Annotated in this window: 51 protein-coding genes and 1 pseudogene (1 of these 52 running past the window's edge); 30 read left to right on the top strand and 22 right to left on the bottom strand. The window is 58.8% G+C overall.

All coding sequences use genetic code 11. The annotated features are described in order from the left end of the window. Both FBY04_RS13185 and FBY04_RS13180 read left to right on the top strand, forming a co-directional pair. A protein-coding gene (locus FBY04_RS13185; RefSeq protein ID WP_084321684.1) for a DoxX family protein crosses the window boundary here: on the top strand, positions 1-139 show its final stretch. Its footprint begins 377 nt before the window's first position; only the last 139 of its 516 coding nucleotides appear in the window; the start codon falls outside the window, past its left edge; the stop codon is at positions 137-139. 55 nt (positions 140-194) lie between these two features. After that, a complete protein-coding gene (locus FBY04_RS13180) occupies positions 195-893 on the top strand; it encodes a dienelactone hydrolase family protein (protein ID WP_084321683.1) in 699 nt (232 codons plus the stop codon). A gap of 185 nt (positions 894-1,078) precedes the next feature. On the opposite strand, the gene FBY04_RS13175 is transcribed toward FBY04_RS13180, so the two are convergent. The 5 genes from FBY04_RS13175 to FBY04_RS13155 all read right to left on the bottom strand — a co-directional run bounded on the left by FBY04_RS13175 (position 1,079) and on the right by FBY04_RS13155 (position 5,504). Continuing rightward, entirely contained in the window at positions 1,079-2,047 is a 969-nt protein-coding gene (locus FBY04_RS13175; protein ID WP_084321682.1) for a nitrilase-related carbon-nitrogen hydrolase, read from the bottom strand. Between the two features lie 180 nt (positions 2,048-2,227). Continuing rightward, the gene (locus FBY04_RS13170) at positions 2,228-3,160 is read right to left on the bottom strand and encodes a GlxA family transcriptional regulator (RefSeq protein ID WP_145315480.1); all 933 of its coding nucleotides are present in this window, start codon (positions 3,158-3,160) and stop codon (positions 2,228-2,230) included. Between the two features lie 138 nt (positions 3,161-3,298). Then, on the bottom strand, positions 3,299-3,694 hold the full coding sequence (locus FBY04_RS13165) for a GFA family protein (RefSeq protein ID WP_084321680.1): 396 nt from the start codon (positions 3,692-3,694) through the stop codon (positions 3,299-3,301). Between the two features lie 144 nt (positions 3,695-3,838). Then, positions 3,839-4,774: a Ppx/GppA family phosphatase gene (locus tag FBY04_RS13160; RefSeq protein ID WP_145315479.1), complete on the bottom strand. Its 936-nt coding sequence runs from the start codon at positions 4,772-4,774 to the stop codon at positions 3,839-3,841. Between the two features lie 109 nt (positions 4,775-4,883). Beyond that, positions 4,884-5,504 (bottom strand): cell wall hydrolase, encoded by a 621-nt coding sequence (locus FBY04_RS13155; protein ID WP_084321678.1) that lies wholly within the window; start codon positions 5,502-5,504, stop codon positions 4,884-4,886. A 200-nt stretch (positions 5,505-5,704) separates the two neighbouring features. Here FBY04_RS13155 and FBY04_RS13150 point away from each other — a divergent pair, with 200 nt between their 5' ends. Next, entirely contained in the window at positions 5,705-6,556 is an 852-nt protein-coding gene (locus tag FBY04_RS13150) for a CAP domain-containing protein (RefSeq protein WP_084321677.1), read from the top strand. A 67-nt stretch (positions 6,557-6,623) separates the two neighbouring features. On the opposite strand, the gene FBY04_RS13145 is transcribed toward FBY04_RS13150, so the two are convergent. From FBY04_RS13145 to FBY04_RS13130, 4 genes are all read right to left on the bottom strand, one after another. Beyond that, positions 6,624-6,779, bottom strand: coding sequence for a DUF2474 domain-containing protein (locus FBY04_RS13145; protein WP_084321676.1), 156 nt, complete (start codon positions 6,777-6,779; stop codon positions 6,624-6,626). Beyond that, positions 6,766-7,782, bottom strand: coding sequence for a cytochrome d ubiquinol oxidase subunit II (gene cydB / locus FBY04_RS13140; protein ID WP_145315478.1), 1,017 nt, complete (start codon positions 7,780-7,782; stop codon positions 6,766-6,768). The genes FBY04_RS13145 and cydB overlap by 14 nt, the downstream gene beginning before the upstream one ends. A gap of 17 nt (positions 7,783-7,799) precedes the next feature. After that, positions 7,800-9,221, bottom strand: coding sequence for a cytochrome ubiquinol oxidase subunit I (locus FBY04_RS13135; RefSeq protein ID WP_084321674.1), 1,422 nt, complete (start codon positions 9,219-9,221; stop codon positions 7,800-7,802). A gap of 120 nt (positions 9,222-9,341) precedes the next feature. After that, the gene (locus FBY04_RS13130; protein ID WP_084321673.1) at positions 9,342-11,666 is read right to left on the bottom strand and encodes an FdhF/YdeP family oxidoreductase; all 2,325 of its coding nucleotides are present in this window, start codon (positions 11,664-11,666) and stop codon (positions 9,342-9,344) included. A gap of 473 nt (positions 11,667-12,139) precedes the next feature. Between FBY04_RS13130 and moaA the strand changes: the two genes are divergently transcribed. Next, positions 12,140-13,138, top strand: a complete 999-nt coding sequence (gene moaA, locus FBY04_RS13125) for a GTP 3',8-cyclase MoaA (RefSeq protein WP_145315477.1) — start codon at positions 12,140-12,142, stop codon at positions 13,136-13,138. A gap of 5 nt (positions 13,139-13,143) precedes the next feature. Next, positions 13,144-14,043 (top strand): bestrophin family protein, encoded by a 900-nt coding sequence (locus tag FBY04_RS13120; protein WP_145315476.1) that lies wholly within the window; start codon positions 13,144-13,146, stop codon positions 14,041-14,043. Between the two features lie 45 nt (positions 14,044-14,088). Here FBY04_RS13120 and glp read toward each other — a convergent pair whose 3' ends face one another. Together glp and moaB are read right to left on the bottom strand one after the other, a co-directional pair. After that, on the bottom strand, positions 14,089-15,294 hold the full coding sequence (gene glp / locus FBY04_RS13115) for a gephyrin-like molybdotransferase Glp (protein ID WP_145315563.1): 1,206 nt from the start codon (positions 15,292-15,294) through the stop codon (positions 14,089-14,091). Then, positions 15,291-15,830, bottom strand: coding sequence for a molybdenum cofactor biosynthesis protein B (gene moaB, locus FBY04_RS13110; RefSeq protein WP_084321669.1), 540 nt, complete (start codon positions 15,828-15,830; stop codon positions 15,291-15,293). Before moaB ends, glp begins: the two co-directional genes overlap by 4 nt. A 284-nt stretch (positions 15,831-16,114) precedes the next feature. Between moaB and FBY04_RS13105 the strand changes: the two genes are divergently transcribed. From FBY04_RS13105 to FBY04_RS13095, 3 genes are all read left to right on the top strand, one after another. Further along, positions 16,115-17,005, top strand: a complete 891-nt coding sequence (locus FBY04_RS13105) for a LysR family transcriptional regulator (RefSeq protein WP_084321668.1) — start codon at positions 16,115-16,117, stop codon at positions 17,003-17,005. A 221-nt stretch (positions 17,006-17,226) separates the two neighbouring features. Next, a complete protein-coding gene (gene moaC, locus FBY04_RS13100) occupies positions 17,227-17,733 on the top strand; it encodes a cyclic pyranopterin monophosphate synthase MoaC (protein WP_084321667.1) in 507 nt (168 codons plus the stop codon). After that, positions 17,730-17,981 carry a MoaD/ThiS family protein gene (locus FBY04_RS13095; protein ID WP_084321666.1) on the top strand — a complete coding sequence of 84 codons (252 nt, stop codon included), beginning with the start codon at positions 17,730-17,732 and terminating at the stop codon, positions 17,979-17,981. Before moaC ends, FBY04_RS13095 begins: the two co-directional genes overlap by 4 nt. A 22-nt stretch (positions 17,982-18,003) precedes the next feature. Here FBY04_RS13095 and FBY04_RS13090 read toward each other — a convergent pair whose 3' ends face one another. Both FBY04_RS13090 and FBY04_RS13085 read right to left on the bottom strand, forming a co-directional pair. Continuing rightward, positions 18,004-18,789: a DeoR/GlpR family DNA-binding transcription regulator gene (locus FBY04_RS13090; RefSeq protein WP_084321665.1), complete on the bottom strand. Its 786-nt coding sequence runs from the start codon at positions 18,787-18,789 to the stop codon at positions 18,004-18,006. A gap of 80 nt (positions 18,790-18,869) precedes the next feature. Beyond that, positions 18,870-19,538 (bottom strand): ATPase, encoded by a 669-nt coding sequence (locus FBY04_RS13085; protein ID WP_084321664.1) that lies wholly within the window; start codon positions 19,536-19,538, stop codon positions 18,870-18,872. 347 nt (positions 19,539-19,885) lie between these two features. Here FBY04_RS13085 and FBY04_RS13080 point away from each other — a divergent pair, with 347 nt between their 5' ends. Beyond that, complete coding sequence (locus FBY04_RS13080; RefSeq protein ID WP_145315475.1) at positions 19,886-21,766, top strand: LTA synthase family protein; 1,881 nt, start codon at positions 19,886-19,888, stop codon at positions 21,764-21,766. 69 nt (positions 21,767-21,835) lie between these two features. Here the strand turns inward: FBY04_RS13080 and FBY04_RS13075 are convergent, their stop codons facing one another. After that, a complete protein-coding gene (locus FBY04_RS13075) occupies positions 21,836-24,625 on the bottom strand; it encodes an amino acid adenylation domain-containing protein (RefSeq protein WP_145315474.1) in 2,790 nt (929 codons plus the stop codon). Positions 24,626-25,010: 385 nt separating this feature from the next. Here FBY04_RS13075 and FBY04_RS13070 point away from each other — a divergent pair, with 385 nt between their 5' ends. Continuing rightward, positions 25,011-26,042: an NAD(P)-dependent alcohol dehydrogenase gene (locus FBY04_RS13070; protein ID WP_145315473.1), complete on the top strand. Its 1,032-nt coding sequence runs from the start codon at positions 25,011-25,013 to the stop codon at positions 26,040-26,042. A gap of 45 nt (positions 26,043-26,087) precedes the next feature. On the opposite strand, the gene FBY04_RS13065 is transcribed toward FBY04_RS13070, so the two are convergent. Next, on the bottom strand, positions 26,088-27,026 hold the full coding sequence (locus FBY04_RS13065) for a LysR family transcriptional regulator (RefSeq protein WP_145315472.1): 939 nt from the start codon (positions 27,024-27,026) through the stop codon (positions 26,088-26,090). A gap of 143 nt (positions 27,027-27,169) precedes the next feature. Between FBY04_RS13065 and FBY04_RS13060 the strand changes: the two genes are divergently transcribed. Next, positions 27,170-27,574, top strand: a complete 405-nt coding sequence (locus FBY04_RS13060; RefSeq protein ID WP_084321659.1) for a RidA family protein — start codon at positions 27,170-27,172, stop codon at positions 27,572-27,574. A gap of 31 nt (positions 27,575-27,605) precedes the next feature. Here the strand turns inward: FBY04_RS13060 and FBY04_RS13055 are convergent, their stop codons facing one another. After that, positions 27,606-30,176 (bottom strand): EAL domain-containing protein, encoded by a 2,571-nt coding sequence (locus tag FBY04_RS13055; protein ID WP_145315471.1) that lies wholly within the window; start codon positions 30,174-30,176, stop codon positions 27,606-27,608. 262 nt (positions 30,177-30,438) lie between these two features. Here FBY04_RS13055 and FBY04_RS13050 point away from each other — a divergent pair, with 262 nt between their 5' ends. Beyond that, positions 30,439-30,933, top strand: a complete 495-nt coding sequence (locus tag FBY04_RS13050; RefSeq protein WP_145315470.1) for a PaaI family thioesterase — start codon at positions 30,439-30,441, stop codon at positions 30,931-30,933. A 78-nt stretch (positions 30,934-31,011) separates the two neighbouring features. Then, complete coding sequence (locus FBY04_RS13045) at positions 31,012-31,737, top strand: hypothetical protein (protein WP_218571657.1); 726 nt, start codon at positions 31,012-31,014, stop codon at positions 31,735-31,737. A 109-nt stretch (positions 31,738-31,846) separates the two neighbouring features. Here FBY04_RS13045 and FBY04_RS13040 read toward each other — a convergent pair whose 3' ends face one another. Both FBY04_RS13040 and FBY04_RS13035 read right to left on the bottom strand, forming a co-directional pair. Next, the gene (locus FBY04_RS13040; protein ID WP_145315469.1) at positions 31,847-33,244 is read right to left on the bottom strand and encodes an MFS transporter; all 1,398 of its coding nucleotides are present in this window, start codon (positions 33,242-33,244) and stop codon (positions 31,847-31,849) included. Between the two features lie 578 nt (positions 33,245-33,822). After that, positions 33,823-34,836, bottom strand: a complete 1,014-nt coding sequence (locus FBY04_RS13035; protein ID WP_174602677.1) for a GlxA family transcriptional regulator — start codon at positions 34,834-34,836, stop codon at positions 33,823-33,825. A 102-nt stretch (positions 34,837-34,938) separates the two neighbouring features. Between FBY04_RS13035 and FBY04_RS13030 the strand changes: the two genes are divergently transcribed. The 11 genes from FBY04_RS13030 to FBY04_RS32350 all read left to right on the top strand — a co-directional run bounded on the left by FBY04_RS13030 (position 34,939) and on the right by FBY04_RS32350 (position 48,912). Continuing rightward, positions 34,939-35,844 (top strand): alpha/beta fold hydrolase, encoded by a 906-nt coding sequence (locus FBY04_RS13030; RefSeq protein WP_145315468.1) that lies wholly within the window; start codon positions 34,939-34,941, stop codon positions 35,842-35,844. A 110-nt stretch (positions 35,845-35,954) separates the two neighbouring features. Beyond that, positions 35,955-36,380 (top strand): hypothetical protein, encoded by a 426-nt coding sequence (locus FBY04_RS13025; RefSeq protein ID WP_084321653.1) that lies wholly within the window; start codon positions 35,955-35,957, stop codon positions 36,378-36,380. 634 nt (positions 36,381-37,014) lie between these two features. Further along, the gene (gene wecB / locus FBY04_RS13020; RefSeq protein ID WP_371927787.1) at positions 37,015-38,241 is read left to right on the top strand and encodes a non-hydrolyzing UDP-N-acetylglucosamine 2-epimerase; all 1,227 of its coding nucleotides are present in this window, start codon (positions 37,015-37,017) and stop codon (positions 38,239-38,241) included. A gap of 58 nt (positions 38,242-38,299) precedes the next feature. Then, entirely contained in the window at positions 38,300-40,513 is a 2,214-nt protein-coding gene (locus FBY04_RS13015; protein WP_145315467.1) for a hypothetical protein, read from the top strand. Positions 40,514-40,525: 12 nt separating this feature from the next. Next, positions 40,526-42,640, top strand: a complete 2,115-nt coding sequence (locus FBY04_RS13010) for a glycosyl transferase family protein (RefSeq protein ID WP_084321651.1) — start codon at positions 40,526-40,528, stop codon at positions 42,638-42,640. After that, entirely contained in the window at positions 42,637-45,177 is a 2,541-nt protein-coding gene (locus FBY04_RS13005; RefSeq protein WP_145315466.1) for a bacteriophage N4 adsorption protein A, read from the top strand. Before FBY04_RS13010 ends, FBY04_RS13005 begins: the two co-directional genes overlap by 4 nt. Positions 45,178-45,185: 8 nt before the next feature. Continuing rightward, positions 45,186-45,839, top strand: a complete 654-nt coding sequence (locus FBY04_RS13000; RefSeq protein WP_145315465.1) for an alginate O-acetyltransferase AlgF — start codon at positions 45,186-45,188, stop codon at positions 45,837-45,839. Then, positions 45,836-46,825, top strand: a complete 990-nt coding sequence (locus FBY04_RS12995; protein WP_084321648.1) for a twin-arginine translocation pathway signal — start codon at positions 45,836-45,838, stop codon at positions 46,823-46,825. Before FBY04_RS13000 ends, FBY04_RS12995 begins: the two co-directional genes overlap by 4 nt. After that, positions 46,822-47,682, top strand: coding sequence for a hypothetical protein (locus tag FBY04_RS12990; RefSeq protein ID WP_371850929.1), 861 nt, complete (start codon positions 46,822-46,824; stop codon positions 47,680-47,682). Before FBY04_RS12995 ends, FBY04_RS12990 begins: the two co-directional genes overlap by 4 nt. A gap of 141 nt (positions 47,683-47,823) precedes the next feature. Then, the gene (locus FBY04_RS12985) at positions 47,824-48,225 is read left to right on the top strand and encodes a GFA family protein (protein ID WP_145315464.1); all 402 of its coding nucleotides are present in this window, start codon (positions 47,824-47,826) and stop codon (positions 48,223-48,225) included. 243 nt (positions 48,226-48,468) lie between these two features. Further along, positions 48,469-48,912, top strand: coding sequence for a hypothetical protein (locus tag FBY04_RS32350; protein ID WP_178118281.1), 444 nt, complete (start codon positions 48,469-48,471; stop codon positions 48,910-48,912). 55 nt (positions 48,913-48,967) lie between these two features. Here FBY04_RS32350 and FBY04_RS12975 read toward each other — a convergent pair whose 3' ends face one another. Together FBY04_RS12975 and FBY04_RS12970 are read right to left on the bottom strand one after the other, a co-directional pair. After that, positions 48,968-49,297 carry a DHCW motif cupin fold protein gene (locus tag FBY04_RS12975; RefSeq protein WP_084321721.1) on the bottom strand — a complete coding sequence of 110 codons (330 nt, stop codon included), beginning with the start codon at positions 49,295-49,297 and terminating at the stop codon, positions 48,968-48,970. A gap of 99 nt (positions 49,298-49,396) precedes the next feature. Further along, positions 49,397-50,368, bottom strand: coding sequence for a threonine dehydratase (locus tag FBY04_RS12970; RefSeq protein WP_145315463.1), 972 nt, complete (start codon positions 50,366-50,368; stop codon positions 49,397-49,399). Between the two features lie 106 nt (positions 50,369-50,474). On the opposite strand from FBY04_RS12970, the gene FBY04_RS12965 reads away from it, so the two are divergent. Further along, a complete protein-coding gene (locus FBY04_RS12965; RefSeq protein ID WP_145315462.1) occupies positions 50,475-51,275 on the top strand; it encodes an AraC family transcriptional regulator in 801 nt (266 codons plus the stop codon). Between the two features lie 101 nt (positions 51,276-51,376). After that, a complete protein-coding gene (locus FBY04_RS12960; RefSeq protein ID WP_306092212.1) occupies positions 51,377-52,072 on the top strand; it encodes a tRNA (adenine(22)-N(1))-methyltransferase TrmK in 696 nt (231 codons plus the stop codon). 16 nt (positions 52,073-52,088) lie between these two features. Here FBY04_RS12960 and FBY04_RS12955 read toward each other — a convergent pair whose 3' ends face one another. Further along, entirely contained in the window at positions 52,089-52,547 is a 459-nt protein-coding gene (locus FBY04_RS12955) for a MarR family winged helix-turn-helix transcriptional regulator (RefSeq protein ID WP_145315460.1), read from the bottom strand. Positions 52,548-52,855: 308 nt separating this feature from the next. Between FBY04_RS12955 and FBY04_RS12950 the strand changes: the two genes are divergently transcribed. The 3 genes and pseudogenes from FBY04_RS12950 to FBY04_RS12940 all read left to right on the top strand — a co-directional run. After that, positions 52,856-53,155 (top strand): hypothetical protein, encoded by a 300-nt coding sequence (locus tag FBY04_RS12950; protein WP_145315459.1) that lies wholly within the window; start codon positions 52,856-52,858, stop codon positions 53,153-53,155. A gap of 173 nt (positions 53,156-53,328) precedes the next feature. Beyond that, positions 53,329-55,455 carry a TonB-dependent receptor domain-containing protein gene (locus FBY04_RS12945; protein ID WP_145315458.1) on the top strand — a complete coding sequence of 709 codons (2,127 nt, stop codon included), beginning with the start codon at positions 53,329-53,331 and terminating at the stop codon, positions 55,453-55,455. Between the two features lie 21 nt (positions 55,456-55,476). Continuing rightward, positions 55,477-55,639 (top strand): annotated as a pseudogene (locus FBY04_RS12940) (arsenate reductase ArsC); the annotation flags it as partial. A 120-nt stretch (positions 55,640-55,759) separates the two neighbouring features. Here FBY04_RS12940 and FBY04_RS12935 read toward each other — a convergent pair. After that, the gene (locus FBY04_RS12935) at positions 55,760-56,278 is read right to left on the bottom strand and encodes a hypothetical protein (RefSeq protein ID WP_084321639.1); all 519 of its coding nucleotides are present in this window, start codon (positions 56,276-56,278) and stop codon (positions 55,760-55,762) included. Positions 56,279-56,605: 327 nt separating this feature from the next. Between FBY04_RS12935 and FBY04_RS12930 the strand changes: the two genes are divergently transcribed. Further along, positions 56,606-57,346 (top strand): Mut7-C RNAse domain-containing protein, encoded by a 741-nt coding sequence (locus FBY04_RS12930; RefSeq protein ID WP_145315457.1) that lies wholly within the window; start codon positions 56,606-56,608, stop codon positions 57,344-57,346. Positions 57,347-57,671: the final 325 nt, after the last annotated feature.

Here is a 57,671-nt window from a genome sequence, read left to right as displayed (position 1 = left end):
CAGCAACAAGGGGTTCGGCAATTTCAAACTGCCGTTGATCTACCTCGCCGCCCTGATGCCGCTGTTGCTCTCGGGTGCCGGCAAGCTCAGCCTCGATACGTTGCTGGCCCGATTCTTCTGGCGTCGCAACAATCGCTGAAATGTTAATGTGGCATGCTGCACCTCCCACCTCACTTGCGTAGACAGGAGCCACCATGAGCGTGACCACCCAATGGATCGAGATCGACAGCGCCGAAGGTAAATTCGGCGCTTACCTGGCCATTCCGCATACTCGGAAAGGCCCGGGTATCGTGCTGATCCAGGAGATCTTCGGCGTCAACGAACACATCCGCTCCGTCGCCGAGCAATACGCCGCCGACGGCTACCTGGTGATCGCGCCGGACCTGTTCTGGCGCAGCGGCCACCGTATCGAACTGACCTACGACGAAGCCGGCTGGAAACGCGCAGTCGAGTTGATGAACGCCACCGATGTCGGCAAGGCGCAAAAGGACATCGAGCTGGCCATCGACGCCCTGAAAGCCCACCCGGGCCTGGACGGCGGGATCGCTTCCATCGGTTACTGCTTTGGCGGCCTGCTCTCGTACCACACCGCCGCCAACGGCCTGGTGGACGTGGCCATCGCCTATTACGGCGGCGGCATCCAGAACCAACTCGACCGTGCCGATGAGATCGAAGTGCCGCTGCTGATGCATTTCGGTGAACAGGACAGCCACATTCCGCTGGAAGCCGTCGAGAAAATCGCCGAGCGCTTCGACAACAACGATAACGTGGAAATCGTCGTATACCCGGAAGCCGAACATGGCTTCAACTGCTCGCATCGCGACAGCTACAACCAGCGTGCAGCGGCCGAGGCCCATGGCAATACGTTGATCTTCCTGGGTATGGAACTGTAAGACCTGACCGCTTTTCGTAGGAGCATGGCTTGCCAGCGAAGGCGTTTTCAACGACGCCTTCGCCGGCAAGCCGTGTTCCTACAGGATTGGCGTCTGCCCTCGATCTCGATCCACCTCCCCGAACCGTAGGAGCATGGCTTGCCAGTGAAGGCGATTTCAACGACGCCTTCGCCGGCAAGCCGTGATCACACTTCTTCAGCTTGTGAAGTGCCGGCCAGCGTCGGTTGAGCGTTGCGTTCATGCACATGGCGATGGGGCGTGCGGTCGATGTTGAGGCTCAGGATTTCCGGGCGGCTGTAGTGACCGCGGCCATCCATCTGGCGCTTGCGCATTTCGATCTGAAACAAGTCGATGTCAGCAATGACTTCGCCTTCACCTTCGGTCAGTGCACCGACGACCTCACCTTGCGGATCGATGATCGCGGTGTAGCAACCGCCGGAGATAGGACCGATCTCGCAGCCGGTGTCGGCCATGATTTGCGCCTGCTGTTCCGGGTACAACCAGGCCGTCGAGTTCACCACGAAGCACGCCGACTCCAGCGCGTGCATGCGGATGCTGACTTCCATCTGGCGGGTGAACAGCGGGCCGGCAAATGACCCCGGGTACATTGAGGCATGAATCTGTTCACCGTCTTCGATCAAGGCGTAACGCGCCAGCGGGTTGTAATGTTCCCAGCAGGCCAGTTGGCCGATTCGGCCAACGGCGCTGTCGGTGGCGCGCAGGCCGGAACCGTCGCCCATGCCCCAGATCATGCGTTCGTGATAGGTCGGCGAAATCTTGCGCCGTGCCTGAATCAGGGTGCCGTCCGCATCGAACAGCAACTGAGTGTTGTAGAGGGTGCTGCCATCGCGTTCGTTGACGCCGATGGACACCACCATATTGGCTTCCTTCGCGGCTTTACCGATCGCATCGGTGGTTGCGGAAGGCACTACAACGGCCTGGTCCAGCAATTTGTAATGCTCGGCGCCCATTTTGAACGGGGCCTGCACAAAGGAAAAGTACGGGTAGTACGGCACAATGGTTTCCGGGAAAACGGCGAACTGCACGCCCTTCTCGCCGAGTTCACGGATTTTGTCGACGACCTTTTCTACAGTGCCTTCACGGCTGTAGAGCACAGGAGCGATCTGGACGGCGGCGGCTTTGACGATGGTCATGGCGGTAATCTCGTTGGGGAATGGGTTTCTACGAGATACAAATTACGGCAATAATATTCTGACTTAAATGTCGAATACACCACCTTTTACGCCATGCAGATACCTGGTAGGAGCCGGCTTTCGGCGTTCCGACGATGTCGCACGTGAAATCGCCATCGCTAGCAAGCCAGCTCCTACAGTTCAGTTCCTATTGGCGCGCTGAATGACTTGCGGCGGTTGGCCGAAGGCGCGAATGAACGCTCTGCGCATACGTTCCCGATCACCAAAACCGGTCTCTGTCGCCACCACATCAATGGCATGCCGGCCGGTTTCCATCATCAGACGCGCGGCCTCCACTCGCAGGTTCTCGATAGCCTTGGCGGGTGATTGACCCGTTTCGGCATGGAACACACGACTGAACTGTCGCGGGCTGAGGTTGGCCGCGCTGGCCAGCGCCTCCACCGACAGCTCGGACTTCAGGTTCTGCTTGGCATAGATCAGCGCAGACTGGATGCGGTCAGTCTTGGGCTCCAGTTCGAGCATCACCGAAAATTGCGACTGCCCGCCCGTACGTCGGTGGTAAACCACCAATTGCCGGGCCACACGCCGCGCTACGTCTGCGCCCAGGTCATTTTCAACCAGCGCCAGCGCGAGATCGACGCACGCGCTCATGCCCGCCGCGGTCCAGACGTTACCGTCGTTGATGAAGATCCGGTCTTCTTCCACCTTCACTTTCGGGTATGCCCGCTGCAATGCCAGCGCATGACACCAGTGCGTGGTCGCCCGCCGGCCATCCAGCAAACCGGCTTCGGCCAGCGCGATGGCACCGGTGCAAATGGAACCCAGGCGTCGAGTGGTCCGACTGGCGCTGCGCAAAAACTCCACCATGCCGGGCGAGACGGGACGGATCAGGTTGTCGCCCATCACCAGCAGCGTGTCGAAGGGACGAGGGTCGAACGCCGTGGTCTCCACGACGAAACCCGCAGAGGTCGGCACGGTGCCGCCGTGCTCGGACAGCAAAGTAATGTTGTACATCGGCGTGTCGACGGCACCGTTGGCCATTTCGAAAGCCGCACACATGGCCAGGCCCAATACCTGAAATTCGGGATAAACGATGAGACCGATCTGGTGCACGGGTGGCAGCCTCCCTTGACCTTTAAGGTGGCATGACAGGTTTCCGGTCAGCCGAGCTTGCACTGTACGCCTGTCACCTCCACCCGGTCTGAAAATACCTCGCAAATGTATCCGCGAGCCGACGAAACGTCAGTCAGATCAATACTCGGCGAGCTGTGGCAACTCATCCGTGATCTCGAACCATGGCGCCTTGCTCGCGACAAACACATGACGCGTCGCCGCCGCGCCGGGGTCGCTGTCCAGCGTACCCAGCGGAAAACCCAGCACCTGCGGATTGGCATCGAACTTCGTGTAGAGACTCGATCCACAGACCGAGCAAAAGCCTTTTCTCTCACCGGGCGACGACTCGTAAAACGTCAGCAGTCCAGCCCCGCTCAACGTCACCCAATCCTTCGTCAGCACCTTTGCACGGGTACGGAAAGCCGAGGCGTGAAGTTTGCGGCACATCGAGCAGTGGCAGTTGAGGATATCGGTCAATTCACCGCGGATCTCATAGGTGATCTGGCCGCAGAGGCAGCTTCCTTTGTGGGGCATCGGGTTTCTCCCTGAATGCACAGGAGGGGTCCTGTGCCTGGCAAGGAGTGTGCAGCGGGCTGGAATTGAAGCGCACGGGCTCACGAGACAATAAGTGGTAGGTTTCGGCCAATGTCGAACGGACGCTCAGGCATCCTGCAGGCGCTAGTGCCTGGTCATCAACCCGTGCAACACGCCGAACCGCAAGCCGGGCTCGGACGGTGTCATGTGCGAAACGCCAAAGACCTTGAACGCCGCCAGCATCAGCACCAGTCCGCCCGGCAGGATGCTCAGGCGATGACTCTGCAGACCGGCCAGCCTGAGCTGTTTGACGTGCCCCACTTCCAGCAGGCGCAACGACAGGCGCAGCAGGCCGCTGTAGGTGATACCGCTGTGGCCATCGTCGTTCAAGTCATTGGCCTTGAGGACTTTGGCCAGCATGCGTGCGGTGCCTGAAGAACCGATGACCTGCTGCCAGCCCAGCGTGCGATAACGGCGTGCCACGCGTTCGAACTGCAGAGTGGCGACACGCTCGGCCTCCAGCAGCGCCGGAGCGGTGATGCGGCCGCCTTGAAAGTAGCGCGCACCAAAGGTGCCGCTGCCGATGGCGATGCTCTCGGTCAACAGCGGTTGAGCGCCCTGCCCCAGAATCAATTCCGTGGAGCCGCCGCCGATGTCGATAACCAGTCGCTTGCTCTCGATGCCGGGCACCGTATGGGCCACGCCGGCGTATACCAATCGGGCTTCTTCGTGCCCGGAAATCACATCAATGCGAAAACCCAGATGCCGTTCGGCGCTGGCCAGAAACAGCTGGGCATTGTCAGCTTCGCGCACCGCACTGGTGGCCACCGCCCGCACACGACCGGGCTCGAAGCCACGCAGCTTTTTGCCAAATCGCGCGAGTGCCTGCCATCCGCGATCCAGCGCCATTTCGTCCAGTTCGCCGCCCTGTAACCCCTCCGCCAAACGAACCGGCTCACGCAGGGACTTCACTTCCTGGATCACCAGTTGCTGGTTCCGCTTGACCGACTGGCCGATCATCATGCGAAACGCGTTGGAGCCCAGGTCAATGGCTGCAAACAGGGAGGCGTCTCCTTTCATTGAAGTCTTCCTTGCAAAATTCATCTGTCAGCCGACGCAGGTCCGCTGAACGTTCAAGACGGTTTGCAGGAATGTTTACATGGGCTCGATGACATCCAGATGACACCCGTCAGTGAGCCTCTCCACCCTTGGGTTTATAGAAAAGAAACATGCTGGTCTCAGTGGTTTTGATGTACTTCGTGGCCCAATCGGGTTTCACATTGCGGTCGTGAAAATACATCGCGCCGTTGGTTCGATCATTGAGCTGCTTGTTGAGCGCCTTGCGCGCGATCTCCTTGGCGATCGCGTACTGGGTTTCTTCCTGGACCTGATCGGAACGCCCGTCGCACCACCAGGAAAACTGGCAGTTCTTCGTTTCAGAACCCTGTTTGACCACCGCGCACACCGTGTCAGGAAAGCCCTCATGACCCAGGCGATTCATGACCACGCTGGCGACGGCTTCCATGTCGGCGGACGATTTGCCTTTGGCTTCCCAGTAGATCGAGCGCGCCAGGCAAGTGATTGCATCATCCAGCGGTGACGCACCGGCCGGATCGACGGCCTGCACTTCGGAGGTGGTAATCGCTTCGGACTTGGGCACCGGCAGATCGGTGCCCTTCTCCGCCGCTTTCTGTTCCAGCACTTCGGCCTTGTTTTCGGCCACTTCCTTTTTTTGTTCCTGTTCAGTCGCCAATGCCTGGCCGCCGAGTAGCGTGATTGCACAGCAGATTGCTATCCGGATTAATCGCATGATCGACCCTTCTGAGTGGACTGGATTCAAGCAACAAAATGTCGACGCACAGCACGTCTTTCGGGCGACATGGCTTGATTGTAGTTGCCAGAATTCATTCCGACAGACGGCCAACAACCTGTATTTCGGCGCGAAAAGGCATTGCGCTCACGGGGGTGTCATCGCGCATCATGGGCGCAGTCAGATCAAGGGAGATTTCCATGCGTGTACTGTCAACCGTTTTGCGTCTTGCCACGTTGTCATTGGGCTTGCTGTTCGCCGCGAAGGCGCTGGCGGCTGACGAGAAACAACTGATCGATTCGATCAACGACTACCGCAGCCAGGTGCAGCGTTGCGCGGGTGAGGTATCGGCGGAACTGCCGCCGCTGGCAGTTGATCCGCGGCTGGCGTTGTCCGCCACCAGCATGGTCAATCTGCAACAGGCCATGGTCGCCGCGAATTATCCGATGAAGAATGTGCAGGCGATCAGCCTGTCCGGGCCGCGTGATGCGGCCTCGGCGATGAAAGCGATCCAGGAGAGCTTTTGCCAGATCGTGCTGGACCCGCAATTCGTCGACATTGGAGTCAGCCGCCAGGACCGTGAATGGCGCATTGTGCTGGCCCGTCCACTGTTGAGTGCACGCCTGGGCGACTGGCAGGCCGAAGGCCAGAAACTGCTGGCCGAGCTCAATGTCGCACGTGGTCGGCCGCGCCAGTGCGGCACGCAATCCTTCGCCGCCGCCACGCCGCTGACCTGGAACGCCCTATTGGCGACGGCCGCCGAGACCCATTCGCGGTCGATGGCCAACAACAACTATTTCGACCACAAGGATCGCGATGGCCGCACGCCGGGTGATCGGGCAGAACTGGCGGGTTACGGCGGCCAGCAGATCGGTGAGAACATCGCGGCCGGGCAAGACACCGTGCGCAAGGTGGTCGATGGCTGGGTCGCCAGCCCCGGTCACTGCGCCAACCTGATGAACCCGCAATACCAGGAGTTGGGCGCGGCATATGCGGTGGACCCGAAGAGTGATTCGGGGATTTACTGGACGGCGATGTTCGGTACGCCGTAAACGCGCGCCGGCAACAGCAAAAAACCCGGACCGCCATGACGGCGATCCGGGTTGTTTCTTTAAAGGGTCAGTGCGAGTTCATCCCTGCCGCATGCATCAACAATCGCAAGGCCCCCGCCACGACGCCCAACGCCAGCACACTGCCCAGCCAGATCAGCACCAGCCAGCCGAGGCGCCGATACCAGCGCGCGGGTTCTGATTGTCGCGGTTTAATGGTAGCCATCGCCGATCCTCACTTTGCCGCGGAACACGTAGTAACTCCAGACGGTGTACATCAGGATGATCGGCAGAATGAACAAGGCCCCGATCAGGATGAACAACTGACTGGTGGGTGGCGAAGCCGCGGCCCACAAGCTGATGGAGGGCGGCACGATGTTCGGCCAGATACTGAACGCCAGACCGATGTACCCCAGGAACACCAGCGCCAGCGTAAAAACAAAAGGCCAGTGGGTGTGGCGCCGGCGCAAGGTGCTGAGCAAGCCGAAGAACGCGAGCGCGGCCAATAGCGCCAGGCCCCCGAACACGACCAGGTGAGCGTGGGCAAACCAGCGCGTCGCGATGTCCGGGTGCAGGATCGGTGTCCAGATACAGATCACGCCGATCACCGCCAACAGCAACCAGGCCAACGGACGCGTGAACAGGCGCATCCGCGATTCGAGCATGCCTTCGGTCTTGACCAGCAACCAGGTGCTGCCCAGCAGCGCATAAGCGACGATCAACCCCACCCCGCAGAACAACGGGAACGGTGCCAGCCAGTCCAGCGTGCCACCGGCGAACTGTCGATCAACCACCGGGATGCCGGCGATGTAAGCACCGATCACCACGCCTTGGGCGAACGTCGCCAACAGCGAGCCACCGATAAACGCCAGGTCCCAGATGTGACGCTTTTGCGGGCTGGCCTTGAAGCGAAACTCAAACGCGACACCGCGAAAAATCAGCCCGCACAGCATCAATATCAGCGGCAGGTACAGCGCTTCCAGAATCACCGAATACGCCAGCGGAAACGCGCCGTACAGCGCCGCGCCACCCAGCACCAGCCAGGTCTCGTTGCCATCCCAGACCGGTGCCACGGTGTTCATCATCACATCGCGCTCCCGTTCATCCGGGATCAACGGGAACAGGATGCCCAACCCCAGATCGAAACCGTCCATGATCACGTACATCATCACGCCGAAGGCGATGATCACGCCCCAGATCAGCGAGAGATCGATACCTTGAATACCCATGACTCAATTCCTCTTCTTCAATTGACGCGGGCGTCGGTGTCGAGGTTTTCGGCGTCGGCGGACAGCGGTCGACGTGGCGTGACGACCTGACCGAAAGTGTTCCCCGCGGCATGCTCGTGATGCGGCTGCGGCCCTTTGCGCACCAGTTTCATCATGTAGCCGATGCCCACCGTGAACACCGAAAAGTAGATGACCACGAACAGCGCCAACGAGACGCTCATCTGCGCCACCGAATGGTGAGAAGCCGCGTCGGCCGTGCGCAACAATCCGTACACCACCCATGGCTGGCGGCCCACTTCGGTGGTGATCCACCCGGCGAGCATCGCGACCAGGCCGCTTGGCCCCATCCACATCACAAATCGCAGGAAGCCGCGATGCCGATAGAGGCCACCGCTGCGACGCAACGCGAGCCCGAGCAAACCGGCCAGAATCATCAACATGCCAAGGCCCGCCATCACGCGAAAACTCCAGAAGATAATCGTCGCGTTGGGGCGGTCCTCTTTCGCAAAGCTTTTGAGCGCCGGAATCTGTTTGTCCAGGCTGTGGGTCAGGATCAGGCTGCCCAGGTAGGGGATTTCCACGGCGTAGCGGGTTTTTTCGGCCTGCATGTCCGGCAGGCCGAACAGCACCAACGGCGTTGGCCCGTTGTCGGCGTTCTCCCAGTGCCCTTCAATCGCGGCGATTTTCGCCGGTTGATGCTCCAGCGTGTTCAAGCCGTGAGCATCACCCACCACCGCCTGAATCGGCGCCACGATCAACGCCATCCACAGCGCCATCGAGAGCATTTTGCGCACCTGGCGGGTGTCATTGCCCCGCAGCAAATGCCACGCCGCCGACGAGCCGACGAAAAACGCGGTAGCGACGAACGCGGCAATCGCCATGTGCGCCAACCGGTACGGGAACGACGGATTGAACACAATCGCCAGCCAATCCATCGGCATCACCCGACCATCGACGATCTGGAAACCTTGCGGCGTTTGCATCCAGCTGTTCGACGCCAGAATCCAGAAGGTCGAAATCAATGTGCCGATCGCCACCATCACCGTGGCAAAAAAGTGCAGCCCGCGCCCTACCCGGTTCCAGCCGAACAGCATGACCCCGAGGAAGCCAGCCTCAAGGAAGAACGCCGTGAGCACCTCATAGGTCAGCAACGGACCGGTGATGCTGCCGGCGAAGTCGGAAAAGCGACTCCAGTTGGTGCCGAACTCATACGCCATGACCAGGCCGGACACCACGCCCATGCCGAAGTTGACGGCAAAGATCTTCGACCAGAAATGGTAGAGGTCGCGATAGGTGTCGTTGTGGGTCTTGAGCCAAAGCCCTTCGAGCACGGCGAGAAAACTCGCCAGGCCAATGGTGATGGCAGGAAAGATGATATGGAACGAAACCGTGAACGCGAATTGAATTCGCGCCAGGTCCAGTGCCTCCAGGTTGAACATGATGAATATCCTCATCGAGGCTGGGTTAAAAACGGCACACAGCCGGGCCACCGTCGGGCCTTGCGGCCCACAGCCAACTAATGTCGAAAGGGTGAAACCGGAGCGCCGCTCCGGTTTGAACTACGCGATGGAAGACATGATCACGTTGCTGGCGCCTGCCTGTTCGAGCCGGATGGCGACGAACTTGGAGGTCGGCGTGAACGTACGGTCACCGTAGCTTTCCAGCGGAACCAATGGATTGGTTTCCGGGTAGTAAGCCGCGGCTTGCCCCGGCGGAATGTCGTAAGCGATCAGGGTAAAGCCGCTGACACGACGCTCGCGGTCGTCGTCCCAGAGCGACACCAGATCGACCTTCTGCCCCGGCTCGAAACCGAGTTTGCGGATGTCCTGCTCGTTGACGAACACCACGTCGCGCATGCCGTAAACCCCGCGATAGCGATCATCCAGACCGTACAGCGTGGTGTTGTATTGATCGTGGGAGCGCATGGTTTGCAGGATCAGATCCGGTTTCTCTGCCAGGTTGCGCACACCTTCGCTGATCAAATGCGCCGGCAACGCACTCGGGGTGAACTGCGCTTTGCCGGTCGCGGTTTTCCAGACACGATTCGAAGCGGTGTTCGGCATGTGGAAACCGCCCGGATGCAGCAACCGTCGATTGAAGTCTTCGAAGCCCGGGATGGTGTCGGCAATCATGTTGCGGATGCGACCGTAGTCACCGATGGCCCAGTTCCAGTCGATCGGATGCTTGCCCAACGTGGCGGCAGCGATCCCGGCAATGATCGCCGGCTCCGAACGCAGGTGCGCCGACTTGGGTTTCAGCTGGCCATGGGAGATGTGGATCATGCTGAAGGTGTCTTCCACGGTGACGCCTTGCGGTCCCTCGGCCTGCAGGTCGATGTCGGTGCGACCCAGGCACGGCAAAATCAGCGCTTCCTGTCCGGTCACCAAATGGCTGCGGTTGAGTTTGGTGGCGATGTGCACGGTGAGGTCGCATTTGCGCAGAGCATCGTGAGTGCGCGGGGTGTCCGGCGTGGCTTGAGCGAAGTTGCCGCCCAGGGCGATAAACACTTTCGAACGGCCCTGCTCCATCGCCGAGATCGCCATCACGGTGTTGTGGCCGTGTTCGCGCGGCGGCTTGAACGAAAAGCGTTTTTCCAGTGCATCCAGCAGCTCGACCGGCGCCAGTTCGTTGATGCCCATGGTTCGGTCGCCTTGCACGTTACTGTGACCGCGCACCGGCGACAGGCCGGCACCGGGACGGCCCACGTTGCCGCGCAGCAGCATCAGGTTGATGACTTCCTGCAGCATCGGCACCGAGTGCGTGTGCTGGGTCAGGCCCATCGCCCAGCACATGATCACGGCGTTGGCTTTGGCGTACATGCGCGCGGCGAGTTCGATATCCGCCAGGCTCATGCCGGACTGTTCCTCGATGTGCGCCCAGTTGGTGGCATCGACTTCGGCCAGGTAAGTATCCAACCCCGAGGTATGTTCAGCGATGAAGGCGTGGTCAAACACCGGTTCACCACCGCTGGCCTGGGCTTCGCGCTCCCACTGCAGGAGGAATTTGACCATGCCGCGCATCACCGCCATGTCTCCGCCGAGTGCCGGGCGGAAGTAGGCGGTGTTGGTCGGCTCGGAGCCGTTCAGCAACATCTCGATCGGGTGCTGCGGATGTTGGAAGCGCTCCAGTCCGCGCTCTTTGAGCGGGTTGATGCAAATCACCTGCGCCCCGCGCTTCACCGCTTCGCGCAGCGGTTCAAGCATCCGCGGATGGTTGGTGCCGGGGTTCTGGCCGATGACGAAAATCGCGTCGGCATGCTCCAGGTCATCGAATACCACGGTGCCTTTGCCCACGCCCAGGCTTTCGATCATGCTGACCGCGCTGGCTTCATGGCACATGTTGGAGCAGTCCGGGAAATTGTTGGTGCCGTAGGCCCGTACGAACAACTGGTACAGAAAAGCTGCCTCGTTACTGGCCCGGCCCGAGGTGTAGAACTCGGCCTGATCCGGCGACTCCAGCGCATTAAGGTGTCGGGCAATCAGGGCAAACGCCTCGTCCCAGGTGGTTTCCACGTAACGGTCCGACTGTGCGTCGTAGCGCATCGGGTGGGTGAGCCGACCTTGATACTCGAGCCAGTAATCGCTTTGCTCGGAAAGCGTCGACACGGTGTATTTGTTGAAAAAAGCCGGGTTCACCAGGCGACCGGTCGCTTCCCAATTGACTGCCTTGGCGCCGTTTTCGCAGAACTTGACCATGCCGTTTTCCGGCGACTCCCCCCAGGCGCAACCCGGGCAGTCAAAGCCACCGTTCTGGTTGGTCTTGAGCATGGCGCGGATGTTTTTCAGGGCGTTCTCACTGCCGAGCCAGTTTTTGGTGACGGCGATCAGCGCCCCCCAACCGGCAGCGGCGCCCTTGTAAGGTTTGTAACGGTCGACTTGAGACATGATGCTTCTCCGTGACAATGCACACAGGCTTTTCAAAGTACGGAGCAAGAATATGAACGGGGTTGAAATATTGTCTAATCGCTATTAATGACCACATTATCGAAGATATCTATCACGGGATTTATTCATTAAATATCAATAGCTTGAGTATTTGACCCGCAACTTTAACGATTTAAGAAAGTTCGTCATAGAGCCCATCGATCACCCGGTCATTAATAGTGATTGGACGCCTTATCAAGTTGCTCTTAGCCTGCGCTTCACACCTCCGTCCATGTCGCAAATTAACGGACCAATAACGGGACTGTGACGAATTTGTAGGAGCCGGCTTGCTGGCGATGGCGATTTCACTGACGCCATCGCCAGCAAGCCGGCTCCTACAGAATAGCGAGACCGCAATCCATTCCGGATGACGACGGAATTTCCATCACAAAGTGCGCGGGTCATTACCACCGAAACCGCCAAGCGAGGCTGTCATGTCAGAGCGAGTCTTGATCGATGGGTTCTCCCGGCGTGTGGACTATCTACGGATGTCCGTCACCGATCGTTGTGATTTCCGTTGCGTGTACTGCATGGCCGAAGACATGCAGTTTCTGCCCCGCCAACGGATCCTGACCCTGGAAGAAATCTACGAGGTAGCCGAAAGCTTCGTGGCGCTGGGAACGCGCAAAATCCGCCTGACCGGCGGCGAACCGCTGATTCGTCCGGGCGTGGTGCAACTGTGCCAACGAATCGCTGCCCTGCCCGGCCTGCGCGAATTGTGCATGACCACCAATGGTTCGCAGTTGAGCAAACTGGCCAAGCCGTTGTTCGACGCCGGGGTCAAGCGACTGAACATCAGCCTCGACTGCCTGGACCCGCAGCGCTTTCGCGAGCTGACGCGCACCGGCGACCTGGCGCAGGTCATCAAAGGCATCGACGCCGCCAACGCAGTCGGGTTTCGCAACACCAAACTCAACTGCGTGGTCATGAAGGGCCGCAACGATCACGAGATCAACGATCTGGTGAGCTTCGCCATCGACCGCCAGCTCGACATTTCATTCATCGAAGAAATGCCCTTGGGCACCATCCATGAGCACAGCCGCGCGGAATCGTTTTATTCCAGCGCCCAGGTACGTGAACGGATTGCCGAGCGCTACACTTTGATTGACTCCGCCGAGTCGACCCAAGGCCCTTCCCGCTACTGGCGTCTGGCCGAGGCACCGCAGATTCGCCTGGGGTTCATTTCCCCCCATAGCCACAACTTTTGCGGCACCTGCAACCGAGTGCGGCTGACCGTGGAAGGTCGACTGCTGCTGTGCCTGGGCAACGAGCATTCCGTCGATCTCAAGGCGGTGTTGCGCGCCCATCCCGGCCAGCCCGAACGCCTGGAAAAAGCCATTATCGAGGCGATGAAGCTCAAGCCTTATCGGCACAATTTCGAAGTGAACGATGACGTCCAGGTGGTTCGCTTCATGAACATGACGGGCGGCTGAAAACCATGATCGTGAGGCCCAAACCCAACCTGATCGGCGTCCTGACTTCACTCAAGGGTTCGATCGCCAAACGCATTGCCTGGCGCAGCCTGATGGTGACGTTGCTCGCCTCGGCCATCGTGCTGATCGAAACCCTGCACCCCACTTATTTCTCCAAGGTCAGTGCAACGCCATTCACCCTGTTGGGTTTGTCGCTGTCGATCTTCATGAGCTTTCGCAACAACGCCTGCTATGACCGCTGGTATGAAGCACGCAAGGCGTGGGGGGATGTGATCGTCGACATTCGTTCGATGATTCGCGAAACCCAGATCGTCAAGGACGCCGGCGAACGGCACAAAATCCTCAGCAACCTGTGCGGCTTCGCCCATGCGCTCAACGCGAAACTGCGCTCGGAGAACGAACTGGCGGCCAGCGGTGACTGGCTCGACCCGATACCCAGGAACAATGCCGCCGACTTGAGTGGGCAAATTTTGCTTCAAGTCGCTCAGCAGTGTTCGACGCTCAGCGAATCGGGCGCAATCAGTGAATGGCGCTATACGCTCATGGCCAGTCATTTGACCCGCCTGACCCAGGCCCAGGCCGTTTGCGAACGGATCAAACACACACCACTGCCGTTTCCCTACACGCTGTTGCTGCACAGGACCATCTACCTTTTCTGCATCCTGCTACCCTTTGCCATGGCCGAACCGTTGGGCTGGCTGACACCGATTTTCACGGCCATTGTCAGCTACACGTTTTTCGGTCTGGATGCGATCGGCGATGAGCTGGAAGACCCGTTCGGTCGTGACGAAAATGACCTGCCCACCGATGCCTTGGTGCGCATCATCGAACGTGATGTCCTGTCGGCGCTTGGGGTGACGCAGCTTCCTCCGGTGCTGGAGCCCGTTGATTTCGTGCTTGAGTGATCGAGACGCTCCCCTCACCCAGCGGTGAGGGGGGGGCGACTCGCTCTAGAACAATTCGCTGAAGGGGATGAACCGCACCGGATCACCGACCTTCAGCGTGCAACCTTGCGCAATCTCAGCCAGTCCATCCGCCCATGACGCGCCCAGCAACACGCCTGAACTCTGGTTCGGATAGAGCACGGTACGGCCTGCTTCCAGTTTGACCCGCAGGTACTCCTGCCGGCTTCCGGCCTTCGGCCAGTCGAACCCGGCGCTCACCGCAAAGCTCAATGGCGTGACGTCTTCCACACCCTGAATCCGCAGCAGGTAGGCCCGGGCCAATAACCCGAAGGTCACCAGCGCCGAAGTCGGGTTGCCTGGCAGGCCGATCACCGGCACCGTGCCAAAATGGCCGACGGTCAGTGGTTTGCCCGGTTTGATCGACAGCTTCCACAACAGCGGCCGGCCGCATTCGCGCAACACTTGCCCAAGGCAGTCGGCATCACCGGCGGACACGCCGCCAGTCGTCAGAATCAAATCGGCGGCGTGCTGCAACTGTTCAAGCTTGAGCCGGGTCTGCCGTGACTGGTCAGGGAGAATCCCGGCATCAATGACCTCGCAGCCCAGTGCTTCCAGCCAGTGGCTCAACAACGTCCGGTTGCTGTTGTAAATGCCGCCGGGCTTCAGCGGCGTGCCTGGTTCCACCAGTTCATCGCCGGTGGAAAGCAGCGCGACCCGTGGCCGTCGCACCACATCGACATGGGTCATGCCCTGAGCCGCGGCCACCGCCAGTTCGAACGGTCCCAACCGTGTACCCGCCAGCAACAAAACCTGGCCCACCCGATTCTCCTGGCCTTGCGGTCGAATATTCTGGCCCGCCGTCAACGGCTGCTTGAAGCGTATCTGACCGTCCGCCAGAACCTCGACGTTCTCTTGCATCTCAACGCAGTTGGCGCCCTCCGGCACAGGCGCACCGGTGAAGGTTCGAGCGCAGGTTCCCGGCAACAAGGCGTCGGGGGCGCGGCCGGCAAAAATCTGTTGCGACACGGCTAAAGGTTGCCCGCTCCAGCCGTGAACATTCAACGCATAACCATCCATGGCGCTATTGGGCCACTGCGGAAGGTCCAGATCAGCCACCAGATCATTGGCCAGCACGCGGTGCCGGGCCGCATTCAGCTGGACCGGCTCGCTGTCATGCAGTCGTTGCGCCTCGGCCATCGCCAGCAGTCTGGCAATGGCTTCCTCCACGGGCATCAGCGCTGATGAAGTCATCCCCGAGGCCCGCACGCCTGCACCGGTTTGAGGTGCGGTACGAAGTTGCATGGCCTGTGACGTGCGTCCAGCTGCTCGGCAAGGATGCCTTCCCACGCGGTTCGGCAGGCACCGGTCGACCCCGGCAGGCAGCACACCAGCGTCCCGTTGGCCAGCCCGGCCAATGCCCGACTCTGTACTGTGGACGTGCCGATGTCGAGAATGGAGATTGCCCGGAACAACTCACCAAAACCGTCAATCTGTTTGTCCAGCAAACACGCAACTGCCTCGGGCGTACTGTCGCGGCCCGTGAAGCCGGTGCCGCCGGTAATCAGCACCACTTGAATCCCTTCATCGGCGATCCAGGTCGCCACCTGGGCGCGAATCTTGTACAGGTCGTCCTTCAACAGATTGCGCTCGCTGAGGGTGTGGCCGGCTTCCAGCAAACGACTGACCAGCAATTGCCCTGACGTGTCGTTGGCATATTCCCGGGTATCGCTGACGGTCAGCACGGCAATATTCAAAGGGACAAACAGTGCATCCGATTTCACACTCATAAGGTTCTCCGGCAGGCATTAATTAAATAACTTTCAGAGACTAAAGTGCTTATACAACCACTGTCTAATCACTCTAACCAACCAACTTATCGAGCGCCTCTATCACGCATCTCGACTATTGTTTACTTCATTGATAGAGCCCGCCGATGACTCATTAAACATTACTGATTGGACTGAACACAGAGACGGTGAGATCGTCTGCTCATAACGTTAACTGCCAAGCCTGTGCGCCCTTCGCACCTACGCTACTACTTACACCCCATTCCCTCTCGGCAGGTGCCATCGTGGACATCAAACAACTCAAGTTTCTGATTGCACTGGAGCAGACCCGTCACTTCGGGCAAGCCGCCGCGCGTTGCCACATCACCCAGCCCACCCTGTCCATGCGTCTGCGTAATCTGGAGGATGAACTGGACCTGGTGCTGGTCAAACGCGGCCAGCGTTTTGAAGGTTTTACCGAGGCTGGCGAGCGCGTGCTGGCGTGGGCCAGGACGCTGCTGGCGGCCCATGACGGGCTGTTCGCCGAAGCGGCCGCCTGCCGTGGCCAACTGGTCGGCAACCTGCGAATGGGCCTGGTGCCGCTCAGCAGTTTCAATCCGGTCAGCTACATCAAGGGCCTTTCCCACAGCTTTCCCGAGCTCAAGTTCAGCCTGTCCTCGATGAGCTCGGACCAGATCATCGAAGGCCTTGGCAACAACCAACTGGACTTGGGCGTCTGCTACCTGGATCACGTGAATCCCAATTATTTCGAGTTTTTCGAAATCGGCGAGACACGCGTCGGCCTGCTGTACGACACGCGTCACTTCCATTTCGAAGGCACTGAAATGAGCTGGGAGGACGCCGCCGAACTGCCGCTGGGGATGATCAGCAATGGCATGCACTACCGCAAATCCATCGACCTGAGCTTCCGCAGTCGTGGACTCAACCCGCAGCCGATCCTGGAAAGCGACTCGACCTACCAGTTGCTCCAGGCGATTCACGAAGGCTTCTGCTGCTCGATCATGCCGCTGCACAGCGGGCTGGAAGAGCCGATCGAAAACCTGGCGTTCATCGACCTGCCAGATGCCAGCGTTCTCGCGCCGCTGGGCCTGGTCATGCGCAAAACCGAACCGCGCTCGGCCATCGCCGAGAAATGTTTTGCCGAAGCTCGGTTGTTATTCAACGTAACTAATTGATGTTCATGAGTAGCCTGATAAACAACTTGCGCACGCGTTGATCGACAGCACCAATCACGGGATCAGAACAAGCGATTGGACGCCATAATTGAATATCCGTAGCCTGAACTTAATCCAGTGCTGCGGGTTTTAATCATGTTGTGCAAAGTTGAACAAACCACTGAACTAACGGACGAAAACACACCCGTGCCGCAACCGCATTTCGATCAGGTGTGTCGCTCATGACAGACCTTCTGAATACCCCACCCGACCGATTGACGCATATCGACAACCAAGGCCGCGCGAACATGGTCGACGTCAGTGACAAGTCGCTGACCCAACGCGAAGCCAAGGCTCAGGCGTGGGTGCGCATGCGTCCGGAGACCTTGAAGCTGATTCAGACGGATGGGCACCCCAAGGGGGATGTGTTCGCTGTCGCCCGCATCGCCGGCATCATGGCGGCGAAAAAAACCCATGAACTGATTCCGCTATGCCATGCCTTGTTGCTCAGTTCGATTCAAATCGAACTCAAGGTCTGCGAGCCCGACAGCGTGAAAATCGTCAGCACCTGCCGCCTCGAAGGCCAGACAGGCGTAGAGCTTGAAGCGCTGACCGCCGCCAGCGTCGCCGCGCTGACCATCTACGACATGTGCAAAGCCGTCGACCGCGGCATGGTCATTGGCGACATCCGTTTGCTCAGCAAACAGGGCGGCCGGTCAGGGCAATTCAATCTGGAGGACGCGCAATGATTCTTGTCAGTTACTTCGCACGCTATCGCGAGCAGTTGAACCTTGGCGGTGAAAAACTGCTGCTGGATGCTTCGCTCAACACTGTCGATGACATCCGCCAACGGCTGATCGCGCGCGGCGGTGTCTGGGCAGACATTTTCAGTGAGATCAACCTGATGTGTGCGGTGAACCAGGACTTGTGCCGACTGGATCAGGCCGTCGAAGACTTTGACGAGATCGCCTTTTTCCCACCGGTCACTGGCGGCTGAGAATGGTGGCGTTGTGTCGTCATCAGGTGTCCGCCTGAACCACCTCAATCCCCAGTTTCCGATAATCCCCGACATCGCCCGACGCCACATGACGCTCAGTGATCAGTGTATGAATGCGGTTGCACGGCGCGACCACGAACGGCTCCACCGCGCCCAGTTTGTCCGCTGTGGTGACGGCGATCACTTGCGAAGCACTGTCTATCAGCGCCTGTTTCACGGGCACCTCGTCGAAATGCAGTGAGCTGATGCCGACTTCCGGGTGAATCGCGCAGACCCCGGTGAACAGCACGTCGGCCTTGATGCCCTGCAGCAGGCGCACGGTCTCGTGACCGCTGACCGACATCGTCGCCAGGTTGAGTTGCCCACCCGCCAGAATCACTTTGATGCCTTTGTATTCGGCGAGGGTAATTGCGGTCATTGGCGAGGTCGTGATCGCCGTGATGGAAATGTCCGACGGCAACGAACGCGCGATCTGCAGCGTGGTGCTGCCGGAATCGAACATCACGATCTGGCCATTCTCCACCCGGCCTGCCGCGAGCTGCGCCAAGCGGGTTTTCACCTCATCGGTTTCGCTGACCCGGGTAAAGTAGTCCTTGCCCGTATCCTTGGGCCGAGGCAGCGCCCCGCCGTGTACGCGCTGCACCAGACCGGCCGTGGCCAGTTCCGACAGATCGCGGCGGATGGTGTCTTCGGAGACTGCGAAATGCTGGCTCAACTCGGAAGCCATGACCTTGCCGTCACGCTCGAGGATCAGGAGGATTTTTTGCCGGCGCAATTGAGGAAGCTCGGCCGCCGAATGATCATGCATGTTTACGCCTGAGTTTGCGGGTTTGTGCGAGATTAGCCAAACCCAGGCGCAAACACAATCGGCGCGGCGATGGACAACCGTCAGTTGCTCGCGACTTGCGCCACAGTGCCCGAAGTCACCAGCGCCTTCAGCGAGGCGTCGAACTGTTTCAACGCGTTCACTTGCAGCTCGGTTTGCTGGTCGATCTGCGCGGCGATTTCCGGCGCTGCCTTGCCATGCACCCACACCGAAGACAGTTGTTGTGCGCGGGCGCCTTCGGCCTTGCCGATGTATTGCAGGTTCGAGTCGTAGAATTTCGCCATGAACCGCGCTTCAACCTGGTTGTTGCGCTTCGACACCAGACGGCTGTAGGTGTCCAGCATCACCACCACGTCCGGGTGCGCTTGCACTACGGCATCGAGGTTGTCGTAGACGGTCACCGAGGCAAATTCCTTGTGCAACGACCCCATCAGCCAGTTGATTGCCAGTTTTGGATCGGAGCTTTTTACGAAAGCGTTGCTGATGCGTGAATCCAGCGCCGGGTTCTTCGCGCCGTTCAGCGCAACCGAGTGGTACTGCTCAAGGTATTCGAGGGTGTTTAAGGTGTTTTCGCTGTACAGCACGCCCACCGTTTGGGCTGGCTTCAGGCTGGCTGCGCTGTCGGCGACCGGCAAGAAGTGGCAGGTCTGGTCAGCGGCGTAGGCCGGTACGGTGGCGGCAGCGCTGCCAGTCAATACGGCGACAAGGGCCAGCAAGGTAGAGATTCTCATCGCGCAGGTTCCTTCGGAGGCGAATTCGGTATGTGGCTATCCTCCTCCGTTGCCGGAAAAACAGAACTTGCGTTTATTGATGGTGGTTATTGATTAAACGAATGGTTGCGCGAGCCCCCTCATGATGCGTCTCGACGCAAAAGGCGAAAAAATCTGGCTCGGGCCCAAGCCCTTCGTAAGGGCCGATGCGAGCCCCGATACCACTGCTCACTCAAATTCCGGGTTTTCTTGCCCAAACAAAGACTGGGTGCTTAAGTTGATGTCATGAGGAACCTGCCGGTACTGACTTCCTGCCTGCCCCTCGTTTCGACGTTGCACGTGTTCTACGAACTCAGGGGCAGAACGATATGTGGAAAAGAGCCTATTTACTAAACATAACCGCTCTTCTCGCTGTTTCTCTTTTTCTTGTACCAAAAATTATTTTGATAGAGTTTTTTTCCAAGAGATGGATTGATACCGGGGTGTCCAGTATTTTTTTGTTTCTGTTACAAGACCTGATCCTTTGCGCGATCATATACCTGATAATAACAAGCACACTAAGCAAGAATAAATTCTATTTTTACGTGCTGAGTATTGCCTCAGGGGTTATCTTGTTATGCCTTCTATTGGATATGAGGGTTCGAGAACTATGGCTCAAGCCTTTGGATTTTTCACTAATAAATTACAGCTTGCAAAATGCCAGTGATTTAATCTCAGGAGCAGAAATATTTTTCAACCAGATCTCTGGCTTTGGATTAACCTTTCGATTCATTGTATTTATCCTCTTCCTTGCTTACCTGACAACCTGGCTTCTAGTTGGATTGGCCACCTATAAAACACACAAACATCAAAAAACAATCATAGAAGAGAACACCAAACACAAGACACTGTTTATATCATTCCTGGCAACCCTGTTTTTGTGGTCAATTTTTACGAAAGACGCTCGCTACGACCTGAATACAAATATTTTCACAAACCCTTTGATTGCTGCTTTTAAAAGCATCATCTCTTTAAATTCCACTCAAGCTGTAACCCAACTGGAATTCGAACAACCAGCTTACCCTCTATCAGCAATCAACGAGATTCAAAAGCTAAACCCCCAGCCCACTCCAGACTTTAACAACCTGGTAGTGATTGTCCTGGAATCGGTCCGATGGAACAGTATTTTTGGTGCCGGTGTAAACACTGGTGAAAAATACCCCGTATTTGCAAAACTTTCCCGGGAAGGAATGCTTTCCAAATCGTATGTGTCCGTCCCACATTCGTCCAAAGGTTATTACTCAATACTTACCGGACTGCATGCATACCCGGATATCGAAATAAAAGAGGCGATGAAACTGCATCAACCCAGCATAATTCATGAATTAAAAAATAAAAAAGACATGGAAGCCGTCGCATTCAGCTCATTATCCCTACAGTTTGAAAATATGGATGGTTTTTTAAAATCTGTAGGCGTACCGAACGCGTATGTAGTTTCTGATATCAGCCCAGTTAAAAATCACCACCAAAGCAGCTTCGGAGAAAGTGATGAACATCTATTCTCGTCAAGTGTTTCGCACCTGAAAGACATCACCCATAAAGGCAAAGGATTCATTGCGCTGTATTTTCCATTCGCAGCGCATTACCCCTACAACTGCACGCCCCATTCAACCTCACAAACAACGATAGAAAAATACGAAGAATGCATAATGAAAACAGACACCCTGATAGGTGAAATGCTGGATAAATTCGACACATCAGGCATCTTGAACTCAACGTTATTTGTGTTTGTTGGTGATCATGGAGAATCTTTTGGGGAGCACGGGCTGTTTATTCACAACTCTTCCATGCACGAAGAGGAAGTCGCGGTGCCTTTAATATTCTGGGCAAATGGCAAGGTATTATCCAAGAACACATCAACGACAAGCCACCAGACTGACATCGTACCAACAATCGCTGACTTTTTTGGAGTGACTGATTCCTCTCTCAACATACAAGGCGTCAGTTTGTTGAGAGAACAAGGGAAGCGAGTATTTTTCATGTCGACTTTTTTTGACGAGTTGTCATCAGCACTCGTTGAGCATCCCCGCAAATACATATATGAATACAGCCCTGACACCATGACAAAATATAATCTCGAAGACGATCCACAAGAAAAATCACCTCAATCCGTTCTTGGCAATGAATTCAATACCATTAAAAACAGATTGCTTTCTTACAACGCGTACCAAAAAACTGTTTTTGCAAAAGAACCCGAACAAACCGAGTGACGTTCAATCACCGTTGCGTTGCAAATCAATCGGCACCTGAATGCATGGAATATCGAATTCCAGGTGCATTCACGCCACTCGCTCGACCGTATCCGCACTGGTTTTCTTCTTTCCCCTGTACCAGCGCATCAAGACAATTCGAACGAACTTGTTCCAGGCATAAGCAACCCCGACACCACCGACTATGGCAATGACCACCGCGAGCGCCGGCACATCAACGATGTGACGGGCCAGGGACTGAAACTGGAAATGCGTCAGATAGATATACAGCGTTGACGAGGCTATCGAGGCGAGCCCTCGCGCGATAATGCCAGGCACCAGAACGGATTTGATCCAGATCACCGCGAGAACGGCAGGCACGGCGATATCGGTATATCCCCTGATGTCCAGTTCGTGCGGTCCATAGACCACCAGAAGATCCTGCCCACCCAGCACAATGACGGTCACCGCACTGACGACCCATTTCTGGAAGGTCGAATTGGCGTAGTGAATGGCCATCCCGAGCACCATGATCGCAAGATAGTGCTGCGGCACTCTTTCATAGAGTGCCTCAGCATCAAACAGATAGGCATCAATCAGAATATCCGCCACTGCCAATACGCAGGCGGCCATGACCAGATGTTGAAACGGATTTGACATGATCCATTTTCTGATTCGCTCGAACGACAGGGCGAATCCAATGATCAGGATCATTTGCAGAAGAACTTCGACATACCAATAGGTAAAGTTGCCTACGACACTTTCTGGAAACCAGTTCGAAACCAGCAGCACCGTTTGCCAGTGAACCCTGTCGAAGACCATCTGGACTAACATGGCATACAGGATTGTGGGTATCGCGATACTGATAATGGACTTTAAAAGTGTACGCGCGTTACCGCGCTCATTGATGACCTGAAGTTGAAACCTTGCGAGGCTGATGCCGGACACGACAAACAACACCTTGGTCTCGCCGGCAATCAGAAATTTTGAAAAAAGATCAAGATGCCCGATAACAATGAGCAAAATGGACATGACGCGCAGAAGAACAGGAACTTCCATTGCCCGAAGTGATAACCGGGAAGGCCGGGTTTTATGGCTCAGCTCACACAATTGGCGTACCGGTATCATTTCCCACTGATCCGGGAGATGGCCAATCAGCGCTTCAAGTGCCATGGAAGCTTGTACAAACGAGAGTGAATCCCCTCCCAGCTCTACGAACGACAAATTTGAATCTATACGCGGGACTTCGAGTATTTCCGACCATGCGGCCGCCAGCGGTGACAGGTCCTGGCTCGAACTCATCGACGCGTCCTTATCAACCGAGGGTAACGCGCGCCTGTCTATTTTTCCGTTCGGTGTGAGTGGAATGGCATCCAGGAAGACGAACAACGCCGGGACCATATAGTCGGGGAGTTCCTTGCCGACATGGTCACGCAATTCACTCGATGAAACCGGCGTTGTCGCAACGCAGTAGGCAACCAGCCTGGCGAGCGACGTGGCATGGTTGGCGAGCACCACGCACTGCTTGATTCGGGGATGCCGTGACAGTGCGCCTTCGATTTCAGTCAGTTCGATTCGATGGCCGCGAATCTTGACCTGACTGTCACCTCGCCCCAGGAAGCTGACACTGCCATCGATAAGATAGGTGCCAAGGTCACCGGTTTTATAACAAATATCGTGCTCGGCATTCGTAAACGGGTTCACCACAAACTTTTCTCGGGTTTGCGATGTGTCATTCCAGTAACCCAACGACAAATAAGGGCTGCGTATCAGTATTTCTCCGGCTTCCCCCACACTGACCAGCTGATTTGATTTATTCACGACCAGCAGTTGTGCGCCTTCAATCCCCTTGCCCAGCGGAATTTTTCCGTTATCGGCTTCAGGATCGACAGGATGGTACGCCATCGCCTGTGGCGTTTCCGTCGTGCCGTAGAAGTTCACGCTCACGGCATTTGGCGCAACAACGCGTATTTGTTTGTACAGCGTATGACTTAATGCTTCTCCGCCCCAGAACAGATATCTCAGGGTGCCTAATTCAATTTTGCGAGGTTTGGCTCCTGTCTCAATGAGTTTCCCCAGCGGAGGGGTCAGATGAATAATGGATATTTCGTTCTCTTGTATCCACGCAGCCAGAGCAAAAGGGTCAATGACGATTGACTGGGCCGGAACAACAACTTTCGCGCCAATGGACAGCGGCGTAAACACATCACGGTATACCGGGTCGTGGCCCAGACCGGACAGCAAGGAAAAGCGATCGTCTTGCGATAACTTATGGCACTCGGTATGCCATTCAATGAAGTGAACCAAAGGCGCGTGATGGGTCACAATCCCCTTCGGCTCACCCGTGCTGCCGGAGGTGAAGGTGACATAGGCCGGATCGGCCGGGTCGACTTCAGGCAAGCTCGTTTGATCACAGGCGAATGCCTGCAGGACATCGGCGGGACGTTCCGGTATTTGAACGACCCGCGGATTTGACGCAAGGCGTTCACGCTCGAGTTCGACAGTCGCCTCGCCGCACACCAGCACGAAGGAAGGCTCGAGCGCCCGAATGATTTGCCCTATACGCGCTGGCGGGTAGGCGACGTCGGCCACCGTGAACATCAATCCGGCACGCGACGCTCCGAGCATTGCATAGACCAGCCCCGCACAACGACTCGAAACAATAACAACCCGGTCGGATGGTTTAGCGCCCTCTCTGATCAGGGAAGACGCAATGCCCCGGCTTATCGCTTCAAGTTGTCGATAGCTGCACGTCGCCTCTTGAGCGATGACGGCGATTGCATCAGGCGAACGCTTCGCCTGCTGCAGGAAATCCAGGAATATCGGGCGTTCGGCAGAGTACTTCAGACTGAGCGTTGGGTCTGGGCGAAGATCGTGCATTATCCGTATGCTCCGCAGGATCTAGACGAGCTTTACATCGTGCCCCGAAAATCCTCAATGAGATGGCGCGGAATTCATCGGTGGCCGAGCAAAACATGCAGCGTAGTTCCAGTTCGCGACGACTGCATGAACGTTAGTGCAGGTTGGCCGGCGGCGCCGATAATTTTGAAGGGCCGCGATGCTCTGCTCGGTGTCATCAATGTTCGGCGATCATCAGCGCAGGCATCCGAATGCCTTTATGAATCGCCTGCGTCATCAGGCCCGCCACGTCGAGGTTGGCACTCTGTCGGCAGACGAGACGACGGTCAGCGTTACGCTACACTTTCCTGTCTGCGCCGCGATAGCAGAGTGGCCAAATCCCTGTCTCCTGACCTGGAGGTTTCCCATGAGCGATGACACCGAACTCACGTCCTTCACTGGCTGGGCCGCAACGGCGGCGGGCGCGCCACTGGAGCGCTACAGCTACGATCCCGGCCCATTGGGAGAAGAGGAAGTGGAAGTTGCCGTGGAATATTGCGGCGTCTGCCACTCCGACCAGTCGCTGATCGATAACGATTGGGGCATCAGCCAATACCCGTTTATCCCCGGCCATGAGGTGGTCGGCCGTATCGTGCGAATGGGCGCACAGGTACGCGGTCTCGAAACGGGGCAACGGGTGGGCATCGGCTGGTACAAGGGCAGTTGCATGCATTGCTCTTCGTGTATCGGCGGTTCCCATCACCTGTGTGGCACGGCCCAACCCACCATCATTGGCAGCAACGGCGGCTTTGCCGACCGCGTGCGTTCGCACTGGGCCTGGGCGCTGGCAATACCGGACGGCCTTGATCCCGCCATGGCCGGCCCTCTGTTCTGCGCCGGCTCGACGGTGTTCAACCCGCTGATGGAATTTGACGTCAAGCCGACTGACCGGGTCGGTGTGGTGGGCATCGGCGGTCTAGGCCACTTGGCATTGCGCTTTCTCAATGCGTGGGGCTGCGAAGTCACGGCCTTCACTTCGTCACTGGGCAAGCAGGACGAAGCCAAGCGTCTGGGCGCACACAACGTCGTCGCCTCGACCGACAGCGCTGCGCTGAAAGCCATCGCTGGCACCCTGGATTTTCTCCTGATCACCGCCAACGCCGACCTCGACTGGCCGGCCATGCTCGGCACCCTGCGCGGCAAGGGTCGCCTGCATTTTGTCGGCATCGTGCCCGGCGCGATTCCCGTGCACGTGTTCAACCTGATCCCCCAACAGAAGAGCCTGTCCGCCTCGCCGGTCGGTTCGCCCGCTACTACGGCGACCATGCTGGAATTCTGCGCACGGCATCAGATCCTGCCGCAGGTCGAGCACTTCCCCATGAGCCGGGTCAACGAAGCCATCGAGCATCTGCGCAGCGGCAAGGCGCGTTACCGCGTCGTGCTCGACGCCAGCAAATGACTGACGGGCGCGCCGGCTCACACCGCGCGCGCCTTCAATGGCGTATCAGGCCTTTGATTCGAAGGCATTTCGCTCGCCCACCGGCGCATGGTGTGCCATCACCTCCACGACCCAATCGATGAACACGCGCAATTTGAGGCTGATATGCCGGTTCGGCGGAAACGCCACGTAAAGCGGCATCGTATCGAGGTGCCAGTCTTCGAACAGCGGCACCAACTGGCCGCTCGCCTCAAAGGTTTTGGACATGTACTTCGGCAACCAGAGTACGCCCAGCCCGGCCAGACCGGCCGCAAGGTAGGCATTGCCATCGTCGACAGCCAACACGTAGCGACCTTTGACCTGCACACTTTCACTTTGATTGTGCATCGCATAGGGCAGCGGTTTGCCGGTGCGCGCCCACAGGAAACCGACGATTCGGTGATCCGACTCTTCCAGCTCACGCGGATGCGAGGGCGTGCCGACCCGAGCCAGATAGCTCGGTGCTGCAAATACGCCGAGCGGCAGGTCAGCGACGCGCCGGGCCATCAGCGACTGATCCGTGAGTTCACCACCGCGCACCACGCAATCGACGTTCTCGTCGATCATGTCGACGATGCGATCACTCACGCCCATGTCGATCTGGATGTCCGGATATCGCGCGTAAAACGCGGGCAATGCCGGCATCAGAATCATGCTCGCCAGCGGGCTCGGCACATCGACTCGCAGCCGGCCCCGGGGCAATGCCGAGGCGCCGGACAGACTGGTTTCCGCGTCGTCGATGTCGGCCAGCAGTTTGATCACCCGCTCGTAATAAACGGCGCCATCGGCGGTGACGTTGACTTTGCGGGTCGTGCGGTTGAGCAACTTGACGCGCAATCGCGCTTCCAGTTGCTGCACCAGTTGAGTCACGGTGGTTTTGCTCATGTGCAGGGTTTCTGCAGCCTTGGTGAAGCTGCCCGCCTCCACCACCCGCGCGAAGGCCTGCATCGCATCAAAACGGTCCATCGCCGCCCCTTGTGTCGATCAGATTGTTTGGGTTTCCCAAACAGTGATCACCAAGGTTGCTCGTTTATCGCCCCGGCGCAAGTCCTTACAGTCCCTTCAACGTTAGGTTCGGGTCGGCTTTGGCCCTTTGATGGAGGTCTTTTATGACAACGCGTGATGTGGTTTTTCCGAGCGGACGCCAGGCACTTTACGAGCGAAATCGCTACTCGCCGGCAATTCGCTCCAATGGCTTTCTGTTCGTGTCCGGGCAAGTCGGCAGCAGGGAGGATGGATCGCCCGAGCCAGACCTGGAGAATCAGGTCCGGCTCGCCTTCACCAACCTTAACGCGATCCTGGTCGCGGCCGGTTGTACCTTCGACGACGTGATTGATGTCACCGTCTTCGTCGTCGATCCCGAATCGACGTTCGAAACGATCTGGAAGATCGTGCCGGAGTTCTGGGGCAACGCGCCGCACCCGACGCTGACCGGGATTGGCGTTACGTGGCTGTATGGTTTCCAGTTCGAGATCAAGGTGATCGCCAGACTTGCGGAAACCGTCCAGGGATGAACGACCGTTGTTCAGGGTGGGTAGCCGGCCTCTAACGAACTTCTTCGACGAGGCCTACCAACTCATTGAAAGCCACAATATCCAGCGGCCGGCTCAGGAAATAGCCTTGACCTTCATCGCACGATACCGCCTTCAGCAATTTCAGGTGGTCGGCCGTTTCAATGCCCTCAGCCGTGACGGTCAGCGATAACGCACGTCCCAGGCCAACGATAGCCCGGATGATCGCCTTGTCATCCTCGCTATCGGCCAGCCGGTTCAAAAAGCTGCGGTCAATTTTCAAGCCGTCGAACGGGAATGCACGAAGGTAGCTCAGCGATGAATACCCCGTTCCAAAGTCGTCCATTGATATCCGAACGCCAAGGCGTTTGAGCGTACGCATCACCTCAACTGCACCGGTGGCGTCTTCAAGCATGACGCTTTCGGTAATCTCCAGCTCTACACGGGCAGGGTTGATTCCCGAGTCGGCGAGTGTTTTCTGAATGCGCTCGACCAGATTGCCTTGTTTGAATTCGGTCGGTGACAGGTTGACGGATACGAACAAATTTTCCGGCCACCGTGCGGCGCAGCGGCACGCGGTATCGAGAACCCAGTTGCTCAGGGAAAGTATCAGTCCGGATTCCTCGGCAATCGGAATGAACGTATCGGGTGGTATCAAACCGCGCTCAGGATGTTGCCACCGGACCAGCGCTTCGGCCCCCACCATCTGACCGTCAGCGATACGATAGCGTGGCTGGAAATGCAGCCGCAGCTCTCCATGTTTGATCGCAAAGCGCAGGTCACTTTCCAGTCGACGGCGCTCGATGATCCTGGCGTTCATGTCGCCGGCATAAAAGCGCCAGGTGTTGCGCCCTCCGGCCTTGGCTTCGTACAGTGCGATATCCGCATAGCGAAGCAGTTCGGTCGCCTCGCAGGCGTCATGAGGTGCCATCGCGATGCCAACACTGGCGCTGATGAACACCTCCTGCTCATCGATCGTTATTGGCTGCTCGACGGACTCGATCAAGCGGCGACAGAGTGTCTCTACTTCGTCCTGGGAGCTCACGTCGGTCAGGATCAATACAAACTCATCCCCGCCGACCCGAGCAACCAGGTCGCCATGGCGCACGCAGTCTGCCAGGCGCCCCGATACTTCATTAAGGACCACATCACCTGCAGCATGCCCGAGCAAGTCATTCACCGGTTTGAAACGATCCAGGTCCAGGCTAAGCATCACCAGCGGCTGGTCTATCGTCGGCAATGCCTTGAGTTTGCCGTCGAGAAACTCTTGAAGACGGGTTCTGTTCGGCAGTCCGGTCAAGGCGTCATGCTGTGAGAGGAATTCGATACGCCGACGGGCTTCGACTTCCTCGGTCACATCCGTCGCAGTCCCCCGGAACCCTCCACCCGCCATTTTTCGAGCCGAAAGACGAGTGATTCGATCCTGGCCTTCGGTATCGACGTATCGGCACTGAATACTGATATCCGGACGACGGTTCGGGATGCTGAGCCACTGAGCCAGCGTGCCCAGTTCGGTGCTCAGCAGATCATCGATCACCGCACCAATCCAGGCCTCTCTGGAGAGCCCCGTCACGTCTTCGAATCGTTCTGACAAATAGGTGAAATGCCATTCGGGATCGATTTCCCATACCCAGTCCGAGCTGGCTTCAACGACGTCGCGAAAGCGTGCTTCGCTGGTGGCAAGGGCATCCTGACTGCCTTGCAGTGATGCGTAGCTGGCGTCAAGTGCCCGCGCCCCCGCCGTCGTACGACGCAAAATGACCCACGTCATCAGGCACACCAACAGCGCAGCAACGCCGATCAAGGGCAACCCTATCCCCAACAACCGCAGGCCTGGTCTTTGCGGACTCCACTGCAGGCTGCCGGCCGAACCGTCATCGCCCAGAGGAAGGAGCGACGCAGTGTCCATTTCACTAGAGGTGGCGAGGTGCAGGCGATCGACCCCGAAATCGTCGCCGATCATCTGCAGCTTGGCGCTGTTCAATACATCGACGAAAACCAGCACTGAAGGTGGCCGGTCATCAGGCACCACTGTCGGATCGGTTCCCGGCGTGATGGCTGCTGCCGCGACGAGGGCGGGCACTCCTCCCACATTGATGAAGGCTGTTGTCGGTGTCTCTGTTTCCGCTCCTGCACGCGCCTTATCAAGAACCCCGGCGATGGACTGCTTGAGCCACTCAGTGACTTCTACGGATTTCAGCTCACCCTTGACCACAGAGTAAACGGTGCGATCGAGGTCGTTGACGACAAACAGCCCCTGGATCCCGAAATCCGCGTAAAGCGTTGCTCCGACGTTCTGTCGTACGAAGGCCCAGTCAGGGTCCACTTTGGCATGCAGGTGCCTATAGGCATCGCCCCAGAATGCGTAATCCTTGACGGTTGAGCGCAGCGATTTTTCCAGCGACTGGACGGCCTTCTTCGTGTAGAACGCGCTTTCAGCCTCTTCGGCCCGGTCTAGATCATGTGCAAGGTAAACGAGTGAATAGCTGGCCAGTAAAAACACGCCTGCCAATAGACCCACAAACTTGAAGAGCGAGGCGCGAGCCAGGACCACGCTGGAACGACGGGAGGAAGAAGGGTTATTGGAGGCGAAACTGTTCGGCATGGATTCCCGCCTGTCGTTGAAAAAAGTACTTTGCATACACTGCTATCGGCTACTTTTGCAGAACGATGAGCCGGGGCATTACATGAAGAGCCACTGTCTATTAAAGCCTATGGTTCTGCCCCCCACACGATCCAGCCATGAAGAGCGTTCACCGGGGAATGATCTGACGCCCGAGCCGGAGAGGCAATGGCAGCCCCCATCGTTATCGGTTCAGCGTTAAAATCCGCCCGGTCCGGTTCACATTCTTGAGGATGACCCAGGTATGCCTACGCTCGACACTTCCCTGCAAGACACCGCCGCGCCTGACGGAGTTTGTTACGGCTGCGGCGGCAGCAATCCGCACGGGCTGCAGATCAAGAGCTTCTGGCATGAGGACGGCGAGCATGTCATCGCCGAGCACATGCCGGGAGCCAAGTATTGTGGTTGGCCGGATCTGGTTTACGGCGGTTTGATCGCGATGCTGGTTGACTGCCATTCGAACTGGACGGCGATGGCCTATCACTACCGCATGGAAAACCGCGAAGTCGCCAGCCTCCCGCGCATCAACTGCGTCACTGGCAACCTGGGCATCAAGTTCATCAAGCCGACGCCAATGGGCGTCCCGTTGACCCTGCGTGCGAAAGTCGAAGGTGAAGTCGGACGCAAAACCCGCGTCATCTGCGAGGTCTACGCGGGGGATGTGCTCACGGCTGTCGGGGACTCCATTTTTGTGCGCGTCGATACCGAGCAACTGGCGGCGGTTGCGCATGGCCGGTAGTTTGCGACCCACTGCAAAAAACCTGGGCTTTTCTCGGGTGCCGATTCCTTTTGCTGCTATCCCCAACCGGACTGACCTGTGCCGTTAAAAACCCGCAACTATATGCTTGAAGTCCTCGAGGACCTCGGCATCGGTGGTTTCGCAGCCCGTCCCTTCGACTGCGCCTTCGAATTGCTCGCCGCACCGCCCAGCCGCAAGCGTCTGATCGTGATCGGCTTCAACGGCTCTCTCGCCGACGACATCCACACCAATGCCGGCGCGGTACACGCAGGCTACGAGCAACCCGAGTTTTCCAATGTCGCCCATGGCCTGAAAGGCGGCTGGGGTTCGACGCCCCTGCCCCGGCGATTGACCGAGTTGCCTGCCAAGCTTGGTTTTGACTGGCGCGACACCCTCTATACCAATGCGTTGCTGCTGTGCTCGGCTGATGCAGCGTCCATACAAAAAGTTGCGCGGCAATCGTCCGCGGCGAGTCTGGAATCGCTGACACGCAAATCAATGGATTTTTTCGAGCGGGTGACAGTGTCGCTCGCGGAGCCCGAGTTGATCATTGCTTACAGCAACGGCCTGGGAAGCCTCTCGGCGGCGAAGATTTTGTGGGAGAGATTCGGGAATGGGGAAGCACTGGATCACGTTGTCTCGTCTTCGTACCGAGCGACTTATGGCTTCACTGCAACCATTGGCAGCCGCAAGATTCCGGTCGTGGGGATTCGGCACATGTCCCGATTTGTGCCGAGCATTGACGCAATCAAACTGGCCTGGGAACGGCAAAAAACGTGCACCGACAGTCAGACAAACCGCTGATGACTTGCTTACACGCCCCGGTACATTGATCGCCGAAGCCCGACGACATTGAACCGCTGACCGCAACCACCCACGTTGCGTGCCGGTTCAACCTCGTCGGGCCCACCGTTTACAGGTCGGTGATTTCCTTATGGCGTGGCACCAGCAGTTTCATCACGCTCCACGCCACCAGATAAGCCACCGCACAGATGGCGAACATGATCATGTAGCCGGTGTGAATGTCGTTGATCGATTTGTAGTAGTCGAACACCCAGCCGCCAACTTTGGTCATCGCTACACCGCCCATACCGCCGGCCAGGCCGCCAATACCGACCACCGAAGCGATGGATTTTTGCGGGAACATGTCGGACACGGTGGTGAAGATGTTGCACGACCACGCCTGATGCGCCGACGCGCCTATGCCGATCAACAGCACCGGCACCCAGAAACTGATGTAACCGAAAGGTTGCGCCAGCAGTACCAGCAGCGGGAAGAAAGCGATCACCAGCATGGCTTTCATACGACCGTCATACGGCGCGTCGCCACGCGCCATGAAATAGCTGGGAAACCAGCCACCGCCGATGCTGCCCACCATGGTCATGCTGTACAACACGGCCAGCGGCCACACGATGGCCTGGCCTTTCATGCCGTATTGCGCCGAAAGATACGTCGGAAGCCAGAACAGGAAGAACCACCACACGCCGTCAGTCATGAATTTGCCGAAGGCAAAAGCCCAGGTCTGGCGGTAGGTCAGCAACTTGAACCACGATACTTTTTTATCAGCGACGTCCGGTTTCGGGGTGACGAGCACCTGTGCATCACTGCGGATGTAGGCCAGTTCCTGCGCCGAGAGACGTTTTTGCTTTTCTGGTTTCTCGTACAGCGCAATCCACACGGTCACCCAGACGAAGCCCAGCATGCCGATCACGATGAATGCCGCTTCCCAACCCCACAGGCCAGCAATCAGCGGTACGCAGATCGGCGCCAGGATCGCACCGACGTTGGCGCCAGAGTTGAAGATGCCGGTGGCGAAGGAGCGCTCCTTCTTCGGGAAGTATTCGGCAGTGGCCTTGATCGCGATCGGAAAGTTACCCGCTTCGCCGATCGCCAGCACGGCGCGCGACAGCATGAAGCCTGCGATCGACACCGGGATGACGGCCAGTCCGAACGCGCCACACACCGCTGCGATGCCCTCGCCCATCGGCACTGAAAAGGCATGCATCATGGCGCCGGTCGACCAGATACTGATCGCGATGATGTAGGCCTTCTTCGTGCCGATCTTGTCGACGAAACGGCCCGCAAACAGCATGGAAATCGCGTACACAAACTGGAACACGGACGCGATGTTGGCGTAGTCGCTGTTGCTCCAGCCAAATTGCGTCGACAGGTCCGGCGCCAACAGACTGAGCACCTGACGGTCCAGGTAGTTGACGGTGGTGGCAAAAAACAACAGTGCGCAGATCGTCCAGCGGTATTTACCGACGGCCTGGCCGACACGTTGCGCATTGATGGGCTCGTTCAGATTCATGGCATCACTTTATTATTGGATTATGGTGATGATCTCTCGGTTTCAAGCGAGATCACTTCTTACGCGCAGCACGCCGCTCAGCGGCTCGCGTCAGACGAGTAGCACGTGTAATCAGGGGATTGGCGCAGCTGTCACAGACAATGCGCACGGACAGGCAGTCAGGACCGGCCCATAAGAAGCGCCATGCAGGGAGGCGAGAAAGCGGATTGAATTCATGATGGGAACCGGTTTTTGTTTTTAGGGATGTAACATCGTATGTCATCGTACAACCTTGCCTTTTATAGCGAGTCCCCTACCCGGCTGTCAATCTGGAAAATCGCCGTTCGTCTCGACATTGCGCGCCGCTGAAAATGAAATTTTCGCCAAACGGCGCAGACTACGGTGCCTGACAGCATTCAGCCGTCGGTGAGTGTCAGTGGGCATTTAGGGAATCATATAGTCGTACGACAACGCATGTCGTGACGATATAGGCCTATGTAGGAGCGAGATTGCTCGCGATGGTCATTAACGAAAACGCGCGTTATCTGACTAAACGCGGTGCTCTGAAGTCCATCGCGAGCAAGCTCGCTCCTACAGGCTTACTTGACCAGCCGCGTTTCCTTCGACGGCCTGTACCCGAAATACGAGCTATAGCACTTGCTGAAATGACTCGGCGACACAAAGCCACACGCCACCAGCACATCCACCTGGGACAGCTCCGTGTGCTGGAGCAGTCGACGCGCCTCGGTAATCCGCAGCTCCATGTAATAGCGCTGTGGCGTGGTACCGAGTTGCTCCTTGAACAAACGCTCCAGCTGTCGACGAGAACGCCCTGCATAGACCGCCAGTTGTTCCAGCTCCAGCGGCTCTTCGAGGTTGGCGTCCATCAGCTTCACCACCTCGCGCAAGGGAGCGCTCACACAGACATTTTCCGTCGGTTTGATGCGCCGGTAGCGGGACTCTTCGAACGCGAGGATGTCTTCAATACCCTCGACGAGCGCCTTGTCGTGCAAGCCCTTGATCCAGTCCAGCGCCATGTGGAAAGCCCCTGACGGACTGGACGCCGTGAGCCGGTCCCGGTCGATGACAAAAGGCTCGCTGGTGACGTGCGTGGCCTTGGCAATTTCCGCGAGCGCAGGGCGATGTTCGGGGTGAATCGCGCAACGGTAACCGTCGAGCAAACCGGCGATCCCGAGGAACCATGCGCCATTCCACAATCCAGCCAGGCTGACACCTTGGTCGGCGGCCGCTCTCAACAGGCTGATCAACTCATCAGTCGCTTTCAACTCGGTTCGGTAGCCACCGCAAATGACCAGCAGATCGAGGTCGTGAATCACCGAACAATCGATGCGCGCATCCGGGCGAATGACCAGCCCCAGATCGCTGACGACTTCCCCGTCGTTCAAGCCGAACGTGCGGGACGAAAACAGTTTGGGTCGTAGCAGATTCGCGGTGACGATCGTATCCAGCGCCTGGGTAAAAGCAGGCAGCGAGAAATGTTCGAGCAGCAAAAAGCCTGTCCGTGTCATTTGAACAGGCTCGCCGGGGTTATCGTTCAGATAGCGAAGATTCTTCCCCTTCATGCCTCCGCTGAATTGGCGTCGTTCGATCAAGGTGTGTGGCACTCGGTTGCGTTAACGGACAGGGACTCTGGTACCTCAGGATATCGCAAAACGGGCTACGCTCCTCCAATCGGTTCATCTGGAGACAGCGCCATGATTCGCACCATGCTGACGGCTACCCTGCTTCTTGCGCTAAGCCTTCCATCCCATGCCGGCGTGCCTCCCTTCCCCGCTTCATTCCGCACTCAGGACATCCCGGTAGAAGGCGCGAAAATCCATGTCCGCATCGGCGGCAAGGGTCCCGCTGTGGTGCTGTTGCACGGCTTCGGCGACACTGGCGACATGTGGGCGCCACTGGCTGCCGACCTGTCCAGGGATCACACCGTCGTGGTGCCGGACCTGCGCGGCATGGGTTTGTCGTCGATCCCGGAAAGCGGTTACGACAAGAAGACGCAAGCGGGTGATGTGCGTGCGGTGTTGGCCTCGTTGGGTATCGAACACTCGGTGGTCATCGGCCACGACATCGGCACCATGGTCGCCTTCGCCTACGCCTCGCGTTATCCGCAGCAAACCGATCGCCTGGTGGTGATGGATGCGCCCGTGCCGGGCATCCCGCCGTGGAACGATATCGTGCGGTCACCGATGCTGTGGCACTTCGACTTCGGTGGCCCAGATGCCGAGCGCCTGGTGGCCGGGCGTGAGCGCGTCTACCTGGATCGCTTCTGGAACGAGTTTGCCGGCGACCCCACCAAGGTCGACGAGGCAACCCGTCAGCACTACGCCAGACTCTACGCACGACCCGGCGCGATGCATGCGGCGTTCGCGCAGTTCCGCAGCATTCGTCAGGACGCGCTGGACAACGAAGCGTCGATGAAGACGCGCTTGACCATGCCGGTGCTGGCGATCGGTGGGGAAAAATCCTTTGGCAACAACGAAGCCATCGTCATGCGCAACGCGGCGGACAAGGTCACGGAAGTAGTGATTCCGGGAGCAGGACATTGGCTGATGGAAGAAGCGCCCACGCAGACCATTCAAGCGATTCGAGACTTTTTGCAGTGACAGCCTGTCGCCGATCAAAAACGAATTGAACCCCTCGCGCCATCGTGTTTTCGAAACTTTATCAGCGCTGACCCCTGATCCGGCAAGGCGCCACTGGAGAGGAAATCCCGATGAACAGTAGAGTTCTGCTTCTGATCGCCAGCCTAGGCCCTACCTTGGTTTTCGCTGAAGGCTGCGACGTACTGACCCGCTCCCAAAGCCCTTCCGTGCCTGTAGTCGAATCCCATAGCTGTTATGAGTACGAAGGCATGCCGGTAAATTCCATCGATTGGTCCTGCAGCAATGAAAGCAAGGAAATGACGACCAGCACCAGGAAAAAGGTCGACCAGTGCGACGAGCATTATCAAGCCACCTGTATTGCGACCTTGACTCAGGAGTCGCTGGCCAACCCTCATTCCACCAGTAAGGACAAGAATGCCAAGTCGCTCAACATTCCCGACAATGCCCAAGTGACGACGTATTACTACGACGCCGAGCACTTGAGCCAGGTGAAGATCGATTGCGAGTCGGGCGGTGGTCACTGGAAAGCGAAGTAATTACCCAGGTTTTATTCCGGCGACCAAAACACTTACCCTGCCAATTGAAGCAGGACATTTATAAAACACTTACGAATCATCCATAAAAATTATTACGCTATGACAATATACAGGCGTCACTTAAGTGACTATTACCCGCTATACTCCAGAAGGCCGCTGACTTACAGCACGGCCCGGACCCTTATACAGTCGGAATAATTCATACGCTCCGACGAACGGACTACCATTTTAAATAAATACTTTTAAATCATCGCCTTACACTTACTAAAACAATCAACAATAACTGTGCTGAAATATCGAAAAACTATAAAAGACCGACCACAATTTCAAAAGTTTCAAACTTTTGAATTTAATAAAAAAATATATATAACACTTTTAAATACTGTTCTTCGATGCTAATAATTCGGCGATCCGGGCTCCAGGCAACGCACTCTCTCACCTGAAGTGAACATCAATTCACTTCGCACGCCGATGACCCGACCTTAATTAAATCCAATTACCGCTAGCTTGCTCAAGTTCCAATAAAACTGGGCCGCTGTTGTGTTGCGCACTAAAACTGCGCGAGGAAGGCATCATCGCTCGCCAAAAGATTAAAATCCTTTCGATCTTCGGGACCCGTCCGGAAGCCATCAAGATGGCGCCGTTAGTCAAAGCCCTTGCCGCGGAGCCGGGCATTGATTCGCAGATCTGCGTCACCGGCCAGCATCAAAGCATGCTGAAACAGGTGCTGGATCTGTTCGACCTCAAGGCTGATTGCACCCTTGATGTGATGACGCCGCACCAGACGCTCAACTCGCTGACCGCGGCGTTATACGCCGCGATTGACCCAGTGCTGGAACGGGTCCGCCCGGACCGGGTGCTGGTGCATGGCGACACCACCTCGGCCATGGTCGCCGCGATGGCGGCATTTCATCGACGCATTCCGGTCGGCCACATGGAGGCCGGGCTGCGAACCGGGGACATCTACAGCCCGTGGCCGGAAGAAATGAACCGTCGCTGCATCGACCTGGGTGCAGACATGTTGTTCGCGCCGACCCACGAGTCGCGCCAGAACCTGCTCGACGAACGCCTGCAGGGTCGCACCTTCGTGACCGGCAATACGGTGATCGACGCGTTGCAGATGACTGCGCAACGCATTGAGCAGGACGCCGACTTGCGTGCCAGTCTGGACCAGCAGTTTTCGTACCTGCAGAGCGGCCGCAAAGTCTTGCTGGTCACAGGGCATCGTCGGGAAAACTTCGGCGAAGGCTTCCTGGATATCTGCAAGGCCCTGAGTCATCTGGCCCGGCGTGCGGATATCCAGATCGTCTATCCGGTGCATTTGAACCCCAATGTCATCGGCCCGGTCACCGAGCAACTGGGCGACCTGCCCAACGTGCACCTGATCAAGCCGCTGGATTACCTGGCCTTCGTGCGCCTGATGCAACGCGCCCACGTGATCCTCACTGACTCCGGTGGCGTGCAGGAAGAAGCGCCGTCACTGGGCAAACCGGTGCTGGTCATGCGTGACGTAACGGAACGCCCGGAAGCGGTAGCGGCGGGCACGGTTCGCCTGGTTGGCACCTCGCCGGACTCGATCATCGCCGGCGTCAACGCGCTGTTCGATGACGATCTGCTGTGGCGGCGATGCTCTCTGGCAGCCAACCCTTACGGCGATGGCAAGGCCAGTGCGCGCATCGTCGACGCCCTGATGGGGCGCCCGGTCGATGATTTCATCGTGGTCCCTGCGCTGCCCGGATCCCTGGGAACTGTAGGAGCGAGCTTGCTCGCGATGGACTCAAGAACGCCGCGTTCGGCCAGTAGATATGCGCCATCGTTAACGACCATCGCCAGCAAGCTCGCCCCTACAGATCGACATTAGGCCAACACCTCTCTTTAAACCGAACCGCTCCTCCCTTATCAGCTCGAGATCTACCTGAATGAAGTCTTCCGTTGCCATCCATACGGGCGCGCTCAGCGCCCTTGCCTGTGGCGTGAGCCTGCTCGCGCTCATGCCGACCTTTGCCTTGGCCGCGGACAGCCCGCTCACCCAGGCGATCAACCGGCTCAACGCCGACACTCGCCAGGAGCGTGTGGTGCGTTTGAGCGATCTGGGGATCGACGCGCCGATCATCCTCGGCTCCACCGATGCCCGTCGCGAGCTGTATCTGCCGGTGCCGGCGGGTGTGCCGCTGACGGAGGCCACCCTGAATTTCAACGCAAGCTATCTCAATGGTGAAGGCGGCCGCAACACGCTGCTGCTGTCGCTGGACGGTTATCCGGTGCGCGCCGAAGGGCTCAGCGAACCTCAGGGCGACGCCAGCACCACGCTGGGCGTGGACAAGAAACCGCGGGACAGCGGCTCGTTGCGCCTGGGCATTGCCTGGTCGTCCATCGTGTCCCGCGTGTTGTGCGAAGACGAACGCGCCATCGGCAACGTGTTGCGTATCGAACCGGACACGCGCCTCACCTACAGCTACGACGCCAGCCAGTTGCAGGACGTTGGCGCCGCGTGGACGGCATTGCCGGGCAAACCGGGCATCATGGTCGCGTCCGGCACCTTGTCCGCCGAAAGCTACGATGCGGCGTGGCGCCTCGGGGTGGCGCTGGAGCGGATCGGCAAGCACAGCCGCATCCTGCCCTTCCCTGCCATTCAAGACAGCGTTGACCTCAGCGGCCTGCGTATTCCGGCTGAGTTGCTGAGCATTCCGGCATTCGCCAGCCTCAACGGCAAAGGCTCGCACACGCTGGCAGACGCTGCACAAATCGGCGCCCTGCTGATGCTGGGCCAGACGCCGAACGTCCAGGCGGACCTGGCCATCAACGACCCGCAACTGCTCAAGGCCGTCAATGCATCTCTGGACGCGCTGCAGAGCCAGATTCAAGGTCTTGACGCCACGGCAGCCAACGCGCTGACACAGTGGCGTGAACGGCATATCAACGCAGGTCTGGCCGCCACCGGTACTGACAACGTGCGCCTGGCGCTACTGGGCACACGCCCGGTGCTGATGATCGCGCCGCAAGCCACCGACAAGGCCTTGGCCTTGTTCAGTTCCGCCTGGAACACACTGGCACGCAGCCGCCAATTGACGGTCAGCGAAGCTCAGTTGCCATTGAGCGCCGACGGCCGTGTGGCCTTGTCGCGCCTGGGCGGTAATGCTGGCGCTATCGACGTGCTGGCCAAATCCGACTGGAGCACTTCATTCCCTCTGGGCAGCGTGGCCTATGACGGCCGCTTGCCAGTCAAGGCTGTGATCGATGTGTCTGCCGCGCCCGGCGCCTCGGACACCGCGCCGGTGGCCTCGCTGTTTCTCAACGACTATCTGATTGGCGCGCAACAGCTCGTGGCCAACGGTGAAATGCAACGTATCGAAGCGCGTATCCCGCGATATGCGGTGGGTGCAACGAACGTCTTGCGCGTGTCGTTCCAGCGCCAGCCAGTGAGTGACCGCTGCCTGGAAACGCCACAAGCCTTCCCGGTCTCGGTGCTGCCGACCAGCCACATCGTGCTGGATAAAACGGCCCTGGGTGATGACTTCTCCGGCATGGCCGCGCGCTTTGCCATGGACACGCAAATCCTCGTACCCCAGGCCTACCTCGACCACCCGGCAAGCAGCTTGCCGCAAGTGATTTCGGTGGCCGACGGCGCCGGGGTCTCGCCACTGCGGGCACAACTGAAAGTCAGTGCCGATCCAAAGATATCGGTCACGCCGGACAAAGCCTTCCTCGCCTTCGAGCTGCCGATCATGGACAGCAAGGAATCGGTAAAAGCGGATGAGCAGGGTCGCCTGCGCATCAATCACAAGGATCAGGTGCTGCTGGACGTGCATCCCCTCAACCACCTGGCCTCGTTGCAAGTGGTCAATGCCGGCGGACAGCACGGTCTGGTCTATCGACCGCTGGGCACTGACTCGCCACGCTTCGCCAAACCGATTCTGCTGGCCCGCGGCGACGTGGCGATCCTCGGTGACAACGGTGCACTGACCACCTTCGACACCCAGGACCCGAGCGGCAGCCAATTGATCGACAACGATGAACCCAAGGGTCTCGACGCCTGGCGCACGCCGTCGCTGTTGTGGCTGATTCCGGGTGGCATCCTGTTGGTTCTCATCCTGTTGCTGGCTGGCCGAAACGCCCGTCGCAATCGCCAGTAACGGAACCCTTCGATGACGTCGCTTTATTGGCCCTACTGGTTGGCCCACTACTACAGCTTCCTGGAGATCTCGACCATCGTGGTCGCGATACTGATCCTGATCTCCAGCCTGGACGATCTGTTCATTGACCTGTGGTACTGGTCTCGCCGTCTGTTTCGCAAGTTCACCGTGGACCGAAAATACCGGCCGCTGACCGCCGAGCAATTGATGGCCCGGGACGAACAGCCGCTGGCAATCATGGTCCCGGCCTGGCTGGAATACGACGTCATCGCGCCGATGATCGAGAACATGGTGTCGACCCTGGATTACCAGAACTATGTGGTCTTCGTCGGCACCTACATCAACGACCAGCGCACCATCGATGAAGTGGAGCGCATGCGTCGGCGCTACAAGCAACTGCATCGCGTGGAAGTCCCGCATGCCGGGCCGACCTGCAAGGCTGACTGCCTGAACTGGGTGATTCAGGCGATCTTCCTGCACGAAAAAACCCACGGCATGACCTTCGCCGGCGTGGTTCTGCACGACAGCGAAGACGTGCTGCACCCGATGGAATTGCGCCTGTTCAACTACCTGCTGCCGCGCAAGGACATGATTCAGTTGCCCGTGGTGTCACTGGAGCGCAACTGGTACGAATGGGTGGCCGGCACCTACATGGATGAATTCGCCGAATGGCACGGCAAGGATCTGGTGGTGCGTGAAAGCATGACCGATACCGTGCCGTCCGCCGGGGTCGGGACCTGTTTCTCCCATCGCGCCCTGCGTGTGCTGGCCGGGGAAACCCAGAACCAGCCATTCAACACCGACAGCCTCACCGAGGACTACGACGTTGGCGCACGCCTGGCCAAGGTCGGCATGAACGCGATCTTCGTGCGTTTCCCGGTGCAGTTTCGCGTGCTGCGCAAATCCTGGTTTCGCAAGCCTTACGAATCGACCCTGAAGATGCCGTTGTGCGTGCGCGAATTCTTTCCCGATACCTTTCGCACCGCTTTTCGCCAGAAAGCTCGCTGGACGCTGGGCATCGGCCTGCAAGGCTGGGAACAAATGGGCTGGAACGGCTCGCTGGCCAACCGCTATTTGCTGTTCCGCGACCGCAAAGGCGTGGTGACCGCGTTCGTCAGCATCATCGCCTATGTGATTCTGGTGCAACTGCTGGGTCTGATCATCCTGCGCCAGAGCGGGCTGTGGGACGTGAGTTTCCCGACGCCGTTCGAGACCAACGGTTTCATCAAATACCTGCTGCTGGCCAACGGTATTGCGTTGGCCTGGCGTATCGCCCACCGCTGCTATTTCACCACCGTGCTCTACGGCTGGCAGCATGGCTTGCTGTCGATCCCGCGCATGGTCGTGGGCAACTTCGTCAACTTCATGGCCGCCTCCCGCGCGTGGCGCATGTTCATCGTCGGCAAGGTGATGAACCGCAAACTGGTGTGGGACAAGACCATGCACGACTTCCCGTCCACCGACCTGGTCGCGGCCGCACCGCGCAAGCTGGGCAGCGTGTTGCTGTCTTGGCAGGCGATCAACGAAACCGATCTGCAAAGCGCCCTCACCGAACAGAAAACCCGGCACATGCCATTGGGGCGGATTTTGCTCAGCAACGGTTGGCTGGATGACGAGACACTGGCGGAAGCCATCGCCTTCCAGAACGATCTGCCGCGGGTGTTCGATGTGGCCGGCAAGGCGCAGTCGTCGACCCTGACCCTGGACGATGAGTTCGCTCTGCGCTGGCGCGTCGTGCCGCTTGGCTTGAATGCCGACGGCCGCGCACAAGTTGCCGTTGCCAGCCCGTTGCCGGCTGCCGGCCTGCAACAGGTCAGCGAGGTATTGGGTAGCGAACCGGTGCAGCTGATTGCCCGGGAAAGCGAAATCGTTGCGCAGTTGCGTCAACTGAACGTGCGCGATGGCCAGGCCGTGCCGGATGCCCGCGCGCCACTGCTGGGTGACCTGCTGATAGAAATGGGCCTGCTAGATCGCGACGAGTTCAACCGCGCCATGCTGCAGTACCGCCCGCAGCGTCACGGACGCATCGGCGACTATCTGGTCGACAGCGGCGTGTTGTCTCGCGCCACCATCGAAAAGGCCGTGGCACGTCAGCACAGCCATTACCCTGCGGAGCTTCCGGCATGAACCGCCCCTTGTTGACCCTCATGGCCACGGGGCTGAGCCTGCTGCCCGCGCTTGTGCACGGCGAAACACTGCCGCTGCCATTGACCGGCCCGGCCTATGTCACCGCCAACGAGGCGTACAGCGCCTATGAGCGTAAAGACTATGACCTGGCCATCGCCAAGGCCCGCGAAGCCTTGCGTCAACGCGCCGACATCACGCGCCTGAACACGCTGATTACACTGGCTCAACGCGACAAGGAATTGCGTGACCATCCCAAGCGCTACCCGCAGTCCCGCCAGGCGCCCGGCTTCGGCGCCGCGGCAAAGGCCTTCAAGGCCTATGATCGCGATGACTTCGGCGCGGCGGCTCAAGCGGCACGTAATGCCATCGCGCAAGCACCCAAACGCATGGATTATCGACTGCTGCTGATCGAGTCCTTGCAGCGCCAGCAACATCTGCAAGACGCAGATCAGGCTACCACCCAGGCCCTGGCCGTGTTCCCGAACGACGATACGTTGCTGATGCGCCGCGAAGCGATTCGTCGGCAACTGGCGGCGCCACTGGCGGTTGCGGGGTATCGCGCCCTGGAGCAAGGCCATGTGCCGTTGGCCGTGGACCAGGCCAGGAAAGCCGTGGCCTGGGCGCCGGAAATCGGCGCCAATCAGCAACTGCTGATCAGTGCCCTGCTCGCTGCCAACGACTACCGTGGCGCCGAGCTGGCCGCGTCAGGCGCGTTGGCCCAGGACGATGGGGAAATCGCTCCGTGGATTCTGCGCAGTTATGCCCTTGATCGACAGGGCAAAACCCAGGCGGCCCAGGCGGACCTGAATCATGCCCTGGCCATCGATGGCCTGCTGGCAACAGAAACCCGCGACATTCGTTTCTTCGCCGCCGACACCGCACTGGCCCACGGCGAGCCGCAACAAGCGCTCGATCATCTGCAGCCGCTGGCCGACGATGACAACGGTGAAGTGGCCCGCCGACGCACCGCCGCTCGCATGGCGTTGCGACAGAAAGTCAACGGCTCAAACGCTGTGGCCCGCTTCCCGGCACCGGCCTTGAACTGTCAGGAAACCGCGTTCGGCCTGGTCTGCGATATCTGGCCGGGCAACCAGCGTGACGGCGGAACCGAGATGGCCGGGCAGGCCTACGCAGCGCTGGCTCGCAAAGACCCGGCAACAGCGGGTGCACTGGCGACTGAAGCCATTCGCCGCGCGCCGCAGAATCCGGCTTACCGACGTCTGCTGGTCAGTGCCCTGAGCGAACAGAAACGTGTGCCCGAAGCCATCGCGGCGGCCAGCGAAGGCCTGAAGATCACCGGCGATGACGCCCAACTGTTGGCCCAACGCGGTCGCCTGCGTCAGCAATCGGGCGACGACTCCGGTGCACGTCAGGACTTTACCCAAGCCTTGGCGCTGGGCAGTTTGCCCGCTTACGAAGAGGCCAGCCTGTATGCCGCCATCGGCCAGCGCCGGACCGCGCGCGAACGATTGCAACAAGCGCGGGACACCGGCGAACTGGAGTCGATGAGCGATTTGCAGATCGCTTATTTGTCGGTCCAGGCCGGCGATGACGACGGTGCACACGCGTCATTTCGCAAGTCCGACGCCGTCACCCGACTCACGCCGACAGCCACGCAGGACGCGGCCTATAACGCCATGCGGGTCAATGACGACGAGCAAGCCGTCGCCTACTTCAAACGCGTCATCGATGCGCAAGCGTCCGGTGATCTGGACATGCCTGCGCAGCAGCTGTTCGACACCCGCCGAGCGGTGGGCGATGTGTCGCGCAGGATCGGCTTGACCAGCACCACCAGCTATCGCGGCAACAATTCCAGCAGTGGCCTGAGTTCAGCGCCCAGCAGCGGCAGCAGCAATGACAGTCTGCAAAACAGCACCGAACTGTCCTGGCGCCCGTTAGGTTATCGCAACGCTCGCTTTGTCGAACTCTACGGCCGCGTCACCGACACGCTATGGAGCAAGAACGGCGATTCGGATACCGGTTTCGACGCGCTGCAAGGCGCCGTTGGAGCCCGGGTCAAACCGTTCACGTCGCTGAACGTGATGGCCGCCGTCGAACGCACATTCCCGATTGGATCATCGGACGTCGATGGCGACTGGCTGGTGCGCCTGGGTTATGGCGCAAGCGTGGGCACCGATCTACGGGTCGACGCCTCCAGCTGGTGGACCTCGCAGTTCTTCGCTGAAGGCGGTCATTACATCAACGACTCGCGGGACTATTTCAACAGCGAATGGCAGGTCGGTCGCAGCTACGCCATTGGCGGCGCGGGTTCGCGCTGGGTCAGTTTCCCCCATGTGGTGGCCGCGTTCGATTACGACTCGAAAATGAACAGCGGGACCGATGCCGATGGCAGCACCGAATCATCGTCCGGCAAGGCCGGGGGCGTGGGTGTCGGCAATAACGTCCGCTACTGGTTCCGCGAGGACACGTACAACGCCCCCCGCTCCTACGTGGATTTTTCCCTGCAATACCGCGTGAAGGTGTTGGGCGATGACCGCGCTCAAGGCGTATTCGGTCGCCTGACTTATTCCTATTGAGGACTTGCATGAACGTTCGAATCTGTTTGTGGCTGGGCCTAGGCCTGTTCCCGTCGTGGGCCCAGGCCGCTCCCGAAATTGCCCAGTTGTACGCGCCAAAATTGCCCGAGGGTTCGGCATGGCTGCGGGTGGTCAATCCATCCGACACGGCCATGCAGGTACAGGTAGGCCAAGGCCTGAGCCTCACCCTCGCCGCCCCGAGTGCAGTGGCCAGTCCCTTTCAGGTCGTCGACTCGCGGCAGCCGTTGCAGGTCACCGTCAATGGTCGCCAGATACAGGGCCTGAGCGCACCCAAAAGTGCGTGGGTCACGCTGATTCTCGACAGCGATCCGGCACGTGCACCACGCCTGGTGATCGACCCGCCCCAGCGCGGTAAAGACCTGCGCGCCGAACTCAACGTGTACAACCTGGGCAGCGGTTGCGAAAAGGCCAACGTCCAATTGGCCAATGGCGCACCGGTATTCAGTCAGGTGCCGTTCAACGGACAAGCCCAGCGCACGATCAACCCGGTGCAGGCGACGCTGGTTGCCAGCTGCAACGAGCACAAAAGCCTGCCGTTGAAGCTGGAACCCTTCAAGGCCGGCGACCGTTACAGCCTGTTCCTGATCGGCTCCGGCCAGGCGCCACGATTGATTGGCCTTGTGGACCAGACCGCGCCATGACCTCTCCTTTCAAGCACGATCGCTTTACCCCTCGCCGGGCGGTTTCCACCGTGATTGCGGGTCTGCTGCTGAGCCTTTCGGGCACGGCCGTTCAAGCGTCATCGGCAGTGATCACGGGCAACGGCGGGTGGCTGTTCCCGGCCTGGGAAAGCCTGAGCAAGGTCGACAACACCGGCACTGCGCGCAACATTGCGCTGGTCAAGGAACTCCAGCAGCAACTCGAACGCGAACACATCGGGCTGGTCGTGCTGGTGGTGCCGATGAAAGCGCCGTTCTATGCCCAGCGCCTGCCCGCCGATCAACCGATCAGCGCGGCGGTGATGCAGCGTTACGACCACTTGCAAAGTGACCTCTCTCGCGCCGGCCTGAGCACGCTGAACATCAAGCCCATCCTGCAAAACACCGAGCAAGGCAAACAAACCGCGTTTTACCGCGCCGACTATCACTGGACCGCCTGGAGCGCCGAAAACACCGCCGACGCCACGGCGCAACTGATTACCAAACGCTACCGGCTACAAGGCGAACCCGGTAGTGGCGCCGCACTGGGCCAGTGGTTCGACCGCCGCGCGTTCGGCGACCTGGCGAGCAACTTTCTGCCGGCAATCAAACGCAAGGCGATTGGCCGCGACATCTACACCGTTCGCCATCAGGCAGAAAACGATTTGCTGATCGATGACGCGCCGGCACCGGTGCAAGTCATTGGCAACAGCTTTGTCCAGCCTTACCTGGGTTTTACCCAGAAGCTCTCCAATGCCCTGGACCGCCCCGTCGCACTGACCTGGAACCCCGGCGATGTCGGCCCGTGGGCTACGCTGCTGCAATACCTGGAGTCGGCGGATTTTGCCCAACACAAGCCGCAAGTGATCGTCTGGCAATTCAATGAGGGGCAGTTCCACCTTGGCCCCGATGCGACTGCCAACTGGAACGCCAAGGGCGTCACCTCACTGAGCCAATGGCATCAACGCATCAACAAGGCACTGCCGTGAATATTTTTGGCTACACCGCCAGCCGCGCAACCGTGGCAGCGCTGTTGTTTGCCGTCACCCTCAGCGCAGGAATCAGCATGCTCTACATGACTAACAAGGCCCTGAGCCCGGGGATTGTCGGCATCGTCTGGCAGCCGGACAACAAGACGGTCGGCATCAAAGGCCACTGGGAAAAACTCGGTGCACGTGAACTGCTGGTGCAATGGACCGTCGTCGACGATCAGGCATTTGTTCCCGGTACCGGCCTGCCCAGCGTGCCAGTGCTGCCCGACTGGGCGCGTATCGCCAAGGCGCCGTGGGCGCAAGATGTGATCCTCGGCCTGGCGGGTTACTTCAGCGAAAATCGCTCGCGGGACAACATCGAGCAACTGGCTAAAGTCTCGGAACGCATCGCCAAACTGCCGACGCCGCTGCACGTCACCGGCTGGTATTTCCCTGCTGAAGTGGACCCCAGCTGGACACGCGCCAAAGAACTGCCCGCCCTGCTCGCCAAGCTGCCGCGACCCTTGTGGATCAGCGTTTACGACGGCGCCAATATCGGCCCCGCCGCCACCGCTGAATGGCTCAAGCAGTGGCTGCCAAATGACATTGGCGTGTTTTTCCAGGATGGCGTCGGTGTCTACGCCCGCACCGCACCCGTCGCCCGAACCTACGCCGACGCCTTGCGCCAGCGTCTGGGCAAAGACCGGGTGCGGATCATCGTCGAAGCCTTCCGCCCCAACTTCGGTGGCGGATTCCGTTCCGCCACCGCCGCCGAGCTCAAACCGCAGTTGGCCGCCTATGACGGTTACCCGCTCTACCTGTTCGACGGGCCGCATTACGTGACGCCTGAGTTGGTGGAGCAATTGGGGCGATAGTAGACAGGGAAACGTCAGGCGCGTGCTTTCGGGCAAAAGCGATCTCTTGCACCGGGGAACAATCGCCTTGAGCAGTCGCTCGACACTGCATCTCCCCACCGCTTAAAGTGCCGTCCCCTCATCAGTGGATCGCCACTAAAAATGACTGATACGTTGCAGGGCAGTTGCCTTTGCGGTGCTGTCCAATACCAGCTGCGGTCACGCCCCAAAGCAGTTTCGCACTGCCATTGCAGCCAATGCCGCAAAAGCCATGGCGCCGCATTTGCGAGCTACGGCAGTGTGTTGCGTGGCGACTTTGTTCTGGTACGGGGTGACGATGAGATCCAGTCTTACTCGTCCTCTGAATCTGTCGAGCGCCAGTTTTGCGCTCGCTGCGGTTCGTCGCTCTTCTGGTCAAATAGCCAGGGCGAATACTCCGGTTGGATATCCATAGCCCTCGGTACGCTGGACACGCCCTTTACCAGCGACAAACAGAAGCATGTCGAGGTGACGTCCAAGGCGCCATGGCATGACATTGAGGATCACTGGCCGCAGTCTCGATAATCGCTACGGGTCCAGGCTGTTTGAAAACGCCGAAGTCAGCGCCTGGATCAGGAGTTAAAATTCCGCTGCCGGGTTGCACGCCCTCGAATCGAACCCTGTCACCCTCGAACAACAGGCCCATGGCAAGGAATCCCTCTCATGCTTTTCAGAGCCCTGCGCCCTGCTACGCTTTAAATTCCTCGAATGGACTCGGGTAATCACTCAAGAAAACTCTGTTCCCCTTGGCGGTTGAGGTTGCGAAACGTGAGAGGCGAATTGATTGGAGCCGCCATCATTATCTCGATGATTAGTGTGACGACGCATGAGTTTATGGCCTGGACGTCTATCGAGAGCGAGCGGAAGGATACCGTGTGCAAGATTGCACAGGAGCATATGAAAAACCTGGAAATCCAAGCCCGGGCGATGGTTGCCGGGCTGTCTGTCGAAGCGTTGGCAGAGGCCGAGAATACTGAGGTAGGCAAATTGGTCAGGGCGTTGGATACGGCAAAAAATAATGCCGAGGTGGAAGCCGTCATAGAGGCACACGCCGCCGAGCTGGAGGCGCAGGAAGCGGCAGCCGATGCAGAGTTGAAAAACCAGGAGAGTCAGCTGTTTCTCGAACAGCAAGTCACAAAACAGCGAATAACGACTGACATCAAGCAGCAAATCAAACGCGCCAGGAAGGCTGTAATTGATGCCTGTGAGTAGTGCGCTCCTGGCTTCCACAAAAGGCTGCCATGGGTCGAAAAGGTCAGTCCCGGAATCAATCCACAATGAATAACCTGGCACCCGTGGTGCTGAACGATCGATGCCCCTCAGCGTTGCTACCCACTTGATAGCTCATCCCGGCGGTGAGCGTGAACTGGCGACCATCTTCCAGTTCCGTGTGCAACTCGCCTTCCAGGCACAACAGGATATGACCTCTCCAGCACCAGTGATCGGCCAGATAGCCGGGACTGTATTCAACCATCCGCACGCGCGTCGATCCAAACTGGCAGGTTCGCCACCAGGCGGTACCCGTTTGTCCGGCATGCTGGACAGCTTCGACAGTCGACCAATCGGTCGTACCAAAGGGAACAGCCGTCAGATCCATGGTTGCCTCATCAATCAAAGAGTGTCTGTAGACCGTAGCCATCCAGCGACACTCTCGATAGACACAGATGCCTCGCATTTGTGGGATACAGGCATCCATTCACGCATGAAGGCCTGAGGCAATCACGTTCGCATACACCCCTCGGTCGACATTCCCCCCAGACAAAATCACCCCGACCCTTTTGCCCTCCATGGTTTCACGCTCCTGAATAAGCGCTGCCAGGGCCGCCGCACCTGCCCCTTCAGCGAGGTTGTGGGTATCGGTGTAATAGATGCGCATAGCCTCGGCTATCTGGCTGTCGCTGACGGATACGATTCGCGCCGCCGCTGCCCCGTAGATGGCGAAAGCCTCGGGAACTGGCTTGCGCACGGCGAGGCCGTCGGCAAAGGTATTCGCCGAGGCGGTTTCGCACAGGGCACCCGCCTCAAACGATAACTTTGCAGCCGTAGCCTCTGTGGAAACCACACCCACCACTTGGGTGTTCAGGCCCAGCGCGTCGCGGGCGGCGATCACCGCACAAATCCCCGAGCCACAGCCAATCGGTACGTAGACGGTATCCAGGTCCGGCGCCGCCCGGAACAGTTCCAGCGCATACGTGGCCACGCCTTTGACCAACTCGGTGTGGAATGGCGGTACCAGGTACAGGCCATGCGCTTGTGCCAGACGTGCAGCTTCTTCACGGGCTTCATCGAAATCGCGGCCGTACTCAACCACTTCGCCGCCGAAGCCGCGCATGGCATTGTTCTTTTCCGGCGAATTGCCTTCCGGCACGACGATCAACGCCCGCAAACCCAGCGCGCTTGCCGCCAGCGCCAGGCTCTGGCCATGGTTGCCGCGGGTGGCTGAAACAATGCCCTTCACGTCCGGGTGCTCGCGTTTGAGCCAGTGCATGAAGGTAATGCCGCCGCGCACCTTGAAAGCGCCCGTCGGCGTGTGGTTTTCATGTTTGACCCACACCGTGCAACCCAGCCGCTCCGCCAGCAATGGCCAAGGGTACTGGGCGGTGGCGGGCATGACCTGGTATACGTGGCGAGCGGCTTGTTCGATATCGTCGCGAGTCAGTCTGTTCATGAAGCAGCTTCCCTGAGGTTTTTCCCAGTCTAGGCAGGGGTGCACTGCGCTGGCTTTCAAAAAACCGACCTGACTTTTGTGCGCCCTCTTCACTACTATGGTGTTCATGAGCCATCGAAACCGTCAGCAGCCATCGCTCGTTTCTGAACCGATCCGCCGTGTCGAGGCCGGCCCTTGGGCGATCGAATTGTTGCCCGGCTGCGCCTACACCGCCCGATATATAGCGACCCATGCGGCGATTGGTTTTGCCTTCGACAGCCAGCGCGGCCTGCACGCGATCGGCAGCGACCGGGTGCACCCCTTCGTCGCCACGCCCAATAGCCTGGCGTTCGTCCCGGCCGGTTGCGACGTGTTGTCCGAGTCATCCAACGGCGGTGAGTACCTGCGGGTCATACACACCGAAGGTATGGAATGGATGGGCGATCGTGCCTTCAACAATCGTATTGATCCGCAGGCCATCAGCCTCGCACGACGAATGCGCAGCGCGCTGTTGAATGCCTCGGTGGATGACGATTGGGAAGCCTGGGCACTTGCCCTGGCTGAACGGGCGAAGGGGCACGACGCGTTGTCGGTACCGCTCCAGGGTTCTATCACCCACCGCCGTATGCGCCTGCTCGATGAGTTCATTGACGCTGGCCTTGAGGGCCCGCTCAGTGTGCAGGCGATGGCAGGATTGCTTGAATTGTCCGAAGGCTATTTCATGCGGGCATTCAAGAACGCGACGGGCAAAAGCCCGCACAGCTACCTGATCGACCGACGCCTCGCCAAGGCCCGTGCCCGACTGCGCGATTCAACCGCCAGCCTGTCGGAGATCGCCCTCTCCTGCGGTTTCAACTCCCAGGCGCACATGGCGACTGCCTTCAAGCAACGCCTTGGCGTGAGTCCGGCACAGTTGCGTAAAGGTTAACGGTCCGATAGCAGGCATTTGTAATGCACGGCGTAGCTCGGCAGAATCGCGTCCCGATCCGGCCAAAGGTGCCGGACGTTCGTGGTGAAAAGGGGCGGCAGTTGAACGAACAGACATTGTCCATGCGCCTGGAGCGCGTGGCGGCGCAGGTGCCAGCAGGTGCGCGCCTGGCGGATATCGGCTCGGATCACGGTTACCTGCCGGTGGCGTTGATGCGCCGTGGCGCCATCGCGGCGGCGGTGGCCGGCGAAGTGGCAGAGACGCCGTTCCGCTCGGCCGAGCGCACCGTGCGCGAGAACGGCCTGGACCGGCGGATCACCGTGCGCCTGGGCAACGGCCTGGCGGCGATCGAGCCGGCAGACGGAATCACGGCGATCAGCATCTGTGGCATGGGCGGCGAGACCATCCGCGATATCCTCGACAGCGGCAAGACGCGCCTGAGCGGCCAGGAGCGCCTGATCCTGCAGCCCAACGGCGGCGAGCAACCACTGCGCCAATGGCTGATGGAAAATGGCTACCGAATCCTCTTCGAGGAGGTGCTGCGGGAAAACCGCTTCGACTACGAGATCATCGTCGCCGAGCGCACAGGGTCGGTGATCTATACCCCCGAGGAGCTGTACTTCGGCCCGCTGCAGATGAAGAAACGCAGCCCCGCGTTTCTGGTCAAGTGGCAGCGCATCCTGCGTCATAAGCAGCAGACCCTGACCCACTTCGCCCGAGCGCGGCAGGCCGTGCCCGAGGAGAAGATGCAGGACGTCGCCCGGCAGGCCCGGTGGATCACCGAACTGCTGGCTTGAGCCCGCTACAAATGTTTTATTCCCTGTTTTTCGTCGAACGGATGAGATTGCCCCGTAGTTTCACGATTGCCTTCTGCATTTGCACGAAGTCGTCAGGGTCAAGACCGGTTTGCGGGAAACCATCTTCCGCGAGGCCTTCACGCAGTTTTCGCCCTTCTTTTGTGAGGCTGATCCGCACCTGGCGTTCATCTTCCGGGTCGCGCTGGCGCAGCAGATAACCCATCGCTTCCAGCTTCTTCAGGATTGGCGTGAGGGTGTTGGATTCAAGAAAAAGCTTTTCGCCGAGACTGCCAACGGTCTGATTGTCTTCTTCCCACAACGCAACGAGAGTGATGTATTGCGTATAGGTCAGTCCCAGCCGTTCGAGCATTGGCTTGTAAGCCTTGCCGAAGGCGAGGTTGGAGGAATAGACCGCAAAGCACAGGAATTCGGAAAGCTTCAGGTCGAGGGCGGCTGTCTTGTCGGTAGTTTTCATGGACATTCTCTTTGGCCAGTCTTGCAAGACTGAAACTATACGTCGTATGCGATGGTGTCGGAAGTGCCAAAACCAGTAACAGTTGGGGCGCGTGCGTCCCAGACCCGGCATGCTCAGGGTCAGTCGGGCCCGCAGGAAATAGGCCGGGCCGGTCTGGCAGGCCCAAGGTGTCGAAGATTATTTGACGTCTCGACGACGAGCGGTGGGTGAGGAGTCGCGGCCCTTGGCTCGCAACCTCAGCCCACCGTCTAATCTGATAAGTACACGACTACACACACGCTGCTAGCCGCCTCTTGCAGGTAAACGCCATGACCGGAAAAACAGCACGTCAATGCTCGTCATGGATCCTGCCTTCACTGCTCGCCATCAACCTCGCGTTGCTGGCGGGATGTTCAGGTAAATCGTCCACTCCTCGCTATTCGGCCTCAAACGCTGGCTCAAGCTGTTATGCCAAAGCGCTGCCCACTTCCGGTGAGGGCGGCCTCGCCTGGGGGGACACCTTGGACGTGGCGCGCCAGAAATCCCTGAATAACTGCATTCGCTATGCCGGCCGCTCCGGTGGCACGCCGGATACTTGCCAGGTGGTGTTAGCCGAGTGCAGAAACTAGGCGTGCGGTCATGTGCGCGGGGCGCGCATTTCTGCAACGACGCATGACGGGATAGCAGGAGAATCCTGCCCTCCCCGTTTCCTGGCCAAAAAACAAAATTGCCATGTGTTTCCTTCGTTCTTCTATGCGTCGCAGTTCTTCACTGCCCGTTCCTGTCCGTCTGGAGTTTCTCAATGCCCTCGCCCAAATCCTTGCCCGCTGCGCTGCTGGGCTTGGCCCTTGTCTGTCCGCCCGTTGCCGAAGCCCAGGGCCTGGAGCTCGGACAAGTGCTGATCGGGGCTGAGGACCGGAGCGGCGAAGACGCGTCAGTCGAGGACGCCGAAGCCCGCCTTGCCGAAGTGCCCGGTGGGACCAATGTGGTTGATCTGCGCCGCCCCTTGCAGGGCCGCGTGGCCAGCAACCAGGATGTGCTGGCGTATCAGCCGGGCGTCTATGCCCAGTCTGCGGGTAACGAAGGAGTAAAAATCTCGATCCGCGGGTCGGGGATCAACCGTGCACCAGGCGCCCATGCTTCGGGTTTGTACAGCATGCTCGACGGTCTGCCGCTGACCGGCCCGGGCGGCACGCCCTATGAATTGCTGGAACCGCTGTGGCTCGACCACGTGGAAGTGCTGCGCGGCGCCAACGGTTTCGACCGGGGCGCCCTGGCCTTGGGTGGCGCGATCGATTACGTCAGCCACACCGGCTACAACGCACCGCGGTTGCAGGTGCGCTACGCCATGGGCAGCCACGGTTATCAGCAACGCCAGGTCAGCTCCGGGCAGGTGCTGGGCGATTTCGATTACTACGTGTCCATGACCGACGCGAGTTCCGATGGCTACCAGGACCACACCGCCAGCGAGAGCCAGGGCGTCATCGCGAACTTCGGTTATCGCTTCAACCCGAACCTGGAAACGCGTTTCTACCTGCGCTATCGCCAGACCGACAACGAGCTCGCCGGGCGGGTGACCAAGCGTTCCATCGAGCACGACTCACGGGCGGCCAACCCCGCTTACGTGTCGCGGGATGACAGCCGCGAGCAGCCGGGCAGTACCTTCATCGGCAACAAGACCACTTACTATATCGATGACGATTCGAGCATCCAGACCGGCCTTGTCTACCACGACTACCCCATGGACTTGCGCGAGGGGCCCAACCGCCTGAAGGTCGCGTACACGGATGTCAGCGGTACTTTCGACTACAAGCGTCGCGACACACTCTGGGGTATGGAAAGCCGCAGTACTCTGGGCCTGCGAGTGACCAAGCACCTGCCCAATGCCGGCGCGAGTGAATGGGTGCGCATCCCCACCGGCAACACCGCCCGCTACACGCCAGGCACACACATTCGCAATTTCACCTATCAGGGTTCGGACACCGTCCTGCATATAGGCAACGACCTGGAGATTGCCAACGACCTGTGGCTGACGACCGGTCTTGCCGCGATCTACACCCGCCGCGAAAGTGCCGTGACCTATCCGCAAGGAGGCGGCAAGACCAGCCTGAACGACTGGGACTACGCCCCACGTTTAGGCTTGCGCTATCAATTGACGCCTGATTTGCAACTGTTCGGCAATCTCAGCCGCTCGGTCGAAGCGCCACACCCTTGGTCGCTGATCTACAGTTCCAACATTCGATTCCCGGCAGGCAGTGGCGTCGCCACAGGTGCGCAGCGCGACCCGATCAAGCTGCAAAACCAGACCGCGACCACCCTGGAAATTGGCGGCCGTGGCGACAGCGCGATGGGGCAATGGAGCCTGGCCTGGTACTTCGCCCAAGTGCGCCACGAGTTGCTCTCGGTGCTCCCCGACGCCACCGCCACCACGCCTTACGAGCTCAACGCAAGCCCCACCGTGCACCAGGGCGTGGAAGCCAGCCTGCAAAGCACCCTGTGGTCGCGGGACGATGGCGGCCAACTGAGCCTGCGCCAGAGCTACACCTTCAGTGATTTCCACTACCGCGATGACGACCGCTTCGGTGACAACCGTCTGCCGGGCCTGCCGATGCACTACTACCAGGGCGAGCTGCGCTACGACTGGCCGCAAGGCTTCTTCGCCGCGCTCAACACGCAGTGGGTGTCCAAAGTTGCGGTGGATTACGCCAACAGCTATTACGCCGATCCCTATGCGCTGTTCGGCGCGACTCTGGGTTACAACGCGGCCAAGGGCGACTGGCAGACCTGGCTGGATATACGCAATCTGACTGACAAGCACTATGCCGTCACCGTCACTCCGGGCTATGACGACAAAGGGCTGGACGCAGCACGATCTACGCCGGGTGAAGGTTTGGGTGTGTATGTCGGGGTGTCGTGGAGTTTGCTCTAGATTGAGTTGGACCACTTCAGTAGCTTCCTCAAGGGGCAGGTTCTGCCGCGCAGCCTTGCGACGTTGCAGGAGTTCGGCATCGCGATTGACGGTCTGAGCAGTAAAGGCAATGACGCCTTCCATTGTCATCAGCGTCTGCGACAAGGCCGCCGGCGAGGCATTCCCGGCAAACCTGCAGCCAGCCTGAGTCACCTCTGATCCTTGCTTGAGCATTCCTTTGAATAACGAGTAAACGCCGGTGTGGCGAGATAGGGAAAACTCTATCTCGCCACACCGGCGTCGTAGCAGTCGGCAGTACCCGCTATCAGTTCTGCGCTTTGCTCATTTTGGTGAACAGCTCGGTCGGTACTTTCTTGCCGTTGGAGGTGAACTGGTTAGTGCGGAATTTGTAGACCTCGCCTTCAGAGAGGAAGCCGTCGTTGTTGGTATCCATCGCCTTGAATTCCTCACCGCCTTTCGGGGCCACAGCCAGCAATTCTTTCAGGGAAACGCGGCCGTCGTGATCGGTGTCTGTACGGGCAAAGGAAGCGTCGCCGCATTTGCCTTCACCGCACTTGCCTTCACCAGCCTTGGTGACCTTGGCGCCGGTTTCACTGGCGCCGCATTTGCCTTCGCCACACTTGCCTTCACCGGCCTTGGCGCCGGTTTCGCTGGCACCGCACTTGCCTTCGCCACACTTGCCTTCACTGGTCTTTTCCGCTGCGGCGAGTTGGTAGCCTTGAGGCAGTGCTTCAGCGGCGAAAGCGGACGACGCGAGGTTCATGCAGCCAACCAGCGAAACAGCCATCAGGCCAATACGGGATTTGTTCGAGAGACGGGACATGGTTATTACTCCGGATACGGTGTGCGGTGAGGCCGTTTAGGGTCATGCCACCAGGGCGATAAGCCGTGGTGCGAGGTGCGTTTGCTTTCTCGCTAAGGCCAGGTTATTTGACTGCATCCGTGTATCCCGGATGTATCCGGATCGAGGGGCATTTGTACATCAGCATCTGTACAGCGGCTCTGGATACACTGCGATACACATGCCGCGCTCTTTTGATCCTGGTGGTCTGGAGCCCCTGAGTAATCCCGCATCAAACGCATTCCTGTGGCGAGGGAGCTTGCTCCCTCCGGGCCACGCAGCGGCCCCAAAAGAGCCATACTGTTCAGCATGACCAGTGCAACTTTCCGCTTCTATGAGGAGCTCAACGATTTCCTGCCGGCCGAACGGCGGCGGCAGTCATTCACCTGCAAGTGCGCGCAGGGGGCGACCGTCAAGCACATGATCGAGGCGCTCGGGATACCGCACACTGAGGTCGAGCTGGTGCTGCTAAACGGCGAGTCGGTGGGCTTCGAGCGGATGATCTTCGACGATGACCGGCTGGCGGTATATCCCAAGTTCGAAGCGCTGGACATCAGCCCGCTGCTAAAGGTTCGAGCACAACCTTTACGGATGCTGCGCTTCGTCGCTGATGCACACCTGGGCGGGCTGGCCAATCTGCTGCGCATGAGCGGCTTCGACACCCTCTACGACAATGGCTTCGAGGATGGCGAGATCGCTGAGATCGCTGCGCAGCAAGGACGCATCGTGCTAACCCGCGACCGCGAGCTGCTCAAGCGGCGGATCATCAGCCACGGCTGTTACGTGCATGCCCTGAAACCGTCGCTGCAGCTGCGCGAATTGTATGAGCGCCTCGACCTGGCGCGTAGCGCGCGGCCATTCAGCCTGTGCCTGCATTGCAACCTGCCGCTGCACGAGATCAGCCCCGACCTGGCCCGGCAGAAGGTGCCTCCACGGGTTGGAGCCCTCTATTCGCACTTTCTGCGCTGCGACGCCTGCCAACGGATTTACTGGGAGGGTTCGCACTGGCGCGGCATGTGTGCACTGCTGGCACCCTTGCTGGACCGATAGCCGAGCGCATCGGACCAGACCGTTTAACCTCGGGCAGAAGAGCCGGGTGATCGTAAACTTCGTCGACAATACTCTTTAGCAGCTGGGACATCGGCCCGTTGAGCCCTGGGAAAATCCTGAAGCTCCCTCGTTTGAAGCCGGCATTATTGAAAAGAAGCTGCGGATCCCAGTTGGTGAGTTCAGGGGCAGCCGAAAAGGCTGTCCATTTTTTGCGCCACTTTCCTGCGGGCAAAACAAAACCCCTACCTGCATACGCAGATAGGGGTTTCGGAATTTAATCTTGACGATGACCTACTCTCACATGGGGAAACCCCACACTACCATC

This window comes from Pseudomonas sp. SJZ080 (genome assembly GCF_007828295.1).
Lineage (GTDB): Bacteria > Pseudomonadota > Gammaproteobacteria > Pseudomonadales > Pseudomonadaceae > Aquipseudomonas > Aquipseudomonas migulae_A.
Note: the sequence above shows the minus strand (reverse complement) of the source record. Positions and strands in the feature narration are given on the sequence as shown.

Excerpts from the sequence above, each read along its gene's own strand:
- FBY04_RS13180 (WP_084321683.1), top strand. The coding sequence starts at position 195 with ATGAGCGTGACCACCCAATGGATCGAGATCGACAGCGCCGAAGGTAAA.
- FBY04_RS13175 (WP_084321682.1), bottom strand. The coding sequence starts at position 2,047 with ATGACCATCGTCAAAGCCGCCGCCGTCCAGATCGCTCCTGTGCTCTAC.
- FBY04_RS13165 (WP_084321680.1), bottom strand. The coding sequence starts at position 3,694 with ATGCCCCACAAAGGAAGCTGCCTCTGCGGCCAGATCACCTATGAGATC.
- FBY04_RS13160 (WP_145315479.1), bottom strand. The coding sequence starts at position 4,774 with ATGAAAGGAGACGCCTCCCTGTTTGCAGCCATTGACCTGGGCTCCAAC.
- FBY04_RS13155 (WP_084321678.1), bottom strand. The coding sequence starts at position 5,504 with ATGCGATTAATCCGGATAGCAATCTGCTGTGCAATCACGCTACTCGGC.
- FBY04_RS13150 (WP_084321677.1), top strand. The coding sequence starts at position 5,705 with ATGCGTGTACTGTCAACCGTTTTGCGTCTTGCCACGTTGTCATTGGGC.
- FBY04_RS13145 (WP_084321676.1), bottom strand. The coding sequence starts at position 6,779 with ATGGCTACCATTAAACCGCGACAATCAGAACCCGCGCGCTGGTATCGG.
- cydB (WP_145315478.1), bottom strand. The coding sequence starts at position 7,782 with ATGGGTATTCAAGGTATCGATCTCTCGCTGATCTGGGGCGTGATCATC.
- FBY04_RS13135 (WP_084321674.1), bottom strand. The coding sequence starts at position 9,221 with ATGTTCAACCTGGAGGCACTGGACCTGGCGCGAATTCAATTCGCGTTC.
- FBY04_RS13130 (WP_084321673.1), bottom strand. The coding sequence starts at position 11,666 with ATGTCTCAAGTCGACCGTTACAAACCTTACAAGGGCGCCGCTGCCGGT.
- moaA (WP_145315477.1), top strand. The coding sequence starts at position 12,140 with ATGTCAGAGCGAGTCTTGATCGATGGGTTCTCCCGGCGTGTGGACTAT.
- FBY04_RS13120 (WP_145315476.1), top strand. The coding sequence starts at position 13,144 with ATGATCGTGAGGCCCAAACCCAACCTGATCGGCGTCCTGACTTCACTC.
- glp (WP_145315563.1), bottom strand. The coding sequence starts at position 15,294 with ATGACTTCATCAGCGCTGATGCCCGTGGAGGAAGCCATTGCCAGACTG.
- moaB (WP_084321669.1), bottom strand. The coding sequence starts at position 15,830 with ATGAGTGTGAAATCGGATGCACTGTTTGTCCCTTTGAATATTGCCGTG.
- moaC (WP_084321667.1), top strand. The coding sequence starts at position 17,227 with ATGACAGACCTTCTGAATACCCCACCCGACCGATTGACGCATATCGAC.
- FBY04_RS13095 (WP_084321666.1), top strand. The coding sequence starts at position 17,730 with ATGATTCTTGTCAGTTACTTCGCACGCTATCGCGAGCAGTTGAACCTT.
- FBY04_RS13090 (WP_084321665.1), bottom strand. The coding sequence starts at position 18,789 with ATGCATGATCATTCGGCGGCCGAGCTTCCTCAATTGCGCCGGCAAAAA.
- FBY04_RS13085 (WP_084321664.1), bottom strand. The coding sequence starts at position 19,538 with ATGAGAATCTCTACCTTGCTGGCCCTTGTCGCCGTATTGACTGGCAGC.
- FBY04_RS13080 (WP_145315475.1), top strand. The coding sequence starts at position 19,886 with ATGTGGAAAAGAGCCTATTTACTAAACATAACCGCTCTTCTCGCTGTT.
- FBY04_RS13075 (WP_145315474.1), bottom strand. The coding sequence starts at position 24,625 with ATGCACGATCTTCGCCCAGACCCAACGCTCAGTCTGAAGTACTCTGCC.
- FBY04_RS13070 (WP_145315473.1), top strand. The coding sequence starts at position 25,011 with ATGAGCGATGACACCGAACTCACGTCCTTCACTGGCTGGGCCGCAACG.
- FBY04_RS13065 (WP_145315472.1), bottom strand. The coding sequence starts at position 27,026 with ATGGACCGTTTTGATGCGATGCAGGCCTTCGCGCGGGTGGTGGAGGCG.
- FBY04_RS13060 (WP_084321659.1), top strand. The coding sequence starts at position 27,170 with ATGACAACGCGTGATGTGGTTTTTCCGAGCGGACGCCAGGCACTTTAC.
- FBY04_RS13055 (WP_145315471.1), bottom strand. The coding sequence starts at position 30,176 with ATGCCGAACAGTTTCGCCTCCAATAACCCTTCTTCCTCCCGTCGTTCC.
- FBY04_RS13050 (WP_145315470.1), top strand. The coding sequence starts at position 30,439 with ATGCCTACGCTCGACACTTCCCTGCAAGACACCGCCGCGCCTGACGGA.
- FBY04_RS13040 (WP_145315469.1), bottom strand. The coding sequence starts at position 33,244 with ATGAATCTGAACGAGCCCATCAATGCGCAACGTGTCGGCCAGGCCGTC.
- FBY04_RS13030 (WP_145315468.1), top strand. The coding sequence starts at position 34,939 with ATGATTCGCACCATGCTGACGGCTACCCTGCTTCTTGCGCTAAGCCTT.
- FBY04_RS13025 (WP_084321653.1), top strand. The coding sequence starts at position 35,955 with ATGAACAGTAGAGTTCTGCTTCTGATCGCCAGCCTAGGCCCTACCTTG.
- wecB (WP_371927787.1), top strand. The coding sequence starts at position 37,015 with ATGGCGCCGTTAGTCAAAGCCCTTGCCGCGGAGCCGGGCATTGATTCG.
- FBY04_RS13015 (WP_145315467.1), top strand. The coding sequence starts at position 38,300 with ATGAAGTCTTCCGTTGCCATCCATACGGGCGCGCTCAGCGCCCTTGCC.
- FBY04_RS13010 (WP_084321651.1), top strand. The coding sequence starts at position 40,526 with ATGACGTCGCTTTATTGGCCCTACTGGTTGGCCCACTACTACAGCTTC.
- FBY04_RS13005 (WP_145315466.1), top strand. The coding sequence starts at position 42,637 with ATGAACCGCCCCTTGTTGACCCTCATGGCCACGGGGCTGAGCCTGCTG.
- FBY04_RS13000 (WP_145315465.1), top strand. The coding sequence starts at position 45,186 with ATGAACGTTCGAATCTGTTTGTGGCTGGGCCTAGGCCTGTTCCCGTCG.
- FBY04_RS12995 (WP_084321648.1), top strand. The coding sequence starts at position 45,836 with ATGACCTCTCCTTTCAAGCACGATCGCTTTACCCCTCGCCGGGCGGTT.
- FBY04_RS12985 (WP_145315464.1), top strand. The coding sequence starts at position 47,824 with ATGACTGATACGTTGCAGGGCAGTTGCCTTTGCGGTGCTGTCCAATAC.
- FBY04_RS12975 (WP_084321721.1), bottom strand. The coding sequence starts at position 49,297 with ATGGATCTGACGGCTGTTCCCTTTGGTACGACCGATTGGTCGACTGTC.
- FBY04_RS12970 (WP_145315463.1), bottom strand. The coding sequence starts at position 50,368 with ATGAACAGACTGACTCGCGACGATATCGAACAAGCCGCTCGCCACGTA.
- FBY04_RS12965 (WP_145315462.1), top strand. The coding sequence starts at position 50,475 with ATGAGCCATCGAAACCGTCAGCAGCCATCGCTCGTTTCTGAACCGATC.
- FBY04_RS12955 (WP_145315460.1), bottom strand. The coding sequence starts at position 52,547 with ATGAAAACTACCGACAAGACAGCCGCCCTCGACCTGAAGCTTTCCGAA.
- FBY04_RS12950 (WP_145315459.1), top strand. The coding sequence starts at position 52,856 with ATGACCGGAAAAACAGCACGTCAATGCTCGTCATGGATCCTGCCTTCA.
- FBY04_RS12945 (WP_145315458.1), top strand. The coding sequence starts at position 53,329 with ATGCCCTCGCCCAAATCCTTGCCCGCTGCGCTGCTGGGCTTGGCCCTT.
- FBY04_RS12935 (WP_084321639.1), bottom strand. The coding sequence starts at position 56,278 with ATGTCCCGTCTCTCGAACAAATCCCGTATTGGCCTGATGGCTGTTTCG.
- FBY04_RS12930 (WP_145315457.1), top strand. The coding sequence starts at position 56,606 with ATGACCAGTGCAACTTTCCGCTTCTATGAGGAGCTCAACGATTTCCTG.